The sequence below is a fragment of the Nonomuraea sp. NPDC050547 genome (genome assembly GCF_044457345.1).
In the GTDB taxonomy this organism is placed as follows: Bacteria; Actinomycetota; Actinomycetes; order Streptosporangiales; family Streptosporangiaceae; genus Nonomuraea.
In genome coordinates this window covers 57,672-111,880 of sequence record NZ_JBITGW010000024.1, presented here as the reverse complement: position 1 = coordinate 111,880, position 54,209 = coordinate 57,672, and the positions used below count along the sequence as shown (strand labels likewise).

The window sequence follows — 54,209 nt, the reverse complement described above, 5'->3', positions numbered from 1 at the left end:
ACGCGAACTCGGCCACCTGCGCGAACACGGCCTCACCGGCCTGGCCGACGACCTGGCCGACGCCGACCGCCCGCACCAGCTCGGCCTGTGGGAGCTGTACGTGCACGCCGGCCGCGACCCCGCCCTGCAAACGATCGCCCGCCGCTGGAGCGACGGCTGCCTCGCCGTCACCGCCGACCACCTCGGCCTGCCCCCCGCCCACCCCCGCGCCCGCCTGCTGTACGCCACTGTCTGCGCGCTGTGGCTGGAACACGTCGTCGAACAACGCCCCCTCGACGACCTGCGCACCCTGCTGGCGCTCGCACTCGAAAACGCCTCGCGCCCCGAATGACCGATGCCTACACTTCGTCCGTGCTCAAACCCACCTACCCGATCACCACCGAACGCCTCACCCTGCGCCCCTTCACCCCCGAAGACCTCCACGACCTACACGCCTACGAATCCCTGCCGGAAGTCGCCCGCTACCTCTACTGGGAACCACGCGACCTCGACACCACCCGCGCCTTCCTGGACAAAAAGATCGCCCGCACCGCCCTGCTCGACGAAGGCGAAGCGATCGACGTGGCCATCACCCTCACCGAAACCGGCGAACTCGTCGGCAACTGCGTCCTGATCTGGACCAGCAAACAGCACCGCCAGGGCGAGATCGGCTACGTGCTGCACCCCCGCTTCCACGGCCGCGGCTACGCAGCCGAAGCCACCCGCCCCCTGCTCGGCCTCGGCTTCGACGACCTCGGCCTGCACCGCATCGTCGGCCGCCTCGACGCCCGCAACCACGCCTCCGCCCGCGTCCTGGAAAAACTCGGCATGCGCCACGAGGCCCACCTCATCGACAACGAGTACGTCAAGGGACAATGGGCCACCGAAGCCGTCTACGCCATCCTCGCCCGCGAATGGCAGAACCCATGACCACCTGGCACACCCTGTGGGACGCCCGCCCCGGCTGGCTCAACACCGCCAGCTACGGCCTGCCGCCCCGCCAGGCCCACACCGAACTGCAGAGCGTCCTGGACCAGTGGCGCCACGGCAGCAGCGACTGGAAGCCCTGGGACCACAGCGTCGGCCGCGCCCGCACCGCCTTCGCCCACCTCATCGGCGCGCCCCCCGCCGACATCACCATCAGCTCCACCGCCTCCCAGATCAACTCCACCATCGCCACCGCCCTGCCAGAACGCGCCCGCGTCCTGGTCCCCGACATCGAGTTCACCAGCAACGTCTTCCCCTGGGCGGTCGCCGCCGAGGTGGAAACCGCCCCGCTGGCCCGCCTGGCCGAGCACATCACCCCCGCCACCACCGCCGTCGCCTTCAGCCTCATCCAGTCGGCCACCGGCGAACGCGCCCCCCTGGCCGACATCATCGACGCCGCCCGCCAGCACGACACCCTCGTCATCGCCGACGCCAGCCAGGCCTGCGGATGGCTGCCCATCACCCCCGACGGCATCGACGCCCTGGTCTGCGCCGCCTACAAATGGCTCATGGCCCCCCGCGGCGCCGCCTTCGGCTACCTCTCGCCCCGCCTGCGCGAGCGCATGCGCCCCCTGGCCGCCAACTGGTACAGCGCCCCCGACCCCGACACCGCCTTCTACGGCATGCCCCTGCGCGTGGCCGACGACGCCCGCGCCTTCGACCTGTCACCGGCCTGGTTCTGCTACGTCGGCGCCGCCCCCGCCCTCGAACTGCTCACCACCCTCGGCGTGCGGGCCGTCGGCGCGCACAACCTCGCCCTGGCCGACCACGTCCGCGCCGGACTCGGCCTGCCCCCGGGCGACAGCCCCATCCTGTCCCTGGAAGCCGACCCCGCCCGCCTGGCCGCCGCCGGCATCACCGCCGCCACCCGCGCCGGCCGCGCCCGCCTGTCCTTCCACGCCTACAACACCCTCGCCGACGCCGAACGCGCCCTGGAGGCCCTGTCATGATCCTGCACCTGGCCCTGGCCGCCGACTGGCACGCCACCGGACCCGCCGGCTACCAGGTCTCCACCCTCGGCAAAACCCTGCAAGAGGTCGGCTTCATCCACTGCAGCCACAACCACACCCAGCTCGACCAGGTCGCCGCCACCTTCTACACCGGCGTCACCGAACCCCTGCTCGTCCTGCACATCGACCCCACCGGCCTGGACGTCCGCGAAGAAGGCGGCTTCCCCCACCTGTACGGCCCCCTGCCCGCCGCCAGCGTCACCGCCACCCACCCCTTCGTCCCGGGGGCGAACCGCAGCTAGGGCTTGCGCCAGACGATGGTGTAGCGCAGCAGGAGATGACGGCGAAAACGCGAGCCCGGCAGAATCTCCGCAGCCAGCTCCCGCATCCGCGGGTAGGTCACCGGCGGCGGCCACACCATGGGCGAGGGATGCACCCAGTGACCCTTCACCGCACGGTGCACCATGCCCACAGCCATACCGGCGAGGTCACGCGGCAGATCCCCGGGCATCGTGCTGCGGGCCAGGCCGACGACGGCCACGACGCCGCCGGGGCGCAGCAGCTCCCGCATCCGCGCCAGCCCGGCCGCGGCGTCCATGTGGTGCAGGGTGGCGACGGAGGCGATCACGTCGAAGGAAGCGGGCTCGAACGGATGGGTGAGAAAGTCGCCGACGATGTAGTCGATCTCGCCGGGCTGCTCACGGGCCAGCTCGACGCTGGGCGCGTCGAGGTCGATGCCGCTCACCCGCGGCACGCGGCGCCTCAGCTCGCGGGCGAGCATGCCCTCACCACAGCCGACGTCGAGGGCGCGCCGGGCATCGTGGGGGAGTGCGCTCAGGACGCGGGGATGGAAATGGATGTTGTGATTCCACCGCCCGCCGTCCTTCACCACCATGCGACCATCCTCCCGCACGACGCCCCTCACGACAGACCGCGGCCATCCTCACCGCCCTCGCCCGCAAAGGCACGGACCGGAGCCACGGCTACGACCTGTGCCGCACCCTCGACCTGAAAGCCGGCACCGTCTACCCCATCCTCATCCGCCTCGCCGAACGCGACCTCGTCGAAACCTCCGGGGAAAGCGACCCGCCCCGCGGACGCCCCGCCCGCCACCTGTACCGCCTCACCACCACCGGCGCCGAACTCGCCCGCACACTCCCCACACCCGCCCCCGCCCACGACGGCACACCGGCACCCAGCCCGACCCGGCTCGCGCCCGGGACCACCTGACCCCGGCCCGCCCCGCCGTTCGGAGGACCTCGATGCTCCCCGACCCTCCCGATCAGCCCCCGAAAGCCGCCGCCCGATACGCCACCCACCGCGCATACGTCAACGCCGCCCGCCCCGTCACCCGCTCCACCACCGGCGACACCTCCGCCACCACGCCCACCCGCGCCGCCAGCCCCTCCACCAGCTCGGCCGCCACCGGCGCCGGCATCCCATGCCCCACCGCCCGCTCCACGAACACCTCCCGCGCCACCTCCTCAAACCGCAACCGCCGCCCCACCGTCTCACCGATGATCCGCACCCGCTCCACCTGCGTCAGCGACTGCGGCCCCGTCAGCACGAACGCCTCACCCACCAGCCGATCCACCAACGCCCGCACCGCCACCGCCGCGACGTCACGCGGATCCACCGGCGCCAGCGCCGCCCCGCCGTACACCCCCCGCACCACCCCGCCCGCGGCGATCTGCGGCGCCCACGCCAGATCATTGGTCATGAACGCGTCCGGCCGCACGAACGTCCACGCCAGCCCCGACGCCCGCACCGCCTCCTCCACCCGCAGATGCTGCTCACCCACCCACCCCGGACGCGCGAACGTCACCGCCGACGACGACAGCACCACCACCTGCCCCACACCCGCCTGCCGCGCCGCCACGCAGAAAGCACCGGCCGCATCGAACACCGGGAACAGGAACACCCGCTCCACCCCCGAAAGCGCCACCGGCAACGACTCCGGCCGCCGCAGATCACCCGCCACGACCTCAACCCCCTCGGGGAAGACGTGCGCCGCCGGATCACGCGTCAGCACCCGTACCTTCTCACCCGCCTCCAGCAGCTCACGCACCACACAAGCGCCCACATTGCCACTGGCACCCGTCACCAGAATCACGATCAGAACCCTTTCCCGCCGAACCCCCGAGGCGACAGCTCAGTCCATGCTCCACGAACGCAGCTTGTGCGGATTACGCACACCCCAGATGCGCTGAATCCGATCACCGGCGACCTCGAACGCCATCACCACCACCGTGACCCCCTCCTGCACGGCCACCAGACCAGGCCGGCCATTGACCGTGCGCTCCACCACCGACAGCCCCGGAACCAGCCGTGCGATCTCCACGATGTAACCCGCGATCGCCCGCGCACCCTCCACCGGACGCAACGCCGCACTCACCACACCGCCGCCGTCACCCACCGCCGTCGCATCCGGAGCCAGCAACCCCAAAAGCGCCTCGATGTCCTGGGACTCCCACGCCCGCTTGAACTCCCGCACCACACCCGCCTGCCGCGCCACCGCGGTACGCGGCACCTGCGCCTCCCGCACCCGCCGCCGCGCCGAAGAAGCCAGCTGACGGCACGCCGCCGCACTACGCCCCACGATCTCGCCCACCTCGGCGAAGGAATACCGGAACACATCATGCAAGATGAACGCCACCCGCTCCGCCGGCGTCATCGACTCCAGCACCACGAGAAACGCCATGTTCAACGACTCATCCAGCGTCACCCGATCCGCCGGATCGACCACCGCTCCACCCAGCCGCCCCGCCGCCCAATCCGTACGATCCGGCAACGGCTCCGGAAGCCACTCACCCACATACGACTCCCGCCGCGCCCGCGCAGAACCCAGCACATCCAGGCAGATCCGGCTGGCCACCTTCGTCAGCCACGCCCCCGGAGACTCGATCGCCTCCTGCCGCTCCCGCGACATCGCATACCAGCGCACATACGTCTCCTGCACCACATCCTCGGCATCAGCCAGCGACCCCAGCAGCCGATACGCCAGACTGATCAACTGCCGCCGCTCACTCATGACCGCGCTCAGGCTCGGATCCACAGGGCTGCTCATCAGGTCCCCGACCTCCTCAGGTGGCTGTGCCGTCACCCCTACGACGAAACACCACCACCAAATGTGAGGTCACACCGGCACCTCACATTCCGCCCGCCCACCTCGTCGAACGACCATGACCAAGCTCAGCGCGCTCACCGGCGCCTACACCCTCGACCCCGCCCGCACCCGCATCGGCTTCACCGCCCGCCACACCATGGCCAGCCGCGTCCACGGACACTTCACCTCATACGACGCCCACGCCTACCTCGACGCCGAAACCCCCGCCAACTCCACCATCGACCTCACCATCCACACCCACAGCCTCCACACCCGCAACCCCCAGCGCGACCAGCACCTGCTCACCCACTTCCTGAGCCTGGCCGACCACCCCACCATCACCCTCACCTCGACCGACGTGCGCCGGCGCACCCCCACCAGCTTCGCCCTCACCGCGGACCTCACCATCCGCGGCACCACCCGGCCCATCACCCTGGACCTGCACTACCGCGCCACCGACGACGGCCCCCGCCTCAAAGCCGCCCTCACCGTCAACCGCCACGACTGGCACGTCAACTGGAACGCCGCCACCACCCTCCTGATCAGCCCCCACGTGACCCTCGAACTCGACGCCATCGCCACCCGCCGCCCCTGACCCCCGTCAGTGCGCGCGCGCCCGCTCCAACGGCACACCCCGCCCGCCCTACGCGCCCCGGCCCACGGCCTCCCTGGCACCCCCACGGCGCCCCTACGATCACCCCATGCCCGACACCCGCGCCCACGCCCGGCACTTCGCCGACACCTGGCAACACGGCTGGACCCACCACGACGCCGACGCCATCCTCACCCTCTACGCCGACGACGCCGTCCACACCTCCATGCCCTTCCGCCCACCCCACCGCGGAAAAGCAGAGATCGCCGCCTACATCCACCGATCCTTCGCCGAAGAACACGCACCCCGCGCACACTTCGACCCACCCATGGTGGACGGCAACCACGCCGCCATCGAATACCGCGTCACCGACGGCGACCACACCCTGGCCGGCTGCGTCTTCATCACCTTCGACAGCGACGGCCGCGCCCTACAAACCAGGGACTACTGGCACGAGAGCTAACCCCGCACCCGCGCCACCGGGGGAGCACCCACCGGAGCCGGAGCAGGAGCCACAGGCGCCGGCGCACCCGGCGCCGCACCCACCCGAACCGCCCGCACCGCCGGCTCGGCACGCTCCGCGCACCCACCCTGGCAATACCCGTTCGACACGATCAACCGCCCACGCGCCGCCGTATACGACTCACGACCCGTCGCCGGCAGCACCCCCTGACACACCTGGCACAACACTTCGTTCCCCATGCGGGTCCCCTTCCGGACGCGTACCAGATATCCAGAGTAAGCGCACCAAAACCATCCAAGGCGGCATTTCAACGACTCGTCAAGATTCCTCGTCAACCCCCGCCGCCGGCGACCCGCACCCCACCACCGACCCCGCAACGCCGCCGGCCGCACCCGCACCCCGCCGCTACCCGCCGCCCGCACCTCATACCCCAGGGTCGGCAGCCGCTCCACGCCATGGCGTCCCCAGCCGGCTCCGCCCCCGACCACAGCGGCCGCGCGCCCGCCACCAACGCACAGACGTGTCCACCATGCCCACCGGTGTGGGGGAGAAGCCACCCACCGGGCACAGGGAGTAAGGCCGCATGCCCGCGCACCGGAGCGGCGCGGGCATGCGGCAGCCGAGTCCGGGGGACCACCCCCCAGCGCCCCCACCGGGCCCGGAGCACACAAAGGACATTTCAGTGAATGTCCGAACAAGGCCATCTTTTACGGCCTCGCCCACCGATGGATCATCACGCCAGAAGCCCGCACCTGTCAATTCCCGACCAACACGTGAGATGGTGCAAATTTCGACAGTTGAACGCATGAATCCCCAGGCCACCCAGGCCATCGCGCGATTATCCGGATTGCGGTCAACCGCTTTAACGCTTCACGGGCAATCACTTTCCGGAAATTCACACAGGAATATGGCAGGCACGCAAAGAAATGAGATGACAACCGACCGCTGCCGGCCACCCGCGGGGGAGCGGAGCCCAACTCTCCCGCCACACCGCATTACCCCGGCGTTCACGCCCGGCCGCCGGCGCGCGCCGGGGGGACCGCCACCATGAGTCACGACCACCCACACGCCTTCACCGCCCACACGACCCAGGCCGTCCGGGGGTCACACCGTCGCGGCGGACGGGTGCGTCAACGAGCCGAGGGAGCCTGGAGCCGTCGGCCGGATCAACCGCCCTCGGGGCGGGCACTCTTCCCCGTCACAGGCGCTCGGCGACGGGAGCGGCGGGACGCACCGGCACAAGTGGCCCCAGACAAGGGGGCGCGCCGAGACGAGGGTCAAGATCACGTTAACTTGACATAATGTACATTATCGAGCAAACGCGGACGATCGGCCCGACCCGGGAAAACCCCACACAAGCCATCCTGCCGCAACGCCTCACCCACGCCGCGAGCGCGCGCCGCGTCCAGGGCCCGCCCGCAGAACCCCGTCGCACAGCACGGCGGGCACGGCACGACGGACGCGGGCACGGCGACGCCCCGCCGCAGGCGTCCCTGGCAAGTCCGGCGGGCGCGCGTGCATGATCTCGTCCGGCGCGGGCAGCACGCAGGCCATGTCGACTACGGCCCTCGTCGCGCTCACCGGCGTCGTGGCGGCCGGTGCCATCTGGCTCATCGTGCTGGCCGCCCGGCTCACCCGCCGCCCCCGCAACCGCCCCGCCCCCAGCGCCGACCTGGTCGGCCAGGCGCTGGAGATGAAGGCGCTCGGACAGGTGCAGGAGGCGGTCTTCCTGGTTCGCGGCGAGACCGGCATGAGTCATCGCGCCGCCGCACGCTTCGTCCGCCGCCTCTGAACCACCCGCCGCTAAATAACCCCAAAATAGGCTATACCGGACAGAAGGTGAATTCTGTCCGGTATAGCTAATGCGCGCGGAAAGGGGCCGTCACGGGGCCTTGTACTCCTGCGCGGGACCGCAATAGCTGATGCCGACCGGGCTGTTGCTGTAGCGGCACACCTGCACCACGACCCGGTCGATCGGCCGCACGCCCGAGGCGTCGGCCAGCGTCAGCGCGACCGGGACGGTGGCGTCGTCGGCCTTGACCTGCCCGCCGGCCACCTTGTCCGCCCCGTGGTAGGCGCTGAAACTGGCCCGGCTGTACATGTCGTCGGGCGCGCAGGTGGAGAACTCGCGCTCGTCGGACAGGGTTCCCGCCACCTTGACCGTGGGCCTGATGACGGGCCCGGTGACCCATTCCAGGGTCCCCTCGGTGGAACCGCGCTTGCACGAGTCGCCGGAGTCGGCCGCGTAGGGCACCGTCGCCGCCGGTGCCGCGGTGGCCGGTGTGGCGGTGAGCAGGCCCGTGGCGGCGACGGCGGCGAGCAGGAGCGGGACGCGTAGACGCATGACATCGACCTTCCGTGTGGGGGTCAGATCAGGGGTCCATCGTGTCGGAGAGGGCTTTTGATGGGCTTTTCCGCAGGGTGGGGCCACTCCCCTGGCTTCGCCGTACCAGATAGTTGGTGATTTTGCGTGAATTGTCAGCGGGGAGTGCCGGTTCGTGTCAACATCTTGTGGCATGTACGGGTCATTTGGGGCTGCCGAAACCCTTGAGGTCCGCCGCCCGGGTGCGGCCATCTGAGGGGTGTCCCCCGCCCGTCCTCTCCCCCGTTGTCGGCGGGGTGTCGTCCTTCATCGCGATCGTCCGGAGGCTGTTTCCGTTGCGCATCCTGTTGCTTTGCTCGTCTTTCAATGGCCTGACCCAGCGTGCGTGGCTGGAGTTGCGGCGTGCCGGTCATGAGGTGAGCGTGGAGTTGGCGCTGTCGGAGCGGGTGATGCTCGAGGCGGCGGAGCTGGCGAAGCCGGATTTGGTTATTTGTCCGTTCTTGAAGGAGAAGGTGCCGGGGTTGTTGTGGCAGCGGCACCGGGTGGTGATCATTCATCCGGGTCCGCCCGGGGACCGGGGGCCGTCGTCGCTGGACTGGGCGATCGCGGATGCGGAGCCGGAGTGGGGGGTGACGGCGTTGCAGGCGGTGGAGGAGATGGACGCGGGGCCGATCTGGGGGTATCGGATGTTCCCGCTGCCGGTGGAGGCGCCGCGTAAGTCGGCCTTGTACAACGGGCCGGTGGCGGACGCGGCGGTGGAGCTGGTGCTGGAGGTGGCGCGGAAGGCGGGTGAGGCGGGGTTCGTGCCGGTGCCGCTGGATTATGGGCGGCCTGAGGTGGTGGGGCGGTTGCGTCCGGCGATGCGGCATGCGGATCGGGTGGTGTCGTGGTCGGAGCCGACGGAGGTGATCGTGCGGCGGGTGCGGGCGGCCGATGGGGCGCCGGGTGGCCGGGCGGAGTTGTGCGGGCTGGCGGTGCGGGTGTTCGACGTGTATCGGGGTCCGGCGCTGGTGGGGCGGCCGGGTGCGGTGGCGGCGCGGCGTGAGGGTGCGGTGCTGGTGCATACCGGTGATGGGACGGTGTGGGTGGGTCATCTGCGGCTGGATCGTGCGGATGGGGTGAAGTTGCCGGCGGTGATGGTGCTGGGTGATCGGGTGGGTCATCTGGAGGAGCGTGCGGGTTATACGGAGATCACGTATGAGCGCAGTGCGGGTGTGGGGGTGGTGAGTTTCGACTTCTACAACGGGGCGATGTCGACGGATCAGTGCCGGAGGTTGGCGGCGGCGTTGCGGTATGCGGGTGAGCAGGACACGCGGGTGCTGGTGGTGCGGGGTGGGGAGACGTTTTCGAATGGCATTCATTTGAATGTGATCGAGGCGGCGGCGCATCCGGAGCTGGAGGCGTGGATGAACATCAATGCGATCAACGCGGTGTGCCGGGAGATCATCGAGTGTTCGGGGCAGGTGGTGGTGGCGTCGGTGGGGGGTAGTGCGGGCGCGGGCGGGGTGATGATGGCGCTGGGTGCGGATCGGGTGCTGGTGCGGGAGGGGGTGGTGCTGAATCCGCATTATCGGACGATGGGGTTGTACGGGAGTGAGTTCTGGACGTATGTGCTGGCGCGGCGGGTGGGGGTGGCCGCGGCGGAGCGGTTGACGGAGGGGGCGTTGCCGGTGGGGGCGGCTGAGGCGGTGGAGCTGGGGCTGGCTGATCATGTGCTGGGTGGGGGCCGGTTGGAGTTCGAGCGGTCGGTGCTGGAGTTCGCGGAGCGGCTGGCGTCGGGGGTGGAGTGGGAGGCGCTGGTGGCGGCGAAGGGGTCGGCGCGCGCCGATGATGAGCGGCGTAAGCCGTTGGATGCGTATCGGGTGGAGGAGCTGGCGGAGATGAGCCGGGACATGTTCGATGACCGGCGGGGTTTTCGGGCGGCGCGGTCGGCTTTTGTGCGGAAGGTGCGGGCGGAGGTGACGCCGGGGTATTTGGCGGTGCATCGGGAGGGGTGGGGGGCGGCGGCATCTCATATGTGAGATAGGTTGTCGCGCTATGGCGGATGACTATCTTGCGCGGATCGGGCGGTTGATTCGGGATGCGCGTCAGCATCGTGGTTGGACGCAGCTGCAGTTGGCGGAGGCGTTGGCGACGAGTCAGAGTGCGGTGAACCGGATTGAGCGGGGTAATCAGAACATCAGTCTTGAGATGATCGCTCGGATTGGTGAGGCGCTGGACAGTGAGATCGTGTCGCTGGGGTATGCGGGGCCGATGCATTTGCGGGTGGTCGGTGGGCGGCGGTTGTCGGGCGGCATCGATGTGAAGACGTCGAAGAACGCGTGTGTGGCGTTGTTGTGCGCGTCGCTGCTGAACGCGGGGCGGACGACTTTGCGGAAGGTGGCGCGGATCGAGGAGGTCTACCGGATTTTGGAGGTGCTGGCGTCGATCGGGGTGCGGGCGCGGTGGATCAATGAGGGTAGTGATCTGGAGATCGTGCCGCCTGGCCGGTTGGAGCTGGAGGCGATGGATACGGAGGCGGCGCGCCGTACCCGGAGTGTGATCATGTTTTTGGGGCCGTTGATGCATCGGACGGGGCGGTTCCGGATTCCGTATGCGGGTGGGTGTGATCTGGGGACGCGGACGGTGCAGCCGCACATGTCGGCGTTGCGGCATTTCGGGTTGGACATCACGGCGACGGGCGGGTTCTATCACGCGCAGGTGGATGGCGGGGTGTCGCCGAAGCGGGCGATCGTGCTGACCGAGCGTGGGGACACGGTGACGGAGAACGCGCTGATGGCGGCGGCGCGGCATGACGGGGTGACGGTGATCCGTAATGCGTCGTCGAATTACATGGTGCAGGACCTGTGCTTCTTCTTGGAGGAGCTGGGGGTGAAGGTCGAGGGTGTGGGGACGACGACGTTGACGGTGCATGGGGTGCCGGTCATCGATCGGGATGTGGACTACTCCCCCAGTGAGGATCCGGTGGAGGCGATGAGTTTGCTGGCGGCGGCGGTGGTGACGTCGTCGGAGCTGACGATTCGGCGGGTTCCGGTGGAGTTTTTGGAGATCGAGCTGGCGGTGCTGGAGGAGATGGGCCTCGATCATGATCGGGGCGGGGAGTATGCGGCGGCGAACGGGCGTACGCGGCTGGTGGATTTGACGGTGCGGCCGTCGAAGCTGGTCTCCCCCATCGACAAGATTCATCCGATGCCGTTTCCGGGGCTGAACATCGACAATGTGCCGTTTTTTGCGGCTATTGCGGCGGTGGCGCAGGGGTCGACGCTCATTCATGACTGGGTGTATGACAACCGGGCGATCTATCTGACGGAGCTGACGCGGCTGGGGGCGTCGGTGAAGCTGCTGGATCCGCATCGGGTGCTGGTGGAGGGGCCGACGCGGTGGCGGGGTTCGGAGATGATGTGCCCGCCGGCGTTGCGTCCGGCGGTGGTGGTGCTGCTGGCGATGCTGGCGGCCGAGGGCACGTCGGTGCTGCGGAACGTGTATGTGATCAACCGGGGGTATGAGGAGCTGGCGGAGCGGCTGAACGCGGTGGGCGCGCAGATCGAGACGTTCCGCGATATCTGAGCGGTACGGCGGCGCGTGCTGTCAGCCGGCGGAGATGGCCAGGACGCCGATGAGGGAGATGGCGATGCCGATCTGCTGGGCGCGCCGGAGTCGTTCTTTGAGCATGATGCGGGCCAGGGCGATGGTGACGATGGTGTGCAGGGAGGCCAGGACGGCCGCGACGCCGGCCAGGCCGAGGGTTGAGGCGGTGGTGTAGAGGAAGTCGGCGACGATGACGAGGGCGCCGATCGCGGCCAGCTGGGGCAGGTCGGTGGCGCGGACGCGGACGCGGTGGCGGGTGATGATGATGACGGCGGCCAGGGCGAGGACCGAGGTGAGGCGGGCGGTCAGCAGGGCCCAGCCGACGTCGCCCTGGCCGGCGTGGTGCATGGTGTGGAAGAAGGTTCCGAAGCCGGCGGCGGCGAGCAGGCCGTACAGGATGCTCGGCAGGGTGGAGGCGGTGGGGCCGGTGCTCGTGCCGGGCCGGTAGGAGGTGGCGGCCAGTCCGAGCATGGCCAGGGCCAGGCCGGTGAGCTGGAGGGGGCCGGGGATCTGGCCGGTGGCCAGTCCGATGAGCAGGGGGACGGCGGGCGCGGTGGCGGCGACGGGGGCGACGATGGACATGGTGCCGACTGCCAGTCCGCGGTAGAGGGCGGCGATGCCGGCGAGTTCGCCGAGTCCGGCGATGGCGGCGTGGCCGAGGGTGGCGGCGTCGGGTGGGGCGGCCGCGCGGGTGGCGGCGATGAGGGTGAGCAGGACGAGTGCGGTGCTCTGGGAGATCAGGAGCACGGTCAGGACGGGCAGGGTGCGGCTTTTGAGGCCGCCGAGGAAGTCGGAGACTCCCCAGCCGAGGCTGGCGCCCAGGGCGAGCACGATGGCGAGCATGGTGGTTCCCTCACAGCTTTCGTTACATGTAACGGGGAAGCTAGCACGGGTTTCTGTTACATGTCACCATTCCTGCTGGGGTGGTCGTCCGTTTGCCGGGGGGCACGGTCATGTCCGGCGGCGTCGACGACCTGGAGAGCGCCGCCGCCGCACTCCCCCCGCCGGTGACCTGGCGTGCGTCTCCGGCAGGGGTGAGCGTCGTGCGGGCGTATCCGGGCGAAAAGGAGTGAGCGGGGTGCCGCAGGTCACCGTGGAGTATTCGGCCGTGTTGCGGGAGGCGTTCGATCGGCGGGCCTTCGCGCTGGCGTTGCATGAGCAGGGCGCGGCGGTCGTCGGGGGGCGGGTGGAGGCGTTCAAGTCGCGCTTCTACCGGATCGACGACGCGGTCATCGCCGATGGGGACGCGCGGGAGGCGATGGTGCACGCGCAGGTGGCGATCTTGCCGGGGCGCGCGGAGGAGGTGCGGCGGCGGCTGGGTCAGGTGGCGGTGGAACTGCTGGCGCGGTGGGTGCGGCCGGTGACGGGGGTGCGGGTGCAGCTGACGGTGGAGGTGCGGGAGCTGGAGGTCTACCAGAAGGTGGTCCTGGAGTAGGCCTGGCCTCGGTGCGCGGGCCGGGCGTGTTCGCCCTGGGCGGGGCCGTACCCCCGGGGTGAGGGTACGGCCCCGCGGCCTCAGAGGGCGGCTTCGATGAGGTCGGCGGCGTGCCGGGCGCCGCCCTCGACGGTGAGTTCGTGGCGGACGGCGGCCAGCTGGGCGGCGACCTGCGGGTCGGTGGTGAGCTCGTGCAGCGCGCCGCGCAGGAGTCCGGGGGTGGCGTCGCCGGTGTCGATGCGGCGGGCCACGCCGAGCGCGACGAGGTGGTCGGCGTTGGCGAACTGGTCGACGCCCTGCGGGACGGCGATCATGGGGACGCCGCAGGCCAGGCCCTCGCCGGCGCCGCCCATGCCGGCGTGGGTGAGGAAGGCGTCGGCCCGGCGCAAGATGGCCAGCTGTTCGACCCAGGGGTGGATCTCGACGTTGGCGGGGATGGGGCCGAGGTCGGCGGCGCTCAGGCGGCGGCCGATCTGCATGATGACGTGCCAGCCGGGCAGGTCGCCGAAGGCGCGCAGGCAGGTGCGGTAGAAGGCGGGCTGGTCGGTGAAGGCGGAGCCGAGGGAGATGAGCAGGATCTTGCCGGCGCCGGCGGGCGGGCTCCAGGTGCCGCGCTCGCCCAGGCAGGGGCCGATGAAGGTGTAGACGGCGGGGTCGACGCGTTCGGCGTGGGGTTGCAGGGCGCGCGGGATGAGGACGAGGCAGCGGGGCGGGCGGCCGACGAAGTCGGCGTGCGGGGTGGTGATGCCCTCCTCGCGCAGCCATTGCCCGGCGCGGCGGTGGTAGTCGGCGCCTTCGGGGGTGGCGTACAGCTGTTCGATCACGGGGGCCATGTCGGTTTCGTAGCCGTCCCAGGCGACGTAGGTGGGTGAGAGCTGGATGGCGGGGATGTTCCACTGTTCGGCCAGGACACGGGCGGGGGCGGCGCCGATGTCGTAGAGGAACAGGTCGGGGCGGCGGCCGGTGTAGGCGGCGCGCAGTTGCGGGGTCATGGAGACGTTGTCGCGCAGGAACAGGTCGAGCTGGGCGATGGTGTCCTCGGGCCAGGCGGCGCCCTGGGGCAGCAGCGAGGTGTAGGGGAGGTGGGTGGCGCCGGCGGCCTGGACGATGTCGCGGTAGGAGGGGGCGTTGGCGTAGGTGACGTGGTGGCCGCGGGCGGCGAGTTCGCGGATGACCTCCAGGCTCGGGTTGACGTGGCCGGGTGCCGGGATGCTGACCATGGCGATGTGCGGCAAGGTGGTGTTCCCCCGTGGGTGAGAGCCGATCGATTTTGTCGGTGCCGGTCGCTACCGTCGGCTGTGGATCTTTCCATGGTGGCGTGGTCCAGAGGTGGAGGTGGGCGGGTGCGGCCGGCGGAGCTCAACCGGTTGACGGTGGCGGAGGCGGTGGCGCGCTATGTGGAGCTGGTGCGGGCCAAGACGGTGACGGGGGCGCTGTCGCCGGCCACGGCGGAGGTCTACGCGCGCGACGTGGCGACGCTGGTGGCGCTGGCGGGGGACGGTGCGGTGCTCGACGATCTGAGCGGCGAGGACGTCGACGCGGTGCTGCTGGCGTTCGCGCGCAAGCCGGACGGGCGGCGCTCACCGCAGGGCGGGCAGGCGGTGCGGGCGGCGCCGGGCACGTCGTTGCAGAGCGCCTCGTCGCAGGCGCGTTTTCGCCGGTCGATCTCGGCGTTGTTCAAGCACGCGACGCTGGCCGGGTGGGTGCAGATCAATCCGATGGCGGCGGTGACGGTCAGCGCGCGCGAGCGGGGCGGGCTGCGGGCCGAGCGGCGGGCGCTGACGCGTGAGCAGGCGCAGGGGCTGATCGGGGCGGCGCGGGAGCTGGGCGGGCAGGAGGGTGAGGGGCGCCGCGATCAGCGGATGCCGCTGCGCGACGGGCTGATCGTGTTGCTGCTGGCGGCGGTGGGGCCGCGGGTGTCGGAGCTGGTGCGGGCCAATGTGGAGGACTTCTACACCAACGACGGGGTGCGCTACTGGCGGATCTTCGGCAAGGGCGGGCGTACGCGGGATGTGCCGTTGCCGGAGGGCGTGGCGGGGGCGCTGGAGGCGTACCTGCTGGGTGAGCGGGGGGCGGGGCCGCCGCAGGAGAAGGCGTTGCTGTTGTCGTGGCGGGGGCGGCGGCTGGCGCGCGGTGACGTGCAGGCGGTGATCGACCGGGTGCAGGCCCGGGTGGATCCGGAGCGGCGCCGGTCGGTGACGCCGCACGGGCTGCGGCATACGACGGCGACGCATCTGCTGGCTGACGCGGTCGACATGGACGCGGTGCGGCGGGTGCTGGGTCACAGTGACCTGTCGACGCTGGGCCGTTACCGCGATGAGCTGCCGGGTGAGCTGGAGGTGGCCATGCGGGCCCATCCGCTGCTGCGCTCCCCCAAGCCGCCGCTCTGAGGGCTCCTCGCCGCTGCTGGAGCTGACCGCGCTGGGGGTGGCGTTCGTGCTGGTGGGCGCGGTCGTGGTGGCGGTTTACGCGGTGCTGGAGTACGCGGGGCTGCGCCGGGCCCGCCCGCTCACCGGCGGCGGATCTTGACCTGGCGCAGGTCGGTCACGGCGAGGTTCAGCACCCGGTGCGGCAGTCCGTGCGCGGCCAGCGCCGCCAGGGCCGCCTGCCCGGCTTCGGCCTCGCCGTCGGCGGGTCCGGCGGCCACCTGGCAGCGGAAGGTGAAGGCGGCCATGGTGGCGTCGTGGGTGAAGGTCCCCGCCGGGGTGTAGGCGGGTCCTGCCGCGGCCTCGATCGCCGCTCGGGCCCGCTCGTCGAGGGGGCCGAAGCTGCCTCGCACGGTCACACGGAACATGGGGGTTCGTCCTTTCGTACGGCGTAGCCGAGCAGCGGCCGCCCGAGCGCGGACTCGGCCGCGTCCAGGAGGCCGAGCACGGCGTCGGCGATCTGGCCGGGCGGCTGGCCGGCGGCCACGCGGGCGCCGATCTCGGTGTAGACCAGCGCGTGCACCGCCCCGAGCTGCCAGGCGATCACGCGCGCGGCCGGCCGGTCGCCGGGGTGCTCGTCGGCCAGCCGGGCGGCCAGTTCCTCGCTCATCTGGCGGCCCAGTTCCTCCAGGCGGGCGGTGAGGGTGGGGGCGGCGCGCATCATGAGGTAGACCGGGGCGAACCCCTCGCTCAGGCCCAGGTTCCGGTCGCGGCGCCGTACCTCCTCGCGCAGGTGGTCGAGCACGGCGCGGGCGGCGCTCACCCCGGCCGGGCGGGCGGCCACGATCGCGGCCAGGCGGCCCGGTGAGGCCTGTTCGGGCGGCAGGACGAGGTCCTCCTTGGCCGGAAAGTAGTTGTAGACGGTGTTGACCGCCACCTCGGCGGCCGCGGCGACCTCGGCGACGGTGACCGCGTCGAAGCTGCGCTCGACGAACAGCGCCATGGCCACCTGGGACAGGTGGCGGCGGGTGCGCTGCTTCTTGCGTTCGCGCAGGCCTTCACTCACGGGAAGAAATCCAACCACACTCTCTTTTTGCCATGCACTCCAATATTTCCGCCCGGGGTGTACCTACCTCCACCCCGGGGGGTGCGTGCAGCCGGATTCCGCCCTCCACCCGCCCGCCCTACCGTGGTCGTCATGGACACTCTGCGACCGCCCAGCCGAAGCCCCGACGAACGCGCGTTCGGCTGGTGGCTGGCCCAGGCCGTGGTGAGCGTGCTGCCGCCGGTGCTGCTGCTGGTGCTGCTCGCGCTGCTGATCACGCCCGCCCGGCGGTGGCTGCTGCTGGCGGCCGCCATCGTGGCCGTTCCCGGCTTGTTCTACATCCTGGTGATGCCGCCGTGGCGGATGCGGGTGCACCGGTGGGAGGTGGCGCGGGAGGCGGTGTTCACGCGGGCCGGATGGGTGCGCGAGCAGTGGCGGATCGCGCCGATGGAACGCATCCAGACGGTGGACACGCTGCGCGGGCCACTGCAGCAGCTGTTCGGGCTGTCGAGCGTGGTGGTGACCACCGCCTCGGCGGCCGGGGCGCTGACGATCGACGGCCTGGACCACGAGGACGCGCGGCTGCTGGCCGAGGATCTGGCCGCCCGCGCCCGGGGCGGCGACGCCGCGTGAACCCCCACACCGATCCGCCCTGGCGGCGGCTGGACGTGCGGATCATCTGGGTGGCGGCCGCCTGGTGCGCCGGGGTGATGGTGGCCGCGCTGGCGGTACTGTGGTGGCGCGAGGCCCCCTGGTGGCTGAGCGCGCCGGTCCCGCTGGTGCTGTCCGGGATCGCCTACGAGGCGCTGCTGTGGGCCAAGACCCGCTACCGGCTGACGGACGAGCACATCGAGATGCGCACCGGGGTCCTGCTGCGCCGCCATCGCTCCATCCCCCGCGCCCGCGTGCGCAGCGTCGAGCTGAGCGCCAACCCGCTGCAGCGCGTGTTCTCCCTGGCGGTGGTCAAGGTCGAGACCGGCCACCGTACCTCCTCCGACCAGCAGGCGGCCCTGACCCTCAACGCGCTGCCCCGAGGCCAGGCCCAGGCGCTGCGCGCGGCCCTCATCCGCCGCGACGGCGCCGCAGGCGAGCAGACGATCGCGCTCGGGCAGCGGCGCTGGCTGCGGCTGGCGCCACTGTCGGTCGCCACCCCCGCCCTCGGCGTCGGCGCGCTCGGCGCCACCTACCAGGGCCTGGACCTGCTCGGCTACGAACCCGACACCGTCCTGATCCCCCGCCTCATCGACTGGCTCGGCCGCTCCGACCTCCTGCTCGTCGGCTCCCTGACCGCGCTCGGGCTCCTGCTGGCCGGCATCACCGCCACCCTCGCCCTGGCCACCGAGACGTGGTGGAACTTCCGCCTGGTGCGCGAACCCGACGGCGGCCTGCGCGCCACCCGCGGCCTGTTCGTCACCCGCTCGGCCACCCTGCAGGAGGAACGCCTGCACGGCGTCGAGATCGCCGAACCGCTGCTGCTGCGCACCGCCGGCGCCGCCTCCACCTACGCCGTCGTCACCGGCTCCGGCAGCGCCGAACAGGAGATGCGCGCCTTCAACGCCAGCGCCCTGCTGCCGCCCGCGCCGATCGCCCACGCCCACCGGGTCGCCGCCGCCGTCCTGCGCGAAGCCGACAACCCCGCCCGCACCGTCCGGCTCCTGGCCCACCCCCGGCTCGCGCTGGCGCGCCGGGTGCGCTGGGCGCTGCTGGCCGCCGCCGCGCTGGGCGCGCTCCTGGCGGCGCTGGGGGCGTGGCTGTGGCCGCCGCTGCTCACGCTCGCCTGGATCGCCACGCCGGCGGCGGGCGCGGGCGGGCTCCTGCTGGCGCGCGACGCCTACCGCAACCTCGGCCACGGCCTGACCGGCCCCTACCTGGTCACCCGCCACGGCACCCTCAAACGCCGCACCATCGCGCTCCGCCGCGGCGGGATCATCGGCTGGACCTTCACCCGATGGGCCTGGCACCGCCGCTCCACCCTGTGCCGGCTCAGCGCCACCACCCCGGGCGGGCGCGGCGTCTACCACGTCAAGGACGTGTTCATGGGCGAGGGCGTGCGCTTCGCCGAACAGACCCTGCCCGGCCTGCTGACCCCCTTCCTCACCGGCCCGCCCGCCACGCGGCCCGCAGCACCCGCACTGCCACCTGCGGCGGGGTGAGAGCGCAGGCGCACGCGTCCGGCCAGGACGGCCCGCACAGCCACACGACGCGCATCCGGCCGACCGTGGCGAGGCGGCCCGCGGGCCTTCCACCGGTTGTCCGCCGCCGCGCGCCGTACCGCGGCGAAAAGAAGGGGGGGTCAGCCGCGGACGGCGGACAGATAGCGCAGGAGGGCGTCGCGGTTGCGGGCCAGGCAGTCGATGCGGGCGGTGATGCGGTCGGCCTCGGCCTGCAGGAGGGCGGCCAGTTCCGGGGTGAGACAGTGGGGGTGCAGGTGGATGTCGCCGGCGTCCAGGAACGGCAGGATACGGCGGATGATCTCCGTGGTGAGGCCGGAGTCGAGCAGGCCGCGGATCTGCTGCACCCGGTAGATCGCCGTCGCGCCGTAGAGGCGGTAGCCGTTGTCGGCCCGTCCGGGTTCCAGCAGGCCTTGTTCCTCGTAGTAGCGCAGCATCCGGGCAGGCACCCCGGTGCGCCGCGACAGCTCGCCGATCCGCATGCCCGCCCCCACGTTTGCCTTCACACTGATGTGAAGGTTTCACGATAGCCGCATGTCGACCACCCGGCTTCCGGCGGGGGCGCTGGCGGCGCTGTCGTGCGCGGCCTTCACCGCCGTCGTCACCGAACTCCTGCCCGCCGGCCTGCTGCCCCAGCTCAGCCGGGAGCTGTCGGTATCGCCCGGCCAGGCGGGCTTCCTGGTCACCGGCTACGCGCTGACCTCGTTCCTGTCGGCGATCCCGATCACCGCGGCGGTGCGTTCGCTGCCGCGCCGCCCGGTGCTGCTGGCGGTGCTGGGCTGCTTCGCGCTGCTGAACGCCGCGACCGCGCTGTCATCGTCGTACCCGCTGACGTTCGCGCTGAGGCTGCTGGCCGGGGTGGCGGGCGGCACGCTGTGGGCGATGCTCATCGGGTACGCGGCCCGGCTGGTGCCCGCCGAGCGGCGCGGGCGGGCCATCGCGATCGTCTCGGCGGGGATCACGCTGGCGTTGTGCGCGGGACTACCGGCCGGCAGCGCGCTGGCGCAGGCGGCCGGGTGGCGGGCCGCGTTCGGGGTGCTGGCCGTCGCGGCTGCGCTGCTGGCGCTGTGGGTGGCGCGCGCGGTGCCGCCCGTGCCGGGCCAGGCCGCGGCGCGGCGGCTGCCGTTGCGGTCGGTGGCGGCCCTGCCGGGAGTGCGGGCCTGGCTGTCGGTGACGCTGGTCGTCCTACTCGCCCACCAGGCCGTCTACACCTACCTCGCGCCGCTCGCCCGGCGGGCGGCGATGGAGGCGGGCGGGGTGCTGCTGGTGTTCGGGGCGGCGACGGTGGCGGGGGTGTGGCTGACGGGGGTGTTCATCGACGGGCGGCCGCGGGCGGCGCTGGTGTCCGCGCTCGCGGGAGTGGGCGCGGCGATGGCCGGACTCGGGGCCGCGGGCACGTCGCCCCCGGTAGTGCTGGTGGCGGCCGCGGTGTGGGGGCTGGCGTTCGGCGGGGTGCCGACGCTGCTGCAAAGCGCCCTCATCGAACGCACCGGCGCCCCCCACGCCGACGTCGCCACCGCCCTGCAGACCACCGTCTACAACGTCGGCATCGCGGCCGGGTCGCTGGCGGGCGGGCTGCTGCTGGAGTCGGCGGGCGCGTGGGCGCTGCCGTGGACCGCGCTGGCGCTGGTTGCGGCGGCGCTGGCCGCGACATCGGTGATCGGCCGCGACCGGCGGCCGCGCTCGCCGGTGAGTGAAACGATCGCTTGAGGAACCGGCCGCGCGCTGTCGTACAGGCCCTTCCCTCCGTTACGGCAGCCGCCCCACACCCCACCCGCCGACGACGGCGCGCGCAGGCCGGGGGGATCGCCGCTCACGTCGCACGGGCCGGGCGCCGCAACGGCGCCCGGCCACCACCTGGACGGGCACCCGCGACGGACCCGGACGAGCACCCATCCACCGGTGGGCACGTGGGCAGTCCGCCACGGACACGCGGCCGGCTCGGCCCAGGTCTGTCAGGTGAGGGGCTGGTCGGACAAGGTGTTGGCCAGGTGTTCGATGTGGGCGCGCCACGTGGCGGCCTCGGCCGTCCCGGTGTCGGTGACGATGAGGCGGGGGCCCTGGCCGGTGCCCTCGGCCAGTTCCCAGCGGACGGTGCCGGCCGAGGTGCCGTACTCCAGCAGCTTGCCGCCCTCCAGCGCGCTGACCGCGCCCGCGCTCACCCCGGCGGGGACGAACGCGGGCGGGGGCGGCGAGCCCAGGCGCGCGCCGTCGCCGGACAGATGCCGCCACGTCTGGGCGGCGGGGCGGGTGAGCTGGCGTTCGTAGCGCAGGCCCGGCCGGTGCGGGCGGGCGCCGTCGAGGCCGAGCAGGGCGACGAAGTCCTCGTGCAGGGCGGCGCTGTCGCGGGCGGCGGCCACGGGACGGCCGTCCAGGACGGCGGCCATCGCCCGCACACAGGTGTGCCACCCGGCGGCGAAGCTGGCCGCGCCGAACCGGTCGCCGAAGGTATGGGTGAGCGTCAGGACGCTGGCCTCGCCGTCGGGGCGGATCTCCCAGCGCAGTTCGTCCTCGCCCCAGGTGTGGGCGAACAGGCGGGGCGGGTCGAAGGCCAGCACGCGTCCTTCGGGGCCGAAGCCGTAGACGACCCGCTCGCCTTCGACCCGCATGTCGGCCGGGAACCACTGCCGCACCTGCGCGGGTTCGGTCAGGGCCCGCCACACGCGTTCGGGCGGGTGCGGCAGGCGGCGTTCCATGTGCAGGCTGGTGCGGGCGCCGTCACTGCTCAGGCGGTCGTGCATCACGGTCCTCCATCGTCTCCAGGTGAGCTTCGAGCGCGTCGAAGCTCGCCGTCCACAGGCCTCGGTAAGGGGCCAGCCAGGCGTCGATCTCGGCCAGGGGCTGCGGGCGCAGCTCATACCAGCGGCGCTGGGCGTCCTTGCGGACGGCGACCAGGCCCGCCTCGCGCAGCACGCGCAGGTGCTTGGAGGTGCCGGGCTGGCTGAGCCCGGTACGCTCGGCCAGCTCCCCCACCAGACGCGGCCGCTCGCGCAGCAGGTCGAGGATCTGCCTCCTGACCGGCTCGGCGAGAACGTCGAACATGCCCACAAGTATACGTTGCCAGTTATATAACGCAAACGGCATGTTCAGGGGTGGTCAGAAGGCGGGGAAGGCCCAGCCCGGCCGACCCACCCAGATCAATGTCGGGTCGGTGTGAGCGCCGCGATCGCGCAGGCGACTCCGGCGCACACGATCGCGGCGGTCAACCCGATCGTCGCGGGCCAGCCCGCGGTCCCGGCCGTCCAGAGGTAGACAGGCGGGCCGATCAGGGTGCCCACGCTTCCGGCCTGGGTCACCGCGGCCACCGTCCGCGCGGTCCCGGCGGTGGTCCCATCCCCCAGGCCAGGGCCGGCAACGTCCACGCCCGGAGTGCCACCGGCCAGATCGCGACTGCCCCCGGCCCGGTCGGGGTCGCCGGTGCTCAGGTCGGGGAGGCCGGCGAAGATGGCCGAGACCGCCAGGCCGTTGACCGCCAGGATCGCCGCCGCACCCACCACCGCCAGGGACAACGGCCCCTGCCCGAACACGGCCGGCGCCAGCGGCGCCATGAGCACAGCCGTGACCAGCAGCCGGGCCGGGCGCACCCCCGCCCGCAACATCGCCCCGGCCACCACGCTGCCCGGCACACTGGCCGCCGCCACCAGCCCGGTCAGCAGGCTCGCGGACGCGGCGGGCAGGCCGTACCGGAAGGCCAGATAGGACGCGAGCACGGTGACCACACTCACCCCGACCAGCGCGATCAACCCGAACCCAGCAGCCACCCCCACCACCCGCCACCACGACCCGGCCCCCGCACCGGCCCCCGCACGCCGCCCCCGTCGACGCGGCCAGATGCTCGCAAAGCCGCCACCCCGTGAGGCCCACCCGGCCACCGACGTCGCGCGGCCCGGCATCACGTGCGCGGACGTCACCTGGGCAGGCATGACGTGCGCGGGCATGGTATACGCGAACATCACGTGGGCCGCCACCCCCAAGACCAACGCCAGCACCCCCACACCCACCACGACCATCCGCCACCCCGACGCCCCCACCACCGCGGCGACGCCACCCACCAGCGCCAGCCCCGCCGGCACACACAACCCCCACAAAGCCAGCCCCACCCGCCGCCCACCTTCCAGCGGCATCCGCGCCAGCAGCACCGGCCCCGCGATCACCACCAGCGCGTACCCCACCGCCTGACCACCCCGCGCCGCCACCAGCACACCCGCACCACCCGCGCACCCGGCCACGACCCCCGACACACCCAGCACCAGCAGCCCCACCACGAACACCCGCTCCAGCCGCCGGCCGCCGATCACCACCCCGAGCGGCAGGCACGCCAACGCCGCCACCAGAGTGATCCCCGACGACACCCAGCCCACAGCGGTCAGCGGCCACCCGAACCGCACCCCCAGCACCGGCAGGAACGGAATGAACTCCCCCAGCGCCATGCTGGCCGCAACCCCGGCCACCACCACGACGACCACACGCCGAACGGTGCCGCCCATCACACGCCTCCCAAACGTCAGGAAGGCGCGACCGGCGAACCGGCCCGATCCTCAAAGCCCGGCAACAGCGGGGCGACGCCTCAACCGAGGATCCTCACGACCCTCAGCCTAAACGCCACCACCGGAAAACACCCCCGGATGGACTCTCCCCCCACCGGAGAGACCATCCTGGAACACGTGGACGCAGACCTCATGCCGATCGGGCAGTTCGCCCGCCTGAGCCGCCTGAGCATCAAACAACTCCGGCACTACGCCGAACTCGGCCTGCTCACCCCCGCCCACGTCGACCCCGACACCGGCTACCGCTACTACCACCCCGCCCAAGCCCGCCACGCCCTCACCATCGGCCTGCTGCGCTCCCTCGACGTCCCCCTGGCCACCGTCGCCGACGTCCTGGCCGGAGCCACCGCCGCACTCGACCACGTACGCCACGACCTCGAAGCCGAACTCGACCGCCGCCGCCGCACCCTCGCCTCCCTCGAACGCCTCATCACCGACGGCCTGCCCGGCGCCCCCGTCCACCTCACCACCGAACCCACCCGCACCGTCCTGCTCACCCGCGAACACGCCACCGGCCCCGCCGACATCCCCCGCGCCACCTCCACCGCCATCGCGCGCCTGCTGGCCGCCGCCCCCGGCCAGCGACCGCCCGAGCTCACCGCCCTGTTCCCCATCGACCTCGACGACCACATCGACATCACCGCCACCCTCGCCCTCACCCCCGGCCAACCCCCACCACCCACCCCCGGACTCGAACGCGCCCTCCTGCCCGGCGGCACCTTCGCCAGCGCCACCCACACCGGCCCCTACGACCAGATCTCCCTCACCGCCCACGCTGTCCTGGCCTGGTGCGCCGAACGCGGACACCCCCTGACCGGCCCCATCCGCGAGGTCTACGTCTCCGACCCCGCCACCACCCCGCCCGACCGCCTCCTGACCCACCTCATGCTCCCCATCGACCCCGAGGACCACCCATGACCCCCACCCGCACCACCCACGGCCCCGTCACCTGCCTCAACGTCACCGGCATCGGCGCACCCGGCGGCCCCGAACACGCCGGCGCCATCCACGCCCTGCACACCCTCGCCACCACCCTCACCACCGGCCACGGCCCCCTCGAAGGCCAATGGTGGGTCGAAGACGACCGGCCCCCGCTCACCGTCCCCCGCGACCAGTGGCGCTGGCACCTGCTCATCGCCCTGCACGCCGTACCACAACCGGGACAGCTCGAACGCGCCCGCGAAGCCGCCCGCCCCTCAGGCGCCCCCGTCGACCGCGTACGGCTGGCCACCCACACCGAAGGCGACTGTGTCGAACTCCTCCACGAAGGCCCCTACAGCGACGAACCCCGCACCCTCGACCGCATCAACGCCTACATGCGCGAACACCACCTGCACCCCAACGGCCTCCACCACGAGATCTACCTGACCCCGCACGACGACCCCCACCCGCGCACCCTCCTGCGCCAGCCCGTCCGCCCAGCCTGAACCCCAACCCGAAAGCCCGGCCCAGAGGCCTGAAGGCGTGAAGATCTGAAGACCCAAGAGCGCAAGGGCGGACGGCCGAGGGCCGGAAGCATCGGAAAGGCCGGGAAGCTCAGGCCGCCCGCAACGCCGCCTCCGTCACCGCCCGCGCCACCCCCGGACCACGCACCACCGCCACCCCATCCGACAACTGATCCACACACCCCACCACCGGCAACGCCGCCACCTGCGGATCCGACACCGCCGCGAGCAACGCCCCCGCGAACCGCTCCCCGCCGATCACCAGGAACGGCCGGTCGTGAAACCCCCGCACCCGCGCATCCAACGGCTCGGCCAAAGCCATCCGGTTCTGCACCGCCGCCACCCGGCTGTAGGCCCGCGCCAGCCCCGCCTCCCGCTCCCGCCACGAACGCGCCCCCACCGCCACCGCCAGCGCCTCACCCAGCTCCGCCGACCCCGGCACCCGCGCCAACGCGCTCCCCAGCCACTTCGCATACGGCGGGTAGCGCCGCCGCAGCAACAACGCCAGCCGCATCACCTCACGCACCAGCCCGGCCCCCACCACCGCCGAACCCAGCTCGTCCCCCACCTCACCGCACCGCCCGGGAAACGGCTCCTCCTGCGCGATCCGCATCCACTGACACGCCAGCACATATCGCCACACATCCCGCGGATACCAGCTCAACGCCTCCCGCGCCGCCTCCAGCTCCCCCAGCCCATCGTGGAAGACCTCCCCACCGGTCACCTCCGCCAGGCGCTGCCACGGCACCGACAACCAGTCCATCACCGACACCCCGCCGCGCGGATCGAACCCCAGCACCTCCTCCAGCCAGGCGCCCAGCTCACACACCCGCACCCCCGGCCCCGACCGGCCCCGGTACCCGAACACCGTCGGATACCCGCCGAAACGCTCCGGCAGCCCCGCCGCCACCGCGGCCCGCACCGCCGCCACATCCCCGCCCTCGACGAACACCAGCACCCTCGGCCCCCAGTCGTGGTCGGCCGAACGCTCGGTGTCGAACGCCAGCACCTCAGAACCAGGACCGATCAGTGCGGCACTGTGCGGAACGGCCCCGACCAGCGGAGCCACGACCTCGCCGTAGAAGGCGCGGGACAACTCAAGACCAGGTACGAAATCGGACATCATTCGTCAACTCTGCCTGACCCGCCCCCAAAGCTCACCCCAATATTTCAGCCCGGCACGTGGAGGGCCCGCCCGGCCTCCACCAGGGCCCGCCCGGCCGTCAGCGTCGCCACCCAATCCCCGAACGCCGCCACCTCATCGGCGCCCACCGCCACCGAGAACACCACCGACGCCCCATAGGCCACCTCACGCACGGCATACCGCGAAGCACGCAGATCGTTCTCGGTCCGGCCCGCCTGGTCGTGCGCCACCGCGACCCGCATCAGCCGGGCTGGCACCATCCGCACCGGCTCGGCCCGGTCGAGCGTCTCGGTCACCGCGGAGCCGTAGGCCCGCACCAGGCCGCCCGCCCCGAGCAGCACCCCGCCGAAGTAGCGCGTCACCACCGCCACCACATCGCTGAAACCCCGCCCGACCAGCGCCTGCACCATCGGCGTGCCCGCCGTGCCGCCCGGCTCGCCGTCGTCGTCGCCCTTCTGCACGCTCTGCCCGATCACGTAGGCGGAGCAGTTGTGCGTGGCCGAGGGGTGCAGCCGCCGCCGCTCGGCGATGAACGCCTGCGCCTGCCCGGCACTCGCCGCGGGAGCGATCGCGCAGATGAAGCGTGAGCGCCGTACCTCGTTCTCGTGCTCGATGAGGGTGGTGAGGGTGAGGTACGGCTGAGCCATTCTCCCAGCCTATCGCCTTTACAACGTAGATCAACTGCTGGGACCCCGCCGCACGGCGGGCATCGCACGGGTCCTGCCGGAGGAGCCGGCGGGCGCGCTCTCAGGGCCAAGGCCGGGGTCGCTCCCGATGCCGCGCCACCCCCGCGACGAGCATCTTGGTCGCCATGCTCACCTTCCTGCGCCGCACGGCGGGAGTCCTGGCCGCGCTGCTGGCCTCGATCCTGGCCGTCGCGGCCGCCGCCTGCGCCTTCCTGGCCCTGGCCGCCGTCACCGCGTCCCCGCCCCTGTTGTACGCGGGCGCCGTCACGGCCTGCCTGCTCACCGCCTTCCTGCTGGGCCGCCTCGCCGTACGCCTGCCGACCCGCGGGGCGGCCGCCGGGTTCGCCCTGGCCGTCACCGCGTTGTCGGCGGCCGGGGCTTGGGCGCTCGTCCTGCGGCCCTGGCCGGTGCCGCCGGCCGCCGCCGATCCGGCGCACGTGCGCTACTGGGACCTGCCCACCGGCTCCCGCATCGCCTACGCCCACCGCCGGGGCGGGGCACGGCCGTACCCGGTGATCTTCCTGCACGGCGGGCCGGGAACGGCCGGCGAAGGCCTGCCCGAAGGCGCCGCGGACCTGGCCGCCGACGGCTTCGACGTCTACGCCTACGACCAGCTCGGCGCGGGACGCTCCAGCCGCCTGGCCGACGTGACCGGCTACACCGTCGCCCGCCAGGTCGCCGACCTGGAGGCGATCAGGGGCCTGCTCGGCGCGCCGAAGCTGATCCTCGTCGGCCGTTCCTGGGGCGCCACGCTGAGCGCCGCCTACCTGGCCGCCCACCCGGGCCGGGTGGCCAAGGCCGTGTTCGTCTCCCCGGGCGCGTTGTGGGCGCCGGCCGCGGGGGAGGTCGGCGAGCCGTGGAAGCGCCTGACCCCCGAGCAATCGCGCCGCCGCGACGACCTGCTCGGCGACCCGCGCATGATCGCCCTGTCCCTGCTGCTGGACAACGCCCCGGCCGCCGCGCACGCCCTGGTCCCCGACCGCGAGGCCGACGCCCGGATGCGCGAACTGCTGCTGACCGGCAAGGACGCCACCACCTGCCCCGGCGCCCCGCCCGCCCCCGTGCACGGCAACGCGCCCGGCTTCTACGCCAACCAGTTCACCGTCGCCGACACCCTGCGCGTGCCCGACCCCCGGCCCCGCCTGCGCCAGGTCCGCGTGCCCGCCCTGATCCTGCGCGGCACCTGCGACTACGTCCGCCCGCACATCGCCGCCGCCTACCGCGACACCCTGCCCGCCGCCCGCCTGGTCGAGGTCGCCGGCGCCGGGCACGGCATCTCCCACGACCAGCCCGCCGCCTACCTGCGCCTGCTGCGCGGCTTCCTCACCCCGTGAGGCGCGTGGCCAGCACGGCCACGCTCGTGTAGCGCATGGTGAACGTGCCGCCCAGCGCGTCGACCGCGGCGCCTGCGCCCTCCAGCAGGTCGGCCACCAGCTCCGGCGCCAGGCGGGTGAACATGCCGGAGGTGGGCAGCTGGTCCAGCCACTGCTCGCGGGTGCACGGCGTCTGCCAGTCCTGACGCCACCGCTCGGGCTCGCCGAAACCGCCCGCCTCGGCGATGCCCTCCACGGCCGTGGCCATCATCGGCGCGTACGGCTCGGCCCGCGTGGCCCAGGCCCGCGGGTCGAACGGCGAGTCGGGCACGAGCCGCGCGTGCAGGTCGGCCAGCGCCTGCGACAGCTCGGCCGGCGGCTGTGCGACGTTCCAGAACACGGCCAGCACGCCTCCCGGCCGCAGCACCGAGGCGGCCTTGGCGGCGCCGGCGATCGGGTCGATCCAGTGCCAGGCCTGGGCGGCGGCGACCGCGTCGAACACCCGCCCGCCGGCCTGCCACTCCTCGAACGTGGCCACTTCGGCCTCCACGCCGAGCCGCCGCGCCGTGGCGGCCATGCGGGCGTCCGGCTCGACGCCCAGCACCCGGCGCCCGGCCGCCTGGAACTGGCGGGCGGCGATCCCGGTGCCGCAGCCTACGTCCAGGACGGCCGGGCCGGCGGCGGCGACGCGCTCGATCAGGGCCTCGGGGTAGCGGGGGCGGGCGCGGTCGTAGCGCTCGGCGTCGTTGCCGAAGGACTCGGCGATCTCGCGATGCTCATGGGGCTCCCGCCCCGGCGTTATAGTGGGCATACGCCCACACTAGTGGGCGCTCGCCCACTCAAACAAGGTCGTTCGCCCACGGCGTGGCCGAGCGGCCCCGCCTCGGGAGGAGACCCGCGATGCCCACCGGAGTGGCCCTGCGCGACGCGCGCGAGCAACTGTTCGAGGCCGCCGAGCGCATCCTGCTGCGCACCGGCCCGCACGGGCTGACCAGCCGCGCCGTCACCACCGAGGCCGGCTGCGCCAAGGGCGTCCTGCACCGCCACTTCGCCGACTTCGACGACTTCCTGGCCGCCCTCGTCCGCGACCGCATCGCCCGCCTCGACGCCCAGGCCGCCGCCCTGCGGGCGAAAGCGGGCACCGCGACCGTCGCCGGCAACCTCGCCGCCGCGCTCGGCGAACTGTTCGACGCGGTCGCCGTCGCCGTCGTCGGTCTCGTCACCTTCCGCGACGACCTGCGCGCCCGCCTGCGCCAAAGCACGCCGAACGGGCTGCCGCTGCTCACCGAGGCGAGCGCCATGCTCGCCGCCTACCTCGCCGCCGAACGCGACCTGGGCCGCATCGCCGCCGGCGCCGACCCCGGCACGCTCGCGCCCACCCTCATCGGCGCCGGCCACCTGCTCTACGCCGACCGCACCGGCCCCCCGCCCACGGACGAGGCCGTGCGCGCCATGGTGGCCTCCGTCCTGAGCGGCGTCACCGCCGGGTGACCCGCGCCCTCAGGCCACGCCGTCAGGTCATGCCCTGGGTGGCGTCCTCGGCGCGGGCCTCTGGGGCGCGCCGCTCGGGCGGGCCGTAACCGCCGCCGCCGCCCGACTCGCAGCGCAACACCTCACCGGCCGCCACCGGCAGGGCGTTGACCTTCAGCATGGCGCGCTCGCCCGCCGTACCCGGATTGAGGACCACGCGCGGGGGCGCGCCCGCGCCGCCGCCCGCCAGGCCCCACGCCGGCGTGACCGAGCGCTCGAACCACAGCGACAGCGAGGTGTCGCCCAGGAACTCGTACTCGCGCACCACGCCGTTGCCGCCCCGCCACTGCCCCGCGCCCCCGGTGCCGGGCCGTATCGCGTAGCGGGTGACCCGCACCGGGAACAACGTCTCCAGGACCTCGATCGGCATGTCCCGCAGCGACCCGTTGACGTTGTTGATCAGCGCCGACTCGCCGTCGCCGCCCTCCCAGGCGCCCCAGCCGCCGACGGTCGCCTCCTGCGAGACGTACATCGCGCCGGTGCGCGGATCGGTGCCGGTGAACTGCACGATGAGCGAGTCGCCGTAGGAGGCGGCCGCGGCCCGCTCCGGCAGCACCGGCGCCAGCGCCTTGACCACCAGGTCGATGAGCAGACCCAGGTGGGAGTAGTAGTACTGGCAGGCGGCCGGGGAGCGGGCGGCCAGCATGCTGCCCGGCCGCGTCACCACCTCCAGCGGGCGGAACGAGCCGCCGTTCAGCGGCACCTCGCCGCTGACCAGCAGCTTGTAGGCCACTCGCACCGCCGCCACCGCCTGGGCCGCGCCGCAGTTGACCGGGCCGGTGGCCTGGTCGGCGCAGTCGGTCAGGTCGACCGCGATCCGCTCGCCCTCGACCGTCACGGTGACGTTGACCGGCAGCGGACGCTCCAGCGTGATGCCGTCGTTGTCCAGGTGGCCGCCGGCGGTGTAGACGCCGTCGGGCAGGGCCGCGATCGCCTGCCGTTCCAGCCGCTCGGTCTGGGCGAAGATCTCATCGCGCGCGGCCATCACCGTCTCCACCCCCCAGCGCGCCACGATCTCCGACAGCCGCCGCTGACCGGTCATCGCGCAGGCGACCTGGGCGCGCATGTCGCCGAGTGTCGCGTGCGGGAAGCGTACGTTGCGGGCGATGACCTCGTGCAGGTCGCGGCACGGCCGCCCGCCCTCGTAGATCTTCACCGGGCCCAGCCGCAGTCCCTCCTGGAAGATCGAGGTGGAGTCCATGGAGCCGCCGGGGTCCTTCGAGCCCACATCCAGCCAGTGCGCCCGCGAGGCGGCGAACCCGGCCAGCTCGCCACCGGCGAAGATCGGCCCGTAGACGGTGACGTCGTTGAGGTGGGTGCCGCCGATGTAGGAGTCGTTGAGCACCCACACGTCGCCCTCGCGCCACACCTGCCGTCCGTGCAGGCGTTCGGTCTCGCGCGTGCACACCTCCAGGTTGCCCAGGAAGATCGGCAGCCCGGACGACTGGCCGAGCACCTGGTGCTCACGGTCCAGCAGCGCGACCGCGCAGTCCTTCGCCTCGTAGATGACGGGGGTGTAGGAGGAGCGGATAAGGGTGGTGTTCATGTCCTCCGCCGCCTGAAGCAGGGCGCAGCGGATGATTTCCGTGGTGACGGGGTCGATCACAGAGAATTCACCTTGATCAGGAGGAAGCCGTTGACGTCGACGGTGGCCCGGCAGCCGGGCGGGATGACCGTGGTCGCGGTCTCCTCGACCACGATCGCCGGCCCCGCCAGCTCGCCGTCCAGGTCGGCGCGGCGCAGCACCGGCGTGCGGTGCGCCGCGCCGTTGAAGATCACATCTCGTACGGCCGGCGCCTGCGCCCGCCCGGCCGCCCGGGGCGCGGCCGCGCTCTTGGGGAAGGTGCCGAACCCGGTGCTGCGCAGCATGACCAGTTCCACCGCGGCCTCGGGCGTGGCGTGGCCGTAACGCCCGGTGTGGGCCTCGGCGTAGCGCGCGGCCAGCGCGGCGAGGAACCCGGGCTCGGCCGGCTCGGCGGCCTCGCGCAGGGGGATGGTCAGCGTGTAGTCCTGGCCCTCGTAGCGCATGTCGACCGCGTGCTCGACCCGGCGCCGGTCCTCGGGCACGCCCTGCCCGGCCAGCGCCCGCAAAGCCTGGCCTTCCAGCTCCCGCAGCCGCGCCGCCATCTCGCCGCCGTCCACCCCGGCCTGGGGCCGGAAGAACGGGTGGGTGAGGTCGCGGCGCACGTCGGCCTCCAGCATCCCCCACGCCGAGAACGCGCCGGGAAAGCGCGGCACGACAACGTCGGTGATGCCCAGTTCCCGGGCGATGAACGCCGCGTGCATGGCCCCGGCCCCGCCGAAGGCCACCAGCGTGAACTCCCTCGGCTCCACGCCGTGCTCGACCGTCAGCGTGCGGATCGCCTGGGCCATCTTGGCGTTGGCCACCTCGCACACGCCTTCGGCCAGCCGCAGCGGGTCCATGCCCAGCTCGCCCGCCAGGGACGCGATCGCCTTCTCCGCCGCGCCGGTGTCGAGGGTCATCAGGCCGCCGGCGAACCAGGCCGGATCGACCCGGCCGAGCACCAGGTTGGCGTCGGTGACGGTGGCCCGGGTGCCGCCGCGGCCGTAACAGGCGGGGCCGGGTACGGCTCCCGCCGACTCCGGGCCCACCCGCAGCGCCCCCGCCTCGGCGTAGGCCAGCGAACCGCCGCCCGCGCCGATGGTGTGCAGGTTCACGATCGGCATCAGCACCGGGTAGCCCTCGATGCGGGCCTCGGCGCTGACGTCGGGCCGCCCGCCCACGACCAGGGAGACGTCGAAGGAGGTGCCGCCCATGTCCACGCAGATCGCGTTCCCGCCGCCCAGCAGCCGCGACGCCGCCACTCCGCCCATCGTGCCGCCGACCGGGCCCGACAGCAGCGTCTGCAGCGGGCGGCGCATCGCGTACCCGGCGTTGACCAGGCCGCCGGAGGACTGCATGACGTGCACCGGCACGCCCAGCCCGCGCCCGGCGAAACGGTCCTGGATGCCGGCCAGGTAGCGGCGCACGACCGGGCCGGTGTAGGCCTCCAGCACGGCGCTGGAGGTGCGCTCGTACTCGCGCCACTCGCGCGCCACCTCGTGGCTGAGCACGACCAGCACGTCAGGGCCGAGTTCCTCGCGCAGGATCTGGCCCGCCCGGATCTCGTGGGCGGGGTTGGCGTAGGAGAACAGCAGGCTCACCGCGACCGCGTCGAAGCCCTCCTCGCGGGCCCGGCGGGCCGCGTGCCGTACCGCGGGCTCGTCCAGGGGGGTCAGCTCCTCGCCGCGCCAGTCCAGCCGGCCCGCGGCCTCCATGACGTCGGCGCGCGGCACCAGCGGGACGGGCTTGCGGTAGCGCAGGTCGAACATGCGCTCGCGGTTGCCGCGGGCTATCTGGTACACGTCACGGGCGCCGCCGGAGGTCAGCAGCAGCACGCGGGCGCCCTTGCGCTCCAGCAGCGCGTTGAGCCCCTGCGTGGTGCCGTGGACGAAGAAGGAGATGCGCGCGGGATCGGCAACGACGCGGCCGAGGGCGTTGAACACGCCCTCGGCCAGGTCGCCGGGGGTGGAGGGGGCCTTGGCCGCCACGACGGCACCACTGCGCTCGTCGTAGCAGACAACGTCGGTGAAGGTACCGCCGATGTCCATCGCGACTCGATACGTCATGCCCCGCACCGTATGCGGAGTCCGGCCCGCTCCGCTGTGCGGGGTGCACAGCGCAGGGCCGGATTCCGGGCGTCATGCCCGGAGCTGGGTGAAGAACTCCCGCACGTCGGTGACGTAGGCCTGCGGCTGCTCCAGCGCGGCGAACGTGCCGCCCCGCTCGTGCTCGATCCACGCCACGACGTTGTTGTCGCGCTCGGCGAAGCGGCGGATCGGGCGCAGGATGTCGCGCGGGAAGACCGAGATCGCCGTCGGCACCGTGGCGGGCTTCAGCTCCCACTCCACCGTGGTGTCCTGCTCGGTGTCGGGCGTCTCGACGAACGAGCGGGCCGCCGAGCCCGCCGTGTTGGTCAGCCAGTAGATCATGGTCGTGGTCAGCAGCCGGTCGCGGTCGACACCGCCGTCGCTCCACTCGTGGTAGACGCTGGCGAACCAGGCCAGCAGCGCCACGGGGGAGTCGGCCATGCCGTAGGCGAAGGCCTGCGGGCGGGTGGACTGGATGAGCTTGTAGCCGTACTGCTCGTGCGGGTAGGCCTCGCGGAAGGCCATGCGCTCGGTCTCGGTCGCGGTGAGGTCCTCCATCTCGCCGGGCAGGCCGAGCGGGAAGCAGATCAGGCCGTTGCCGTGCATGCCGGCGACCCGCTCGGGCGCCAGCACGCCGATCTCGCGCGAGATCCACGTGCCCCAGTCGCCGCCCTGCACGCCGAAGCGCTCATAGCCCAGGCGGGACATCAGCTCCAGCCAGGCTCCGGCGATGCGGGTGGCGCCCCAGCCCATCTCCCGGGTCGGGCCGGACAGGCCGTATCCCGGCAGCGACGGGATGACCAGGTGGAACTCGCGCGCCAGCGGCGCGATGACGTCCAGGTACTCCACCGGCGAGCTGGGCCAGCCGTGGGTGATGAGCAGGGGCAGCGCGTCGGGGCGCGGGCAGCGCACGTGCAGGAAGTGCACGTTCTGGCCGTCGATCTCGGTGGTGAACTGCGGGTGGGCGTTGATCTCGGCCTCGGCCGCGCGCCAGTCGTAGCCGCCGCGCCAGTACGCGACGAGGTCCTTCAGCTCGGCCAGCGGGACTCCGAGGCGCCAGCCCTGGCCGGGCACCTCGTCGGGCCAGCGCACCTGGTCGAGCCGCGTGCGCAGATCGTCCAGGTCGGCGGCGGGGACGGCGAGGGTGAAGGGCTGGATGAGGGTCAAGGCGTACTCCTCCAAAGTTTCGGTACGCTGTACCGTACACCATACGGTTCGGAAGGCGCAACAAGACACTGTCCGGCCATCGCCTGCTTCAGCGGGGGTACTCCACCTTCGCGTCGTCGCCGGTGACGATCAGGCCCGAGTTCGCGCCGCCGACCGCCACCGCACGCTCCCCCGACGCCGTCACCGACGGCGCCGGCACCATGGCCGCGATCTCACCCGCGAGCCCCGGCTCGGCCTCCAGCGCCCGGCGGATCGCCAGCCGCAGCGCCGCCACGTAATCGGCGTCGCCCGGATGCGCCGCCAGCTCCTCGATCGCCTCCCGCCCCGCCGCCCCGGCCTCGGCGCCGCCGAACAGCCGCCGCAGAATCCTCGTACCCAGACCCACCGTGGACTGCGCCGCCGCCTCCTGCGTCTTGGCCAGCACCGCCCCGCCGTACGCGCTGACCGCCGCACTCACGTACGGCATCACGTCATGCGCGAGCACCGCCACGTCCATCCCGACCCCTTCCGCCCTCAGAAACCACCGCGCCCTCAGGAACCACTGCCCGCCGCCACCAGCTCCGCGATCTCCACCCGCGACGACACCCCCAGCTTCGCCAGGATGTGCTCCACGTGCGCGTCCGCCGTCCGCTTCGAGATCACCAGCCGCTCGGCGATCTCCCGGTTCGTCAGCCCCTCCTCCACCAGCCCCGCCACCTCACGCTCACGCGGCGACAACAGCTCCATCGCCGCCCGCCGCGGCGCCTGCACCGGGATCGCGTCCACATCCAGGTCCGCCAGCTCCACCGCGTCCCCCGGCGACAATCCCGACCCCTGCCGGAAGATCGCCGCATACCGCTCAGCACCCAGGCTCTTCGACACCAGCGCGATCGCCCGGTCGTGATGGCGCAGCAGCAACGGCGCACCCGCCAGCGGCGCGGCGAACTGCTGCCACACCCGATCGGCCGCCCCCAGCAGCCAGCACGCCCGCACCATCCGCTCCTGATCGGCCGCCTGCCACGCCAGCAGCTCCAGGCAGTCCGCCACCGCCAGATGATCACCCAGCGCGTACTTCATCCGCACGGCCAGCCGCGCCTCCCGCACCGACCCCGCCAGATCACCCAGCGTCCAGCGCGCCAGCGCCCGCAGGAACAACACATACCCCTGCAACCAGCACTCCCCCGACCCCTCACCCAGCAGCCCCAGCACCTCGCCGGTCACCACCAGCGCCGTCTTCCCATCGCCCGACAGCGCGTGCAACGCCCCCTTCTCCATCAGCGCGATCGCCAGCCCCGTACGGTCCCCCAGCGCCGTCAACCGCGCACACGCGTCGTCGAACAGCGGAAACCCCTCATCCGGCCGCCCGCTCAGCAGCCGGTGCACCGCCAGATGCTGGATCGCCAGCGCCCGCAGCCGCTCATCGTCCAGCTCCTTCGCGATCGCCAGCGACTCCTCGATCCACGGCAACGCCACCCGCTGCGCCCCCTGCTGCAACGCGAAGAACCCCAGATGCCCCAGCCCCTCGGCCCGCTCGGGAACCCACGCCGGCACCCGGTCGAGCGCCCGCTCCAGCCACACCCGCCCCTCGGCCAGCCGCGCCCCGCACAACCAGTACGGCCACAGCGACACCGCGAACCGCAACGCCGCCCGCTCCCCGCCCGCCTGACCCAGCGCGAACTCCAGCGCCGCCCGCACGTTCGCACGCTCCTGGTCCAGCTCGTGATACAGCGCCAGCTGATCCCCGGTGAACGCCCGCCGCGAGAACCGCTCGGCCAGCGACCGGAAATAGTCCAGATGCCGCCGCCGCACCTTCTCCTGCTGCCCCATCAGCGCCAGCTGCTCGGCCCCGAACTCCCGCAACGTGTCCAGCAGCCGGTAACGGTCCTGGCGCCCCTCCATCCGCAGCAGCACCGACTTGTCCACCAGCCCGACCAGATGCTCGATGATCCGCCCCACCGGCAACTGCTCGTCCTGGCACACCGCCTCGGCCGCCGCCAGGTCGAACGACCCCGCGAACACCGACAGCCGCGCCCACAGCAGCCGCTCGTCGCCATCGCACAGATCATGGCTCCACGTGATCGTCGTGCGCAGCGTCTGATGCCGCGGCAACGCGCTGCGCCGCGCCGTCAGCAGGCTGAACCGATCCTCCAGCCGCGCCAGCAACCCCTCCAGCGGGATCGCCCGCAACCGCACCGTCGCCAGCTCGATCGCCAGCGGAATCCCGTCCAGCCGCCGGCACAGGGCCGCCACCGACGCGTGATTGTCCTCGTTCACCGTGAACCCCGGCACCACCGCCGCCGCCCGCTGCGCGAACAACGCCACCGCGTCCTGGCCCGAGCCCAGATCGAGCACCGGCAGCGGCGGGATCGACAAGGTGTGCTCACCGGCCACGTCCAGCGGCTGACGCGTCGTGGCCAGGATCGTCACCGCCGGCGCCTCCCGCAGCAGCACCTCCGCCAGCATCGCGCACGCCTCGACCAGATGCTCACACGTGTCCAGCACCAGCAGCACCTGCCGCCCCGCCAGGCAGTCCACCAGATGATCCAGCGCCGGCCGCGCGTCCTGCTCCGGCAGCCCCAGCGCCGCCGCCACCGTGTGCGCCAGCAGCCCCGCGTCCACCAGCGCCGACAGCTCCACCAGGCACACCCCGTCGGCGAAACGCTCACGCGCCTCATGGGCGCCCTGTAACGCGATCCGCGTCTTGCCCACGCCACCCGGGCCCACCAGCGTCACCAGCCGGGCCTCGCCCAGCAGCCTGGCCACCATCGCCAGCTCACCCGTCCGGCCGACGAACCCGGTCACCTGCACGGGAAGGCCCCCGCGCCGCAAGTCCATCGCCGGTGCCATCGACCCCTCCCGGATCCGCCTCGATTGCCTCAGCGTACGCGCCGGATGACAATTCGTAAGGGGGTATACCTAGAAGATCCAGCCCCGATTTTAGGTATGCGGATAGGTACGCCCGCCCGAGGCGCCACGCCCCCCGCATCTAGAACACTCAGAGCGTGAGTGCGGGCGACGCCCTCGTCGGGCGTGATCAACACCGGAACAAGATCCTCCATCTGCTCGGCCGCGAACGGCTGGTGACCATCACCGGAGCCGGGGGCGTCGGCAAGAGCGCACTGGCCCGCGCGGTGGCCGCCGGCTTCGACCCGGCCGCCCGCCTGATCGACCTCGACCCCTCCAACGTCCACGAGACGATCCTCAGCGGCGAGCGCCTGCCCTGGGACGGCGGCGAACCGCCCCGCCTGCTCGTCCTGGACACCTGCGACCACGTCGTCGACCGCTGCGTCGCCCTCGTCGAACGCCTGCTGCGCGCCCTGCCCGACCTGCGCGTCCTGGTCACCGGCCGCGAGGTGCTGAGCATCCCCGGCGAGCACGTCACCGTCGCCGGCCCCCTGTCGGCGCCCGACGCCGCCACCCTCTTCCACCTACGCTCCGGCGGCCTGCGCGCCGACCCCGCCGTCCTGGCCCGCCTCGAAGGCCTGCCTCTGGCCATCGAGATCGCCGCCGAGCACCTGCTGGAGTCCGGCAAGCTCGCCGAGATGCTCGACAACGGCGCCTTCCACAGCCTGCCCGCCGGCCCCGCGCACCCGGCCCGGCACGCCAGCATGCGCGCGGCCGCCGCCTGGAGCCATCGCCAGTGCCAGCCGCTCGACGCCCAGGCCTGGCAGCGCCTGGCCGCCTTCGACACCGCGTTCGGCCTGGAGGAGGCCGAGCGCGCCCTGACCGGCCACCGCGCCGCCGACGCCGCAGACGCCGCCGAGGCCGTGGCCCGGCTGGTGGAGCGCTCCATCGTGCTCGTCGACTCGGCCGCGGTGGACGGGCGCTGGTACCGCATGCCGTTCCACCTCCGCGCCTTTACAATGTAGATCACCGGCTGACGTGCACGGCCAGATGCAGGGCCAGGCGCGTCGCCGGGTCCTCCAGGTCGTAGCCCGCCGCCCGCACCCGCTCCAGCCGGGTCGTCACCGTGTTGCGGTGCACCCCCAGCCGCTCGGCCGCCCGCAGCGCCCCGCCCCCGTCCAGCACCGCGGCCAGCGTCGCCAGCAGGCTCCCGTCCTTGTCCGCCGCCCGCAACGGCCCCAGCACCACCTCGGCGGGCGCCCGCAGCACCCCCGCGGGCAGCGCCGCCAGCAGCTCCGCGGGACCCATCCGGTCCGCGCGCGCCACCGCCCCGGCCCGCGCGGTGAACGCCGCGGCCTCGGCCCCCAGCAGCGACTCCCCCACCGCGCCGAACCGCTCCACCTGCCGCCCCGCCCCCGCCGCGACCGCCCGCGGCAGCAGCCGCGCACACTCCCCCAGCCGTACGGCCAGCGCCCCCGGCTCCAGCTCCGCCCAACCGGCCCACCCCTCACCCCGCCGCATCACCGGCACCGCCCCCAACGCCCCCACCAGCAGCTCCCTGACCAGCGCGTGCTCCGCCGGCTCCGCCTGCCACCCCACCGGCCTGACCACGAACCCGCTCACCGGCCCCCGCACCGCCCACCCCAGCGCCGCCGCCCGGCCCAGCGCCTCCCGCACATCCCCCGCCGCCCCGGGAACCTCGTCCGCGACCGCACCGCCCGCAGATTCCCCCCCGGGCAGGCCGTCCAGCAGAGCCTCCGGCATCGCCAGCAACCGCTCGGCCAGCGCCTCCTGCACCGCGAACTCCCGCCCGGCCACCAGCCGCTCCGCCGCCGCCCACGCGCTCAGCGCCGCCACCGCCAGACCCAGCACGGTCCGCACCACCGACGGCCAGCCCGGCGAACGCACCGCCCCGGAGGCCACCAGCCGCCCCAGCCCGTCGGGCAGATCCATGTCCACCAGCACCCGCTCCCCGCCGGCGCCCGAACCCGGGCCGCCGTCGGTGAGCCCGGCCGCCCGGCCCGCCAGGCGCGTGCCGTACCGATCGAGAAAGGCGACGGACGTGCCCGGCAGCTCCGCGTTCAGCACCCCCAGCACCCGCCGCGCCGAGGCCCCCGCCTCGGCGATCCTCGTGGCGCAGCGCGCCACGAGCTGCGTGCGCGCCGCCTCGGGACGCGAGGCCGCGGAAGCCACCTCCACCGCCGTCACCAGCGGATCTCCGTCCACGAAGATCAGCGTCACGCCCAGCCGCTCCGCCAGCACCTCCCCCGACCCCGAGCTCAGCGCGCTGGAGGGCGCGATCACACACGCCGCCGCCTGCTCCCACGCCCGCCGCATCGCCATCTCCACCGCCCACCCGCCCGAGGCCGCCGCCCCGATCAGGACGACCGCGGTGTGCGGCACCACATCGGCGAACACGCCCAGCTCGTCCACGATCCGCACCTGATGCACCGGGTTGGCGCCGCTGCCGTACATGTGCGCCCCCGCCAGCGGCCCCGCGTCCACCAGCTCGGCCACCGTCACCGGCGACTCCCACCCCCGCGCCCTCACAACGGCACCCCGAACGCCCGCACCCCGCCCAGCTCCCGCCCCCGCTCGGTATGCCACACCGGAGCCGCCCGCACCACCATGACCTCGACCTCCATACCCGGCGCCGCCTTGTCCACGTCGACCACCAGCTGATCCACCGCCGACACCAGGCAGATCAGGTCGGGCGCCATCGCCACCGGCGCGCCGTCGGCCAGCGCCAGCACGATCTCGTTGTGCGCCTCCAGCCGCACCAGCCGCCGCAACCCGCCCGTCTCCTCCACCACGATGCTCGACGGCAGCGACGGCAGCTCCAGGTCCGCGCCGTGCCCGCTGCTCCCCTCCACCGCGGCGATCACGCCGCGGCACAGGGTCTTCATCCCGTACGGCGCCGCCACCGCCCGATCCGCCCCCGGCGCCCCCGCCTCCAGCAGCCGCCCCACGGTCCCCGGCACCATCGCCCCCGCCAGCTCCCGCGCGCTCATCGGATAGCACGCGCCCACCGCCCACCCGCCCATCGCCAGCACCAAAGGACGCACCACCGCCTCCACCCGGTCAGGCGCAGTCTCCAGCACCACCAGCTCCCCGCCGCCCCCCGCCAGCGCCAGCGGCGTCGCGCTCACCCCGCCCAGCGTGTACGTGGTCTGCTCCACCAGCGGAAACACCCGCCCCGTCCCGTCGCCGTCCACCAGCGGCACCCCCAGCAGCGCCGCGGCCACCAGCGGCAGCAGCGCGTTCTCCGCGGCCAGGTTCAGCGCCACCACCGCGCCCACCGCCGCGCCCAGCCGCCGCTCCAGGGCCCGCACCGCCCGCACCGGCTCATCGCCCGCGGGCAGCTGCTCCCCCAGCGCCGTCGTCGAGCCCACCAGCGAGACCGCCACGCACACGGTCTCCCCCGCCAGCGCCCCGGCCGCCACGACCGGCACACCCGTCCCGATCACCGACCCCGCCCAGTCCAGCATCAGCCGGTACGACGGCTCCGCGGCCCCCGTCGCGAACAACCGCGACCCGGCCGCGAACCGCGCCAGCTGCCCGGGCCCGATCACGGCGTCGCTCCCCCGGCCGAGGCCCGCACCCGGTAGAGCCCGTGCGGCAGGTACGACAGCGGGTTGACCGTCAGCGTCGCGATCGCCGCCGACCCGGGCGCAGCCCCCGCGCTCACCACCCGGGTCAGCGCCTCGTCGCGCGCGTCGCGCAGAACCCGGTCGAGCTCCGCCCGCCCCCGCGCCTGCACGATCCGCTCCACCTCGGCCACCGGCTGCCCCAGCGCCGCCCCGAACGCCCGCGCCGCCCCTTCCTCTCCCTCGCCCCCGAGAACGGCCAGGCCGCGCGCCAGGCTCGCCGTCGCCCCGAACCGGCAGATCAGCGGATAGCGGCGGAAGTAGTGCGCCGACACCAGCCCGTACCCGGTCCTGGCGAAGTACAGCGGCAGCCCGTCCAGCGCCTGCCCCACCTCGCGCGCCACCCGCACGGCCGCCGGTCCCAGGGCGGCGTTGAGCATCGCGTCCTCCTCGCGCTCGCGCAGCCCCGCCCGGCCGAACTCATACGACAGGGTGATCCGCGCCCCCGGCACCTCGGCCGCCACGATCTCCGCCACCGCCAGCTCGTGGTCGGCCAGCACGGGCGAGCCGGTCGCCGTCACCGCGAAGTCGCTCAGCCCGCACGAGGCGGCGAAGCGCCGTACCGCCTCGACGTCCAGCGGCGCCAGCGGGCGGCCGGTCAGGCTGTGCCCGCCCCGCACGATCGTCGCCGCCCCGCCGGGGTGGGCCGGGTGCGGCGCGAGCACCTCGGGGCACGGCCCGCCCACCCGGATCGCCGCCACCGGCGCGAGCTCGGCCTCCTCCAGGTCCAGCGCCACGCACACGGCCCGCGCGCCGAGCCCGCCGGCCAGCTTCGCCAGGCCGCCGAACGGCGGCCCGGCCGCGGCAGGAAGCTGCCGGGAGAACACCAGAGCGCCGTCGCGCACGGCCGCGACCGTGGTCGCGGGCCGCCCGGGTGCGACGCCGACGATCACTCCAGCTCGCGGCCTTCGGTCTCCGGCAGCGGTACGGCCAGCAGCGCCGTGACCACCATGAACGCGTTGATGATCAGGATGGTCGTGGTGAACCCGGTCGCCCCGGCCAGCAGCGCCCCCACGGCCGACGGCGCCGCGGTGGTGGCGACCAGCTGGGCGGCGGTCGCCCACGAGTAGCCGGTCCCGCGCAGCGCGGTCGGGTAGAACTCGCCGTTCCAGGTGTTCCACACGCCCCAGGCGCCCAGGCTGAAGAACGACAGCACGAAGTTGCCCGCGTACAGCTCCCACGTGCTGCCGGCCAGCGCGAACCACAGCCCGCCCAGCACGGCGGCCACGACGTACACCAGGAAGACCTTCTTGCGGCCGAACCGGCCGGTCAGCAGCGAGGCGCTCACGTATCCGGGGATCATCATGAGCGCGCTCAGCGCCGCGAAGCCGAGCGAGGCGTCGAGGGTGAGGCCGCGTTCCTGCAGCAGGGTAGGCAGCCACGTCTGCAGGCCCCAGTAGCCCCAGTTGAAGGCGAAGTTCAGCAGCAGCATGACGATCGTGATCTTCGCCAGTTTGCCGCGGAACAGGTCGAGGGGGTTGCCGGGGCGGCGCGCCGCGACCGTGAACTCGGCGTCGGCGTCGGGGCTGGACAGCAGGCGCAGCACCGCGCGTGCCTCGTCCTGGCGGCCGCGGGCGGCCAGCCAGTACGGCGACTCCGGGACCCAGGCGCGGATCGCGAACGCCCACAGCCCGGCCACCGCGCTGGCGATGACGACCACGTGCCAGCCCATGGCGCCGAACGCGAGGGAGGCGCCGATGGCGGCCAGGATGCCGATGGGCCAGCCGATCGACAGGTAGACGGCGGCGCGGCCGCGGTGGCGGGTGGGCAGCAGTTCCAGGAAGTAGGGGAAGGTGATGGTGTAGACGCCGGCCAGCGCCAGGCCGGAGGCCACCCGCAGCGTGATGAGCGTGGGCAGGTTCGGCGCGAAGGCGGAGGCGAAGGCGATGACGCCGTAGGCCAGCAGCGACCAGAACGCGGTGGGCCTGCGGCCGACGCGGTCGGCGACCGGCCCCCAGATGAGCACGCCGGGGATCATGCCGAACGCCACCGCCGACAGCACGATGCCGATGCCCGCCTCGTCGATGCCGAAGGCGCCGCCCAGATCGCCCGCGACGTAGATCAGCGCGAGCTGCTCCCACGACTCGATGACGAACGCGACGAACAGCGCCAGCGCGATCAGCACGTGCCGGCGGGTGAACGGCATCCGGTCGAACGCCGCCCCGATGGGGAGCGTTCGCGCGGAGGTAGCGGTCATGGATGCTCCTCGGAAGGGGGCGCGACGTTGGCCGCACCCTAGGCACGCCCCCTGTCCGCGTCGGTGTGCACGCCGCACGTCAGGTACGGCCGGCGGTGTGCACCCTGCCCTGGAGCCCTAGCATACCCGCAGGTCAGAGCGTGTTCTCGTGCACGTGCACGATGCGCCACTCACCGCCCTCGCGGCGCAGCACCGAGGTGGTGCGCACGATCTGCGGGGCGCCGCTCTCGTAGGCGACGCGCAGCACGTAGCGGGCCAGCGCGCTCTCGCCCCACACGTCGACGACCTCGTCGGAGGCGGTGAGCGTGACCCGGCCCTCGTCCGGGCGGGCGTCGCGGACCTTGTTGAGCTGTTCGCGGGTGGTGATCAGGCCGGGGTGGTCGGAGTCGAAGATCGTGGCCTGCGGGTGCAGACGGCGGTCGATGCCGTCCCGGTCGCCTCGGGTGTAGGCGTCGTACATGCCGGTGATGACCGCCCAGACGGCGTCGCGTGCCACGATGCAGCTCCTTGGTTGAGTTTTGCGTGCTTTGTCACGTTAGAGCACGCGGAAGCACCGCGCCGACGCCTTTACAATGTAGATTTCTAAGGCTGCCGCGTGGCGGCGGCCTCGTCCAGCCGGTCGACCACGGACCAGGCGATGTCGCCGAACGCCGCCAGCTGCCGCGGGGTCAGCAGGTCGATGAAGTGCCGGCGCACCGAGGCCACGTGGCCGGGGGCGGCCTCCTCGATGGTCCGCAGGCCCTCCTCGGTCAGGACGATGACCGCCCCGCGCGCGTCGGAGGGGTGCTCCCGCCGGGAGATCAGGCCGCGCTGCTGCATGCGAGTCAGCTGGTGCGACAGCCGGCTCTTCGACCACTTCAGGTGCGCGGCCAGCTCGGTCAGCCGGACGCTGGCCCCGGGCGCGCCCGACAGGTTGGACAGCACGTCGTAGTCGGCCTCCGACAGGCCGGACTCGTGCGCCAGATCCCGCGCGACCTCCCGGTTGAGCAGCAGGAACATCCGCCGGTAGCCGAGCCACGCCCGTGCCTCCGCCTCGTCGAGCCATCGCGCGTCCTCTGTCATGCCCCCCAGTGTAGTTGACATGTCACCATCTCCCGCCTACGGTTGTTGTCATGTCAACCTTCGGCCTGAACATCTCCACCTCGGCCGCACCGGGCGCCGACCCCGTCGCCGAGGCCCGCCGCGCCGAGGAACTCGGCTTCGACTACGTCTCCTCCGCCGACCACCCCTGCACCACCTACGACAGCTTCGAGACCTGGACCATGCTGTCCTGGATCGCCGCCGCCACCACGCGGATCAAGGTCGCCACCCGGGTGCTCGGCGTGCCGTACCGCAACGTCGCCATGGTCGCCAAGATGGCCGAGACCTTCGACCGCCTGTCCGGCGGCCGCCTCATCCTCGGCCTCGGCGGCGGCTACTCCGACGAGGAGTTCCGCGCGTACGGCATGCGCGTGCCCACCGCCCGCGAGAAGGTCGACGGGCTGGCCGAGGCCGTCCAGATCATCCGCGGCCTGTGGAGCGAGCCAAGCTTCACCTTCGAGGGCCGCTACCACCGCACCGAGGCCGCCCGCCTCGAACCCAAGCCGGCGCGGCGCATCCCCATCTGGCTCGGCACCTTCGGCCCCCGCGCGCTGGCCGTCACCGGCCGCCTGGCCGACGGCTGGATCCCCTCCTACGGCTTCGCCGGCCCCGAGGAGGTCACCGCGATGCGCGCGCGCCTGCTGGCCGCCGCGCACGAGGCGGGACGCGCCCCCGAGGAGATCACCTGCGCCTACAACCTCGCCGTCCGCGTCGAGGACAGGCCCACCGCCGAGCCGGGCACGCTGGCCGGCTCACCGGCGTACCTCATCGACGCCCTGCGGGGCTTCCAGCGCATCGGCTTCACCTCCTTCACCCTCATGCCCTCCGGCGACGACCGCGACGAGCAGGTCGAACGCCTGGCCCGCGAGGTCGTCCCCGCCCTGCGCGAACCCGCTCTTCTTGGCACGCCGTTGGCCCGGCGCTGAACCGCCGCACCCTAGCGTTGCCCCTATGAGCGATGCGTACGAGGCCGCCGGGCGGATGGAGAAGACCGCCAGGGCGGGCGCGGCGCCGGAGCGCGCCGACCACGCCGACGCCACCCGCGTGGCCGACGCCGAGAGCGCGCCCGAGCCGCCGCGGCCGGTCCACGACACCGGCGACGCCGAACGCGCCGTCCGCCGCGAGCTGCTGTGGGGCTCCGACCTGTCCACCTCCCGCCTGGACCGGGACCTGCCCCACGAGGACTGAGCTCACTCGCGGCGCAGTTCGTGCTCCAGCTGCTCCAGCTCGGCGCCGCCGGCCATGAGCGAGGTCAGCCGCTCGCGGGTGATGTCGGCCTTGGCGTACTCGCCGAGGCTGGTGCCGCGGTTGAGCAGCAGGAAGCGGTCGCCCACCGGGTAGGCGTGGTGGGGGTTGTGGGTGATGAACACCACGCCCAGCCCCCGGTCACGGGCGCGCGCGATGTAGCGCAGCACCACCCCGGCCTGCTTGACGCCCAGCGCCGAGGTCGGCTCGTCGAGGATGAGCACCCGGGCGCCCAGGTGGACCGCCCGCGCGATCGCCACCGACTGCCGCTCGCCGCCCGACAGCGTGCCGACCGGCTGGTCGACGTCGCGGATGTCGATGCCCATCGCGTGCAGTTCCTCGCGGGCCACCCGCTTGGCCTTGGCCACGTCGAAGCGGCCGAAGCTCTTGCGCGGCTCGGAGCCGAGGAAGAAGTTCCGCCACACCGACATGAGCGGGATCATCGCCAGGTCCTGGTAGACGGTGGCGATGCCGTGGTCCAGCGCCGCGCGCGGGCTGGCGAACGTGACCGGCACGCCGTCCAGCAGCAGTTCGCCCGCGTCGTGGCGGTGCACCCCCGACAGGATCTTGATGAGCGTGGACTTGCCCGCGCCGTTGTCGCCGAGCACGCAGGTGACCTGCCCGGCGGTCACGCCCATGGACACCTCGCGCAGCGCCAGCACCGAGCCGAACGCCTTGCCGATCGCCCTGGTCTGCAGGATCACCGCTTCACCTCTTCCGCGTAGCGCCGTACCAGGCGGTTGGCGAGGGTGGCCAGCAGCAGCATCGCGCCGAGGAAGAACTTGAACCAGTCGGCGTCCCAGCCCAGGAAGACGATGCCCTTGTCGGCCATGCCGAAGATGACGGCGCCGATCGCGGCCCCGATGGCCGAGCCGTACCCGCCGGTGAGCAGGCAGCCGCCGATGACGGCGGCGATGATGTAGATGAACTCCTGCCCGATGCCGATGTTGGCCTGCACGGACGTGTAGCGCAGCGCCATGATCGAGCCGACCAGCCACGCGGCGAGCGCCGTCGTCATGAACAGCGCGATCTTCGTGCGGGCGGCGGGCACGCCGACCGCGCGGGCGGCCTGCTCGTTGCCGCCCGCCGCGAAGATCCAGTTTCCGGCGCGGGTACGCATGAGCACCCACGTGGCCAGCGCCGTCGCCGCCAGCCACCACAGGATCGCCACCCGGAAGTGCACCTGCCCGATCTGGATCGTGCCCGCGAAGATCACCCGCGCCGACTCGAAGCCCGAGGCCGTGCGCAGCCCGCTGACCTGCACGGTGCCGGTGATCAGCTTGGTGACGCCCAGGTTGAGGCCCTGCAGCATGAGGAAGGAGCCGAGCGTCACGATGAAGCTGGGCAGCTTGGTGCGGGTCACGACGATCCCGTTGAGGAAGCCGATCCCGAGCGCCACCGCCAGGCTGATCAGCATGGCGAGCCAGACGTTCACGCCGTACTCGGTGGCCAGCGTGACCAGGATGAGCCCGGTGGTGCCGGTCAGCACGCCCGCCGACAGGTCGAACTCGCCGCCGATCATCAGCAGCGCGATCGCGACCGCCATGATGCCGAGCGTGGCGGCCGGATCGAGCCAGTTGGCGATGCCGGCGGGCGAGCGGAAGACCGGCGACTGCGCGGCGAAGAAGGCGAAGACGACGATCGCGCCGACGACCGCGCCGAGCTCGGGGCGGATCAGCGCCCGCCGCAGCCGGCCGACGTCGGCCAGCCGCTCGTCGGGCTTGACCGCGGTCATCGGGTGCCTTCGCCGGCCAGCTTCTCGACCTGCGCCGCGTTGTCCTTGGTGACGAAGCCGGGACCGGTGTTGACCGGCAGCCCGCCGCCCACGGTGTTGAGGTTGTCCTTGTAGAGCTTGAGGAAGGTGATCGGCAGCCAGCCCTGCAGGTACTGCTGCTGGTCCACGGCGAACAGCACCTCCCCGGCGTTGATCGCGGCGATCACGTCGGGCGACAGGTCGAAGGTGGCCAGCTTGGCCTGCGAGCCGGCGTCCTTGATCGCGTCGCGGGCGGCGACGGCCACGGCCGGGTTGAGCGCGAGCACGCCGTTGACGGAGGTGTCGGACTGCAGCTTGGCCGCCACCTTGGAGGTGACGTCGGCGAGGTTGCTGACGTCCACCTGCAGGCGCTCGACGGTGCCGCCGAGGCTCTGCTCGGCGCCCTTGCACCGCTGCTCCAGCCCGACGTTGCCGGCCTCGTGGATCACGCACAGCAGCTTGGACACCCCGGCCGCCTTCAGCTGCTCGCCCGCGCCCCGCCCGGCCACGTCCTCCGACTGGCCGACGTGGGTGAGCGCGCCGAACGCCTTGGAGGACTCGGCGCCGGAGTTGATGGTCACCACGGGGATCTTCGCGGCCACCGCCTTGCCGATCGACTCCTTCAGCGCGTCCGGGTTGGCCATGGAGACCACGATCCCGTCGACCTTCTGCGAGACCGCCTGGTCGATGAGCTGCGACTGCTTGCCCGCGTCGCCGTCGCCCTGGTAGGTCACGCTCGCGCCGTACTGCTTGCCCGCGGCCTCGGCGCCCTTCTTGACCACGTCCCAGAACTTGTCGCCGGCTGCGGCGTGGGTGATCACCGCGTACGTGCCGGCGGCGCCGCCGGTGGCCGCCGGCGCCTCGGCGGCCGGGGAGCTCGCGGCGCTCTGGCCCGCCCCGCCTCCGCCCGAGCATCCGGCCAGCGCCAGGGTGCCGAGCACGGCCACCACGATCCGGGTTCGCTTCATGGCTTCAACCTCCAAGACCAACGGCTTGCCCCGGTTCTAGTCCTGCCACGCTCCACTGTCAACCATTTGTCGTGACATTAAGACCTACAATATAGAACGGAATTCTCCGTTCCAATGCTACAGTGGGAAGATGACGAGCACACCGATGAGCGGCCGCAAGAAGCAGGCGGCGCGCAACGACGAGGTGATCCTCCAGGCGGCCAAGGAGGTCTTCACCGCCAACCCCTCCGCGCCGATCGCCGCCGTGGCCGAGCGCGCCGGTGTGGGCATCAGCGCACTCTATCGGCGCTACCCCAGCAAGGACGCGCTGCTGCAGAAGCTCTGCGCCGACGGCATGCGCGCCTACAACGAGGCCGGCGAGCGCGCCCTCGACCCCGGCATGGACCCGTGGGAGGCCTTCGCCCGCTTCATGGAGGAGGTGGTCGACGCCGACACGCACTCGCTGACCATCTCGCTGGCCGGCACCTTCCAGCCCACCCCCGAGCTGTTCGAGCTGTCGGTGCGCGGGGGCGAGCTGTCGCACGCCGTGCCCGACCGCGCCCGCGAGGCCGGCGCGCTGCGCCCCGACGTGACCAACTCCGACGTGGCCCTGCTGTTCGAGCAACTGGCCTCGGTCCGCCTGGGCGACGAGGCCCGCACCGCCGAGTTGCGCCGCCGCTACCTCGCCCTCGTGCTCGACGCCATCCGCCTGCCCTCCGCCGCCCGTCCGCTGCCGGGCGACCCGCCCACGCCGCCGGAGCTGCGCGAGCGCTGGGTCCCCAAGAACTGACGCCGCTTTCCCGCGTCCGTACGGCGGGGCCCGCGCCCCGCCGCAGCCATGGCCGGACTAGCTCCCTTCGCGTTTGGCGTACTCCGCGGCGCCGCCCGCGAAGTCGTAGACGATGAACTGCTCGTCGCCGACCACCCAGGCGTCGTGGCCGGGCGGGCAGACGAACACGTCGCCGGGCCCGACCTCGGCCTCGGTGCCGTCGCCCATGCGCAGGCGCAGGCGGCCCTGGACGACGTAGCCGTTGTGGTGGACCTCGCACAGCTCCGTGCCGGCGATCGGCTTGACGGACTCCGACCACCTCCACCCGGGCTCCATGGTCGCGATGCCGAAGCTGAGCCCGCTGAGGTTGCACACCTCCAGGTGGCCGCGCGGGAAGTCCCGGCGTTCGTCGGGCTTGTCGACGTTCTTGACTTCGATCATGTTCCTTCGCCCCCTCAGATCGTCAGCGGCACGGGGTGGATCTCGTCGGCCGGATGGCCCGCGCGCTGATGGATCCGCTGAACGGCGGCGGCGTCCGGCGCGTCCGACAGGCAGTAGACGAGCCCCGAGTCGGGGTCCGCCCAGGCCTGCTCGAAGGAGACCTTCTCCTCCGATTGGATGGCCAGGTCGGCGTCATGGGCTTCGCGCAGCTTCTCTGCCGTGATGCCCTGCATACCGTGGTGGACGTCCATGAACTTCATGGTTCCTCCTGACTACGGATCCATCCAGCGTAGGTCGGACTCGTGGCACCGGTTCCTCATGGTTTGCCAAAGAAGCCCGGTAGAGATCGGTTCTGCCGCGTACGGAAGGATGGGCGGGTGATCAAAGGCATCCTTTTCGATCTCGACGGCACCCTGATGGACCATCGCGCCGCCGCCGACGCGGGGATCGCCGCCTGGATCGCCGACCGCGCGCCCGGCCTGCCGTCGCCCGGGCGGGCGGCGAAGGTGTGGGCGGAACTGGAGGACGTGCACCTGTCGGCCTGGCATGCCGGGCGGTGCGACCTGCGAGAGCAGAGGCGGCGCCGGATCCTCGGCATCTGCCATGCGCTGGGGCTGGCCGTACCGGAGGATCTCGACGCGGCGTTCGCCGCGTTCACCCGGCACTATCGCGCGGGCTGGAGCGCCTACCCCGACGTGCACGCGGCCCTCGCGCGGCTCGGCGGCTACCGGCTCGGCGTGCTCACGAACGGCAGCAGCCCCGTCCAGATCGACAAGATGCGCGCGATCGGCCTCGGCGAGCTCGGGCCGGTGCTGAGCGGCGACGTGCTCGGCGGGCACTTCAAGCCCGCCCCCGCCGCCTACCTGGCCGCCGCGGACCGCCTGGGACTGGAGCCCGGCGCGGTCCTGCTCGTCGGCGACGACCTCGTCAACGACGTCACCGGCCCCGCGGCCGCCGGGATGCGCTCGCTGTGGCTGGACCGCCTGGGCGTGCAGACGGCTCCGGAGGGGTTCGCGAGGATCGCCACGCTGAGCGAGCTTCCCGGCTATTTGTCAGGACATTCTGACCTCGGATAATCTGATCAGCATGTCCGCACCCTTGGCGATCGATCTGGACCGATCCAGCCCCGTCCCCCTGTATTTCCAGGTGGCCGAGCAGATCGCCGAGGCCATCCGGCGCGGGGATCTGGCACCCGGATCGCGGCTGGACAACGAGATCCTGCTCGCCGACCGGCTCGGCCTGTCGCGCCCGACGATCCGCCAGGCGATCCAGTACCTGGTCGACAAGGGCCTGCTGGTGCGTAAGCGCGGCGTCGGCACCCAGGTCGTGCACGGCCAGGTCAAGCGCTCGGTCGAGCTCACCAGCCTCTACGACGACCTGCGCAGGGCCGGGCAGGAGCCCGCCACGCAGGTCCTGGCCCTGGAGCCGCGGCCGGTCGCCGAGGAGATCGCGCCCATCCTCGGCGTCGAGGCGGGCACGGAGATCCTCTACCTGGAGCGCCTGCGCTTCGCCTCCGGCGAGCCGCTGGCCGTCCTGCACAACTGGCTGCCGATCGGCCTGGCCAGGCTCACCGCCGCCGACCTGGAGGGCCGCGGCCTGTATGAGCTGCTGCGCGGCGCCGGGGTCCGCATGCGGGTGGCCAACCAGCGCATAGGAGCGCGGGCGGCCGACCCGGCCGAGGCCAAGCTCCTCGGCGAGCGGCGGGGCGCGCCGCTGCTGACGATGGTCCGCACCACCTACGACGACCAGGGCCGCGCCGTCGAGCACGGCTCGCACGTCTACCGAGCCTCGCTCTACTCCCTTGAGGTCACGCTGATCGAGCGCTGACTGTTGATCATCGTAGATTCACAGCAAATCTGCAGGTACGGCCGGGCCGACGCACTCCTATAGTCGTCATCACGGGGTTGAAGTCCTGCTATATGCTTTAATAATAAACTACTACGATGAGTAGGAGCGGCTGGTCTTGTCGCCTATTTCCGCGGGACGGCGCGGCCTCGCGAGAGCCGGATGGACGGCTTCCGCAAGCCTCCTGGTACTGCTCGCCGCGAGCTGCAGCACCACCCCACCCCCCACCGCCGCCCCGAGCACGGCCCCCGCCGTTCCGAGCACGAGCGCACCCCCCTCCCCGGCCTCCACCTGCGCCGCCACCGGCAAGCTGGTGCCGCCGTGCGGCGCGTACTGGGGCATGTACATCGCCCCGCCGGGCAACCGCACCCCCGTCGGCCAGGCCGTCGGCAACATGGAGTCACAGCTGGGCCGCAAGCTCGACATCGTCTTCAGCTACCACGACATGTCCACCGGCCCCAATGGAACGTTCATGCGCGAGGACGAGGTCGCGCTCGGCCGCGACCGCATCCTGCTGCTGAGCTGGGAGGCCAAGATCTGGGGCAGCCCGGAGCGCACGCTGCTGTGGCGCGACATCGCCTCCGGCACCATGGACGCCTCCGTCATCGACAAACAGGCTCAGCGCATCAAGAAGTACGGCAAGCCCGTCATGATCGGCTTCGACGGCGAGATGGACCGGCGCACCACCAGCGGAACCCCCAAGGAGTACGTGGCCGCCTACCGGCACATCCACGACCGCTTCCAGAAGCTCGGCGTCACCAACGTGATCTGGGTGTGGGCCGTGACCGGGTTCATGGAGTACAAGGACCAGTGGAAGGCCCTGTATCCGGGCGACGCGTACGTGGACTGGATCAGCTACGACCCGTACAACTTCGCGACCTGCCGCGGGGCGGCGTGGAAGAGCTTCGAGGAGACCCTCAGGCCCACCTACGACTGGTTCCAGGCCAACGGGTTCGACGACAAGCCGATCATCATCGGCGAGTACGGCACCGAGGTGGACCCGCGCAGGCCCACGGCCAAGGCCGACTGGTTCCGCGGCATCCCCGCGGCCCTGAAGGCGATGCCCAACATCAAGGCGCTCCTGCAATGGAACGCTGTATTGAACCCCGAGTCGCCCGACGGGTGCGATTTCCGGCTGGAGGGACCGGGGGTGGTGGAGTCGTTCGCCGAAGTGGGACGCGACCCCTACCTCAACCAGCGCACGCCCGGCTGAGCCCGGGTCCGGGGCCGCGGGCCAGGCGGAAGCCGAGGTCGTCGATGCGCAGGGACGGGTGCGACTTGCGGCGGGCGGAGGCGCGGCAGCCCCGCGGGGTGTCCTGCCAGCCGCCGCCCCTGAACACGCGGTACGGCCCGTAGACCACCGGGTCGAACAGGTCCCAGCACCATTCCCACACGTTGCCGATCGTGTCGTGCAGGCCCCAGGCGTTCGGCTGCCTGGTCGCCACCTCGCGGGCCGCGCCGCCGGAGTTGCCCCGGTGCCAGGCGATGGCGTCGAGTTCGCCGTAGCGCTCGCCGGTGGTGGCGGCGCGGCAGCCGTACTCCCATTCCGCCTCGCTCGGCAGCCGGTACCCGTCGGCGGCCTCGTCACGGGTCACGTCGAGGGCGTCGGGGTCTTCGCCGATGACGTAGCAGGGCGTGAGGCCCGCGTCGGCCGAGAGCCGGTTGCAGAAGCGCAGCGCGTCCCGCCACGACACGTCGGTCACCGGCTCCCTCCCCGCCGGCCCGCCGGCGACGGAGCGGTACAGATCCCGCGTCACCGGATGCACCGCCAGCTCGAACGCGGGCAACCGCACCGTCCAGGCGGCCCGCGTGGCCTCGTTCCGCAACACGATCTCACCCGCCGCGATCGCCCGAAACACTCCACCACCCCTTCCCCATACTTCCCTGACTCAGACCATCATAGGGAACTTCGTGATGACCGCGACCCGCCCGCCGGAGGGATCTGGCTGTCGGCTTCAGTGCTACGCACAGGGCCGCCAGGACCAGGGCGGAGAACGGCTTCGCCGAAACGCGGACGCGCCCTCAAGGACGGCTTGACCTCAAGTTCGGTTGAGATTCTAGGCTCGTCCAGGTAGGGCGACCTGAGGAACGTGACTGTGACGACCTTGGTGACGGGTGCCACCGGGAACACCGGCCGGCACGTGGTGGCAGAGCTGGTACGCCGGGGAGAACCGGTCCGGGCCCTGACCCGGGACCCGGCGGCGAACGCGGGAAGATTTCCGGCCGGAGTGGAGCTGGTGGCCGGTACGCACAACGCGCCGGAGGACCTGGACGCCGCACTGCAGGGTGTCGAGCGGCTGCACGTCACGGTGACCGCGGGGACGGCCGAGGCCGGGCCCGAGCTGGTCCGGAGGGCGGTGGCCGCGGGCGTTCGGCGCATCACGGTGCTGTGGGGCGGGGCGGTGGGCCCGGCCGAGCGGGCGGTGGCGGACTCGGGTGTGGAGTGGACGCGCCTGGAAGCACAGGAGTTCATGTCCAACACGCTGGCCTGGGCCGAATCGATCCGGGCCGAGGGAGTGGTCAGGGAACCGTACGACCTTCCCAGCGCGCTGGTGCACGAGGCCGACATCGCGGCCGTGGCGGCCGTCGCACTGCTCGATGACGGCCACGCGGGGCGCTCGTACAACCTGACCGGGCCCGAAGCGCTGACGCCTCGCGAGCGGATCGCGATCCTGTCCCGGGCCATCCGCCGTGACATCGCCTTCGAGCCGATCACGCACGAACAGGCGATCGGCAGGCTGACGGCCACCGGCGTGTCCCGGGCGGACGCCGAGTATGTGATCGGCTGGTACGCCGCGCCCGGCGAAACCTCCACGACCGTGGACGACACGGTCACACGGGTGACCGGCCGTCCGGCGCGGACGTTCGCCCAGTGGGCCGACGAGCACGTGGACCGTTTCCGGGCGGGATGACGGACGACCGCGAGGGCGGGCCCGGAGCGGGCCCGCCCTCGTTGAGCACGATCTAGCGTTTG

61 protein-coding genes (2 of these 61 cut by a window edge) are annotated in these 54,209 nt (G+C 72.5%); 28 read left to right on the top strand and 33 right to left on the bottom strand.

Annotation, left to right across the window (positions count from 1 at the left end; all coding sequences use genetic code 11):
- The 4 genes in view from ACIBHY_RS45885 to ACIBHY_RS45870 are tightly spaced (at most 20 nt apart) and all read left to right on the top strand, a layout consistent with a single transcriptional unit that may run on beyond the window.
- Positions 1-331 carry the 3' portion of a TetR/AcrR family transcriptional regulator gene (locus ACIBHY_RS45885; RefSeq protein WP_397310022.1) on the top strand. The gene continues 203 nt to the left of window position 1, outside the view, so 331 of the gene's 534 nt are visible here — the last part of the coding sequence; the start codon falls outside the window, past its left edge; it ends in the stop codon at positions 329-331.
- Between the two features lie 20 nt (positions 332-351).
- Complete coding sequence (locus ACIBHY_RS45880) at positions 352-909, top strand: GNAT family N-acetyltransferase (protein ID WP_397253052.1); 558 nt, start codon at positions 352-354, stop codon at positions 907-909.
- Positions 906-1,916, top strand: a complete 1,011-nt coding sequence (locus ACIBHY_RS45875; RefSeq protein WP_397253054.1) for an aminotransferase class V-fold PLP-dependent enzyme — start codon at positions 906-908, stop codon at positions 1,914-1,916. Before ACIBHY_RS45880 ends, ACIBHY_RS45875 begins: the two co-directional genes overlap by 4 nt.
- Positions 1,913-2,218, top strand: coding sequence for a DUF952 domain-containing protein (locus tag ACIBHY_RS45870; RefSeq protein ID WP_397253056.1), 306 nt, complete (start codon positions 1,913-1,915; stop codon positions 2,216-2,218). Before ACIBHY_RS45875 ends, ACIBHY_RS45870 begins: the two co-directional genes overlap by 4 nt.
- On the opposite strand, the gene ACIBHY_RS45865 is transcribed toward ACIBHY_RS45870, so the two are convergent.
- Positions 2,215-2,811: a class I SAM-dependent methyltransferase gene (locus ACIBHY_RS45865; RefSeq protein ID WP_397310021.1), complete on the bottom strand. Its 597-nt coding sequence runs from the start codon at positions 2,809-2,811 to the stop codon at positions 2,215-2,217. The genes ACIBHY_RS45870 and ACIBHY_RS45865 overlap by 4 nt on opposite strands.
- On the opposite strand from ACIBHY_RS45865, the gene ACIBHY_RS45860 reads away from it, so the two are divergent.
- Positions 2,745-3,146, top strand: a complete 402-nt coding sequence (locus ACIBHY_RS45860) for a PadR family transcriptional regulator (RefSeq protein WP_397310020.1) — start codon at positions 2,745-2,747, stop codon at positions 3,144-3,146. The two genes, ACIBHY_RS45865 and ACIBHY_RS45860, sit on opposite strands and share 67 nt — an antisense overlap.
- 52 nt (positions 3,147-3,198) lie before the next feature.
- Here ACIBHY_RS45860 and ACIBHY_RS45855 read toward each other — a convergent pair whose 3' ends face one another.
- Both ACIBHY_RS45855 and sigJ read right to left on the bottom strand, forming a co-directional pair.
- Positions 3,199-4,020 carry an NAD(P)H-binding protein gene (locus ACIBHY_RS45855; protein ID WP_397310019.1) on the bottom strand — a complete coding sequence of 274 codons (822 nt, stop codon included), beginning with the start codon at positions 4,018-4,020 and terminating at the stop codon, positions 3,199-3,201.
- A gap of 48 nt (positions 4,021-4,068) precedes the next feature.
- Positions 4,069-4,971: an RNA polymerase sigma factor SigJ gene (gene sigJ / locus ACIBHY_RS45850; RefSeq protein WP_397310018.1), complete on the bottom strand. Its 903-nt coding sequence runs from the start codon at positions 4,969-4,971 to the stop codon at positions 4,069-4,071.
- 127 nt (positions 4,972-5,098) lie between these two features.
- Between sigJ and ACIBHY_RS45845 the strand changes: the two genes are divergently transcribed.
- The 3 genes from ACIBHY_RS45845 to ACIBHY_RS45835 all read left to right on the top strand — a co-directional run bounded on the left by ACIBHY_RS45845 (position 5,099) and on the right by ACIBHY_RS45835 (position 7,869).
- On the top strand, positions 5,099-5,617 hold the full coding sequence (locus ACIBHY_RS45845) for a YceI family protein (RefSeq protein ID WP_397310017.1): 519 nt from the start codon (positions 5,099-5,101) through the stop codon (positions 5,615-5,617).
- A gap of 106 nt (positions 5,618-5,723) precedes the next feature.
- A complete protein-coding gene (locus tag ACIBHY_RS45840; protein ID WP_397253068.1) occupies positions 5,724-6,077 on the top strand; it encodes a nuclear transport factor 2 family protein in 354 nt (117 codons plus the stop codon).
- 1,552 nt (positions 6,078-7,629) lie between these two features.
- Complete coding sequence (locus tag ACIBHY_RS45835) at positions 7,630-7,869, top strand: hypothetical protein (RefSeq protein ID WP_397253070.1); 240 nt, start codon at positions 7,630-7,632, stop codon at positions 7,867-7,869.
- Positions 7,870-7,959: 90 nt separating this feature from the next.
- Here the strand turns inward: ACIBHY_RS45835 and ACIBHY_RS45830 are convergent, their stop codons facing one another.
- On the bottom strand, positions 7,960-8,421 hold the full coding sequence (locus ACIBHY_RS45830; protein ID WP_397310016.1) for a hypothetical protein: 462 nt from the start codon (positions 8,419-8,421) through the stop codon (positions 7,960-7,962).
- 275 nt (positions 8,422-8,696) lie between these two features.
- Here ACIBHY_RS45830 and ACIBHY_RS45825 point away from each other — a divergent pair, with 275 nt between their 5' ends.
- Both ACIBHY_RS45825 and ACIBHY_RS45820 read left to right on the top strand, forming a co-directional pair.
- Complete coding sequence (locus tag ACIBHY_RS45825) at positions 8,697-10,421, top strand: enoyl-CoA hydratase-related protein (protein WP_397310015.1); 1,725 nt, start codon at positions 8,697-8,699, stop codon at positions 10,419-10,421.
- Between the two features lie 16 nt (positions 10,422-10,437).
- Positions 10,438-11,967, top strand: coding sequence for a UDP-N-acetylglucosamine 1-carboxyvinyltransferase (locus tag ACIBHY_RS45820; RefSeq protein ID WP_397253076.1), 1,530 nt, complete (start codon positions 10,438-10,440; stop codon positions 11,965-11,967).
- A 21-nt stretch (positions 11,968-11,988) separates the two neighbouring features.
- Here ACIBHY_RS45820 and ACIBHY_RS45815 read toward each other — a convergent pair whose 3' ends face one another.
- Complete coding sequence (locus ACIBHY_RS45815; protein WP_397310014.1) at positions 11,989-12,831, bottom strand: EamA family transporter; 843 nt, start codon at positions 12,829-12,831, stop codon at positions 11,989-11,991.
- 80 nt (positions 12,832-12,911) lie between these two features.
- On the opposite strand from ACIBHY_RS45815, the gene ACIBHY_RS45810 reads away from it, so the two are divergent.
- Positions 12,912-13,061 (top strand): hypothetical protein, encoded by a 150-nt coding sequence (locus tag ACIBHY_RS45810; protein ID WP_397310013.1) that lies wholly within the window; start codon positions 12,912-12,914, stop codon positions 13,059-13,061.
- Between the two features lie 5 nt (positions 13,062-13,066).
- Complete coding sequence (locus ACIBHY_RS45805; protein WP_397310012.1) at positions 13,067-13,423, top strand: 5-carboxymethyl-2-hydroxymuconate Delta-isomerase; 357 nt, start codon at positions 13,067-13,069, stop codon at positions 13,421-13,423.
- Positions 13,424-13,503: 80 nt separating this feature from the next.
- Here ACIBHY_RS45805 and ACIBHY_RS45800 read toward each other — a convergent pair whose 3' ends face one another.
- Entirely contained in the window at positions 13,504-14,643 is a 1,140-nt protein-coding gene (locus ACIBHY_RS45800; RefSeq protein ID WP_397310090.1) for a macrolide family glycosyltransferase, read from the bottom strand.
- 123 nt (positions 14,644-14,766) lie between these two features.
- Here ACIBHY_RS45800 and ACIBHY_RS45795 point away from each other — a divergent pair, with 123 nt between their 5' ends.
- On the top strand, positions 14,767-15,813 hold the full coding sequence (locus tag ACIBHY_RS45795) for a tyrosine-type recombinase/integrase (RefSeq protein ID WP_397310011.1): 1,047 nt from the start codon (positions 14,767-14,769) through the stop codon (positions 15,811-15,813).
- A 119-nt stretch (positions 15,814-15,932) separates the two neighbouring features.
- On the opposite strand, the gene ACIBHY_RS45790 is transcribed toward ACIBHY_RS45795, so the two are convergent.
- Entirely contained in the window at positions 15,933-16,217 is a 285-nt protein-coding gene (locus ACIBHY_RS45790) for a DUF6204 family protein (RefSeq protein ID WP_397310010.1), read from the bottom strand.
- Positions 16,205-16,855, bottom strand: coding sequence for a TetR family transcriptional regulator (locus ACIBHY_RS45785; protein ID WP_397310009.1), 651 nt, complete (start codon positions 16,853-16,855; stop codon positions 16,205-16,207). The genes ACIBHY_RS45790 and ACIBHY_RS45785 overlap by 13 nt, the downstream gene beginning before the upstream one ends.
- A gap of 132 nt (positions 16,856-16,987) precedes the next feature.
- On the opposite strand from ACIBHY_RS45785, the gene ACIBHY_RS45780 reads away from it, so the two are divergent.
- Positions 16,988-17,467, top strand: a complete 480-nt coding sequence (locus tag ACIBHY_RS45780) for a PH domain-containing protein (protein WP_397253087.1) — start codon at positions 16,988-16,990, stop codon at positions 17,465-17,467.
- Positions 17,464-18,987, top strand: coding sequence for a PH domain-containing protein (locus tag ACIBHY_RS45775; protein WP_397253089.1), 1,524 nt, complete (start codon positions 17,464-17,466; stop codon positions 18,985-18,987). Before ACIBHY_RS45780 ends, ACIBHY_RS45775 begins: the two co-directional genes overlap by 4 nt.
- Before the next feature lie 140 nt (positions 18,988-19,127).
- Here ACIBHY_RS45775 and ACIBHY_RS45770 read toward each other — a convergent pair whose 3' ends face one another.
- The gene (locus tag ACIBHY_RS45770; RefSeq protein WP_397253091.1) at positions 19,128-19,511 is read right to left on the bottom strand and encodes a MerR family transcriptional regulator; all 384 of its coding nucleotides are present in this window, start codon (positions 19,509-19,511) and stop codon (positions 19,128-19,130) included.
- A gap of 28 nt (positions 19,512-19,539) precedes the next feature.
- On the opposite strand from ACIBHY_RS45770, the gene ACIBHY_RS45765 reads away from it, so the two are divergent.
- Positions 19,540-20,715, top strand: a complete 1,176-nt coding sequence (locus ACIBHY_RS45765) for an MFS transporter (RefSeq protein ID WP_397310008.1) — start codon at positions 19,540-19,542, stop codon at positions 20,713-20,715.
- Between the two features lie 245 nt (positions 20,716-20,960).
- Here ACIBHY_RS45765 and ACIBHY_RS45760 read toward each other — a convergent pair whose 3' ends face one another.
- The 3 genes from ACIBHY_RS45760 to ACIBHY_RS45750 all read right to left on the bottom strand — a co-directional run bounded on the left by ACIBHY_RS45760 (position 20,961) and on the right by ACIBHY_RS45750 (position 23,492).
- A complete protein-coding gene (locus ACIBHY_RS45760; RefSeq protein WP_397253095.1) occupies positions 20,961-21,746 on the bottom strand; it encodes an SRPBCC family protein in 786 nt (261 codons plus the stop codon).
- Positions 21,724-22,047, bottom strand: a complete 324-nt coding sequence (locus tag ACIBHY_RS45755) for an ArsR/SmtB family transcription factor (protein WP_379624212.1) — start codon at positions 22,045-22,047, stop codon at positions 21,724-21,726. Before ACIBHY_RS45755 ends, ACIBHY_RS45760 begins: the two co-directional genes overlap by 23 nt.
- 95 nt (positions 22,048-22,142) lie before the next feature.
- Entirely contained in the window at positions 22,143-23,492 is a 1,350-nt protein-coding gene (locus ACIBHY_RS45750; protein WP_397310007.1) for an MFS transporter, read from the bottom strand.
- 177 nt (positions 23,493-23,669) lie between these two features.
- Here ACIBHY_RS45750 and ACIBHY_RS45745 point away from each other — a divergent pair, with 177 nt between their 5' ends.
- A complete protein-coding gene (locus ACIBHY_RS45745) occupies positions 23,670-24,470 on the top strand; it encodes a MerR family transcriptional regulator (RefSeq protein WP_397310006.1) in 801 nt (266 codons plus the stop codon).
- Positions 24,467-24,979, top strand: coding sequence for a hypothetical protein (locus ACIBHY_RS45740; RefSeq protein ID WP_397253101.1), 513 nt, complete (start codon positions 24,467-24,469; stop codon positions 24,977-24,979). The genes ACIBHY_RS45745 and ACIBHY_RS45740 overlap by 4 nt, the downstream gene beginning before the upstream one ends.
- A 109-nt stretch (positions 24,980-25,088) precedes the next feature.
- Here the strand turns inward: ACIBHY_RS45740 and ACIBHY_RS45735 are convergent, their stop codons facing one another.
- Together ACIBHY_RS45735 and ACIBHY_RS45730 are read right to left on the bottom strand one after the other, a co-directional pair.
- The gene (locus ACIBHY_RS45735; RefSeq protein ID WP_397253103.1) at positions 25,089-26,123 is read right to left on the bottom strand and encodes a DUF4037 domain-containing protein; all 1,035 of its coding nucleotides are present in this window, start codon (positions 26,121-26,123) and stop codon (positions 25,089-25,091) included.
- 44 nt (positions 26,124-26,167) lie between these two features.
- Complete coding sequence (locus ACIBHY_RS45730; protein ID WP_397310005.1) at positions 26,168-26,788, bottom strand: IMPACT family protein; 621 nt, start codon at positions 26,786-26,788, stop codon at positions 26,168-26,170.
- Between the two features lie 164 nt (positions 26,789-26,952).
- Between ACIBHY_RS45730 and ACIBHY_RS45725 the strand changes: the two genes are divergently transcribed.
- Positions 26,953-28,161: an alpha/beta hydrolase gene (locus tag ACIBHY_RS45725; RefSeq protein ID WP_397253107.1), complete on the top strand. Its 1,209-nt coding sequence runs from the start codon at positions 26,953-26,955 to the stop codon at positions 28,159-28,161.
- On the opposite strand, the gene ACIBHY_RS45720 is transcribed toward ACIBHY_RS45725, so the two are convergent.
- Positions 28,151-28,951 carry a class I SAM-dependent methyltransferase gene (locus ACIBHY_RS45720; RefSeq protein ID WP_397310004.1) on the bottom strand — a complete coding sequence of 267 codons (801 nt, stop codon included), beginning with the start codon at positions 28,949-28,951 and terminating at the stop codon, positions 28,151-28,153. The two genes, ACIBHY_RS45725 and ACIBHY_RS45720, sit on opposite strands and share 11 nt — an antisense overlap.
- Positions 28,952-29,040: 89 nt before the next feature.
- Between ACIBHY_RS45720 and ACIBHY_RS45715 the strand changes: the two genes are divergently transcribed.
- A complete protein-coding gene (locus ACIBHY_RS45715) occupies positions 29,041-29,631 on the top strand; it encodes a TetR/AcrR family transcriptional regulator (protein WP_397310003.1) in 591 nt (196 codons plus the stop codon).
- A gap of 22 nt (positions 29,632-29,653) precedes the next feature.
- On the opposite strand, the gene ACIBHY_RS45710 is transcribed toward ACIBHY_RS45715, so the two are convergent.
- The 5 genes from ACIBHY_RS45710 to ACIBHY_RS45690 form a co-directional block, all read right to left on the bottom strand.
- Positions 29,654-31,276, bottom strand: a complete 1,623-nt coding sequence (locus ACIBHY_RS45710; protein ID WP_397310002.1) for a hydantoinase B/oxoprolinase family protein — start codon at positions 31,274-31,276, stop codon at positions 29,654-29,656.
- The gene (locus ACIBHY_RS45705; protein ID WP_397310001.1) at positions 31,273-33,300 is read right to left on the bottom strand and encodes a hydantoinase/oxoprolinase family protein; all 2,028 of its coding nucleotides are present in this window, start codon (positions 33,298-33,300) and stop codon (positions 31,273-31,275) included. The genes ACIBHY_RS45710 and ACIBHY_RS45705 overlap by 4 nt, the downstream gene beginning before the upstream one ends.
- Before the next feature lie 72 nt (positions 33,301-33,372).
- Positions 33,373-34,488, bottom strand: a complete 1,116-nt coding sequence (locus ACIBHY_RS45700; protein ID WP_397253117.1) for an epoxide hydrolase family protein — start codon at positions 34,486-34,488, stop codon at positions 33,373-33,375.
- 88 nt (positions 34,489-34,576) lie between these two features.
- The gene (locus ACIBHY_RS45695; protein ID WP_397253119.1) at positions 34,577-34,984 is read right to left on the bottom strand and encodes a hypothetical protein; all 408 of its coding nucleotides are present in this window, start codon (positions 34,982-34,984) and stop codon (positions 34,577-34,579) included.
- A gap of 35 nt (positions 34,985-35,019) precedes the next feature.
- Complete coding sequence (locus ACIBHY_RS45690) at positions 35,020-37,314, bottom strand: ATP-binding protein (RefSeq protein WP_397310000.1); 2,295 nt, start codon at positions 37,312-37,314, stop codon at positions 35,020-35,022.
- 155 nt (positions 37,315-37,469) lie between these two features.
- Here ACIBHY_RS45690 and ACIBHY_RS45685 point away from each other — a divergent pair, with 155 nt between their 5' ends.
- Complete coding sequence (locus tag ACIBHY_RS45685) at positions 37,470-38,336, top strand: hypothetical protein (RefSeq protein ID WP_397253123.1); 867 nt, start codon at positions 37,470-37,472, stop codon at positions 38,334-38,336.
- Position 38,337: 1 nt separating this feature from the next.
- On the opposite strand, the gene ACIBHY_RS45680 is transcribed toward ACIBHY_RS45685, so the two are convergent.
- The 6 genes from ACIBHY_RS45680 to ACIBHY_RS45655 form a co-directional block, all read right to left on the bottom strand.
- Positions 38,338-39,834 carry a PucR family transcriptional regulator gene (locus ACIBHY_RS45680; RefSeq protein WP_397309999.1) on the bottom strand — a complete coding sequence of 499 codons (1,497 nt, stop codon included), beginning with the start codon at positions 39,832-39,834 and terminating at the stop codon, positions 38,338-38,340.
- Positions 39,835-39,857: 23 nt separating this feature from the next.
- Positions 39,858-40,883, bottom strand: coding sequence for a DUF917 domain-containing protein (locus ACIBHY_RS45675; RefSeq protein WP_397253127.1), 1,026 nt, complete (start codon positions 40,881-40,883; stop codon positions 39,858-39,860).
- Entirely contained in the window at positions 40,880-41,803 is a 924-nt protein-coding gene (locus ACIBHY_RS45670) for a hypothetical protein (protein WP_397309998.1), read from the bottom strand. Before ACIBHY_RS45670 ends, ACIBHY_RS45675 begins: the two co-directional genes overlap by 4 nt.
- A gap of 44 nt (positions 41,804-41,847) precedes the next feature.
- Positions 41,848-43,155: an MFS transporter gene (locus tag ACIBHY_RS45665; protein ID WP_397309997.1), complete on the bottom strand. Its 1,308-nt coding sequence runs from the start codon at positions 43,153-43,155 to the stop codon at positions 41,848-41,850.
- A 133-nt stretch (positions 43,156-43,288) separates the two neighbouring features.
- Positions 43,289-43,651, bottom strand: a complete 363-nt coding sequence (locus tag ACIBHY_RS45660; protein WP_397253132.1) for a nuclear transport factor 2 family protein — start codon at positions 43,649-43,651, stop codon at positions 43,289-43,291.
- A gap of 86 nt (positions 43,652-43,737) precedes the next feature.
- The gene (locus tag ACIBHY_RS45655) at positions 43,738-44,217 is read right to left on the bottom strand and encodes a MarR family winged helix-turn-helix transcriptional regulator (protein ID WP_397253134.1); all 480 of its coding nucleotides are present in this window, start codon (positions 44,215-44,217) and stop codon (positions 43,738-43,740) included.
- Positions 44,218-44,267: 50 nt separating this feature from the next.
- On the opposite strand from ACIBHY_RS45655, the gene ACIBHY_RS45650 reads away from it, so the two are divergent.
- A complete protein-coding gene (locus ACIBHY_RS45650; protein ID WP_397253136.1) occupies positions 44,268-45,161 on the top strand; it encodes an LLM class flavin-dependent oxidoreductase in 894 nt (297 codons plus the stop codon).
- A 25-nt stretch (positions 45,162-45,186) separates the two neighbouring features.
- Complete coding sequence (locus ACIBHY_RS45645) at positions 45,187-45,423, top strand: hypothetical protein (RefSeq protein WP_397309996.1); 237 nt, start codon at positions 45,187-45,189, stop codon at positions 45,421-45,423.
- A gap of 2 nt (positions 45,424-45,425) precedes the next feature.
- On the opposite strand, the gene ACIBHY_RS45640 is transcribed toward ACIBHY_RS45645, so the two are convergent.
- From ACIBHY_RS45640 to ACIBHY_RS45630, 3 genes are read right to left on the bottom strand one after another with little or no spacing between them, the layout of a single operon-like run.
- The gene (locus ACIBHY_RS45640; RefSeq protein WP_397309995.1) at positions 45,426-46,184 is read right to left on the bottom strand and encodes an ATP-binding cassette domain-containing protein; all 759 of its coding nucleotides are present in this window, start codon (positions 46,182-46,184) and stop codon (positions 45,426-45,428) included.
- A complete protein-coding gene (locus ACIBHY_RS45635; RefSeq protein ID WP_397253142.1) occupies positions 46,181-47,215 on the bottom strand; it encodes an ABC transporter permease in 1,035 nt (344 codons plus the stop codon). Before ACIBHY_RS45635 ends, ACIBHY_RS45640 begins: the two co-directional genes overlap by 4 nt.
- Positions 47,212-48,201, bottom strand: a complete 990-nt coding sequence (locus ACIBHY_RS45630; protein ID WP_397309994.1) for a sugar ABC transporter substrate-binding protein — start codon at positions 48,199-48,201, stop codon at positions 47,212-47,214. Before ACIBHY_RS45630 ends, ACIBHY_RS45635 begins: the two co-directional genes overlap by 4 nt.
- A 130-nt stretch (positions 48,202-48,331) precedes the next feature.
- Between ACIBHY_RS45630 and ACIBHY_RS45625 the strand changes: the two genes are divergently transcribed.
- Positions 48,332-48,970, top strand: a complete 639-nt coding sequence (locus ACIBHY_RS45625) for a TetR/AcrR family transcriptional regulator (RefSeq protein WP_397253146.1) — start codon at positions 48,332-48,334, stop codon at positions 48,968-48,970.
- A gap of 57 nt (positions 48,971-49,027) precedes the next feature.
- On the opposite strand, the gene ACIBHY_RS45620 is transcribed toward ACIBHY_RS45625, so the two are convergent.
- Together ACIBHY_RS45620 and ACIBHY_RS45615 are read right to left on the bottom strand one after the other, a co-directional pair.
- Complete coding sequence (locus ACIBHY_RS45620) at positions 49,028-49,390, bottom strand: cupin domain-containing protein (protein WP_379624162.1); 363 nt, start codon at positions 49,388-49,390, stop codon at positions 49,028-49,030.
- A 14-nt stretch (positions 49,391-49,404) separates the two neighbouring features.
- The gene (locus ACIBHY_RS45615; protein WP_397253148.1) at positions 49,405-49,650 is read right to left on the bottom strand and encodes an SCO4226 family nickel-binding protein; all 246 of its coding nucleotides are present in this window, start codon (positions 49,648-49,650) and stop codon (positions 49,405-49,407) included.
- Positions 49,651-49,767: 117 nt separating this feature from the next.
- Between ACIBHY_RS45615 and ACIBHY_RS45610 the strand changes: the two genes are divergently transcribed.
- The 3 genes from ACIBHY_RS45610 (at position 49,768) to ACIBHY_RS45600 (ending at position 52,448) form a co-directional block, all read left to right on the top strand.
- Entirely contained in the window at positions 49,768-50,466 is a 699-nt protein-coding gene (locus ACIBHY_RS45610; protein ID WP_397253150.1) for an HAD family hydrolase, read from the top strand.
- A 10-nt stretch (positions 50,467-50,476) separates the two neighbouring features.
- A complete protein-coding gene (locus ACIBHY_RS45605; protein WP_397253152.1) occupies positions 50,477-51,217 on the top strand; it encodes a GntR family transcriptional regulator in 741 nt (246 codons plus the stop codon).
- Between the two features lie 136 nt (positions 51,218-51,353).
- Positions 51,354-52,448, top strand: coding sequence for a glycoside hydrolase family 26 protein (locus tag ACIBHY_RS45600; protein ID WP_397309993.1), 1,095 nt, complete (start codon positions 51,354-51,356; stop codon positions 52,446-52,448).
- Here the strand turns inward: ACIBHY_RS45600 and ACIBHY_RS45595 are convergent.
- Positions 52,426-53,094, bottom strand: coding sequence for a formylglycine-generating enzyme family protein (locus ACIBHY_RS45595; RefSeq protein WP_397309992.1), 669 nt, complete (start codon positions 53,092-53,094; stop codon positions 52,426-52,428). The two genes, ACIBHY_RS45600 and ACIBHY_RS45595, sit on opposite strands and share 23 nt — an antisense overlap.
- A gap of 237 nt (positions 53,095-53,331) precedes the next feature.
- Here ACIBHY_RS45595 and ACIBHY_RS45590 point away from each other — a divergent pair, with 237 nt between their 5' ends.
- Positions 53,332-54,147, top strand: a complete 816-nt coding sequence (locus ACIBHY_RS45590) for an NmrA family NAD(P)-binding protein (protein WP_397253158.1) — start codon at positions 53,332-53,334, stop codon at positions 54,145-54,147.
- Positions 54,148-54,199: 52 nt separating this feature from the next.
- Here ACIBHY_RS45590 and ACIBHY_RS45585 read toward each other — a convergent pair whose 3' ends face one another.
- Positions 54,200-54,209, bottom strand: the end of a protein-coding gene (locus ACIBHY_RS45585) for an ExeM/NucH family extracellular endonuclease (RefSeq protein WP_397309991.1). 2,402 nt of this gene lie beyond the right edge of the window; the window shows 10 of its 2,412 coding nt (coding positions 2,403-2,412); its start codon lies beyond the right edge, outside the window — the gene reads right to left on this strand; it ends in the stop codon at positions 54,200-54,202.

Coding starts and splice junctions, on each gene's coding strand:
- ACIBHY_RS45875 (WP_397253054.1), top strand. CDS start 906: ATGACCACCTGGCACACCCTGTGGGACGCCCGCCCCGGCTGGCTCAAC.
- ACIBHY_RS45870 (WP_397253056.1), top strand. CDS start 1,913: ATGATCCTGCACCTGGCCCTGGCCGCCGACTGGCACGCCACCGGACCC.
- ACIBHY_RS45865 (WP_397310021.1), bottom strand. CDS start 2,811: ATGGTGGTGAAGGACGGCGGGCGGTGGAATCACAACATCCATTTCCAT.
- ACIBHY_RS45845 (WP_397310017.1), top strand. CDS start 5,099: ATGACCAAGCTCAGCGCGCTCACCGGCGCCTACACCCTCGACCCCGCC.
- ACIBHY_RS45840 (WP_397253068.1), top strand. CDS start 5,724: ATGCCCGACACCCGCGCCCACGCCCGGCACTTCGCCGACACCTGGCAA.
- ACIBHY_RS45835 (WP_397253070.1), top strand. CDS start 7,630: ATGTCGACTACGGCCCTCGTCGCGCTCACCGGCGTCGTGGCGGCCGGT.
- ACIBHY_RS45830 (WP_397310016.1), bottom strand. CDS start 8,421: ATGCGTCTACGCGTCCCGCTCCTGCTCGCCGCCGTCGCCGCCACGGGC.
- ACIBHY_RS45820 (WP_397253076.1), top strand. CDS start 10,438: ATGGCGGATGACTATCTTGCGCGGATCGGGCGGTTGATTCGGGATGCG.
- ACIBHY_RS45815 (WP_397310014.1), bottom strand. CDS start 12,831: ATGCTCGCCATCGTGCTCGCCCTGGGCGCCAGCCTCGGCTGGGGAGTC.
- ACIBHY_RS45800 (WP_397310090.1), bottom strand. CDS start 14,643: ATGGTCAGCATCCCGGCACCCGGCCACGTCAACCCGAGCCTGGAGGTC.
- ACIBHY_RS45790 (WP_397310010.1), bottom strand. CDS start 16,217: ATGTTCCGTGTGACCGTGCGAGGCAGCTTCGGCCCCCTCGACGAGCGG.
- ACIBHY_RS45780 (WP_397253087.1), top strand. CDS start 16,988: ATGGACACTCTGCGACCGCCCAGCCGAAGCCCCGACGAACGCGCGTTC.
- ACIBHY_RS45765 (WP_397310008.1), top strand. CDS start 19,540: ATGTCGACCACCCGGCTTCCGGCGGGGGCGCTGGCGGCGCTGTCGTGC.
- ACIBHY_RS45760 (WP_397253095.1), bottom strand. CDS start 21,746: ATGCACGACCGCCTGAGCAGTGACGGCGCCCGCACCAGCCTGCACATG.
- ACIBHY_RS45755 (WP_379624212.1), bottom strand. CDS start 22,047: ATGTTCGACGTTCTCGCCGAGCCGGTCAGGAGGCAGATCCTCGACCTG.
- ACIBHY_RS45750 (WP_397310007.1), bottom strand. CDS start 23,492: ATGGGCGGCACCGTTCGGCGTGTGGTCGTCGTGGTGGTGGCCGGGGTT.
- ACIBHY_RS45740 (WP_397253101.1), top strand. CDS start 24,467: ATGACCCCCACCCGCACCACCCACGGCCCCGTCACCTGCCTCAACGTC.
- ACIBHY_RS45735 (WP_397253103.1), bottom strand. CDS start 26,123: ATGATGTCCGATTTCGTACCTGGTCTTGAGTTGTCCCGCGCCTTCTAC.
- ACIBHY_RS45730 (WP_397310005.1), bottom strand. CDS start 26,788: ATGGCTCAGCCGTACCTCACCCTCACCACCCTCATCGAGCACGAGAAC.
- ACIBHY_RS45725 (WP_397253107.1), top strand. CDS start 26,953: ATGCTCACCTTCCTGCGCCGCACGGCGGGAGTCCTGGCCGCGCTGCTG.
- ACIBHY_RS45720 (WP_397310004.1), bottom strand. CDS start 28,951: ATGCCCACTATAACGCCGGGGCGGGAGCCCCATGAGCATCGCGAGATC.
- ACIBHY_RS45715 (WP_397310003.1), top strand. CDS start 29,041: ATGCCCACCGGAGTGGCCCTGCGCGACGCGCGCGAGCAACTGTTCGAG.
- ACIBHY_RS45705 (WP_397310001.1), bottom strand. CDS start 33,300: ATGACGTATCGAGTCGCGATGGACATCGGCGGTACCTTCACCGACGTT.
- ACIBHY_RS45695 (WP_397253119.1), bottom strand. CDS start 34,984: ATGGACGTGGCGGTGCTCGCGCATGACGTGATGCCGTACGTGAGTGCG.
- ACIBHY_RS45690 (WP_397310000.1), bottom strand. CDS start 37,314: ATGGCACCGGCGATGGACTTGCGGCGCGGGGGCCTTCCCGTGCAGGTG.
- ACIBHY_RS45665 (WP_397309997.1), bottom strand. CDS start 43,155: ATGACCGCTACCTCCGCGCGAACGCTCCCCATCGGGGCGGCGTTCGAC.
- ACIBHY_RS45655 (WP_397253134.1), bottom strand. CDS start 44,217: ATGACAGAGGACGCGCGATGGCTCGACGAGGCGGAGGCACGGGCGTGG.
- ACIBHY_RS45650 (WP_397253136.1), top strand. CDS start 44,268: ATGTCAACCTTCGGCCTGAACATCTCCACCTCGGCCGCACCGGGCGCC.
- ACIBHY_RS45645 (WP_397309996.1), top strand. CDS start 45,187: ATGAGCGATGCGTACGAGGCCGCCGGGCGGATGGAGAAGACCGCCAGG.
- ACIBHY_RS45635 (WP_397253142.1), bottom strand. CDS start 47,215: ATGACCGCGGTCAAGCCCGACGAGCGGCTGGCCGACGTCGGCCGGCTG.
- ACIBHY_RS45630 (WP_397309994.1), bottom strand. CDS start 48,201: ATGAAGCGAACCCGGATCGTGGTGGCCGTGCTCGGCACCCTGGCGCTG.
- ACIBHY_RS45625 (WP_397253146.1), top strand. CDS start 48,332: ATGACGAGCACACCGATGAGCGGCCGCAAGAAGCAGGCGGCGCGCAAC.
- ACIBHY_RS45620 (WP_379624162.1), bottom strand. CDS start 49,390: ATGATCGAAGTCAAGAACGTCGACAAGCCCGACGAACGCCGGGACTTC.
- ACIBHY_RS45615 (WP_397253148.1), bottom strand. CDS start 49,650: ATGAAGTTCATGGACGTCCACCACGGTATGCAGGGCATCACGGCAGAG.
- ACIBHY_RS45605 (WP_397253152.1), top strand. CDS start 50,477: ATGTCCGCACCCTTGGCGATCGATCTGGACCGATCCAGCCCCGTCCCC.